Source organism: uncultured Campylobacter sp., assembly GCF_937996225.1.
Lineage (GTDB): Bacteria > Campylobacterota > Campylobacteria > Campylobacterales > Campylobacteraceae > Campylobacter_B.
Map to the genome: position 1 here is coordinate 1 of NZ_CALKTC010000031.1, position 56996 is coordinate 56996.

A 56996-nucleotide genomic window follows, 5' to 3' on the forward strand; every position below is an offset into this window, starting at 1 on the left:
CCGATTCGCCCCTAAATTTCAAACTTGCATACGCGCGGTGATTGAATTTTAAACTACTTGAATTTATTTTCTCTAAAATATATAGTGCTATAATTATTTCAAAACTGAAAAGTAGGGGGCTTTTTATGAGATTACTTTTTATTTTAACCTTATTTTGCGCTAGCATTTTTGCAAATACACTAGATGAAATCAGGCAGGCAGGGGTTATCAGAGTAGGCGTGCGCGAAGGTCGTCCGCCACTAAGCGAGTCTAATAACGGCAAGTTCGAGGGCTTTGAAATCGAGCTTGCTAGCTCGATCGCCAAAGACATTTTCGGCGATAAAAAAGGCGAAGTGCAGTTCGTAGCCGTAACCGCGGGCGAGAGAATCCCGTTTTTGAAAAATAACAAGGTCGATATGGTTATCGGCACCTTTATGATTACGCAAGAGCGCAAGAAGCAGGTGGATTTCTCGCTTCCGTATCTATCGGTAAATTTTGGCATCGTAACGCGTAAAGAGGATCAAGTGAAGGACTTCGCACAGGTTCGTGATATGAGAATTTCAATCGAAAAAAATCCCAACGGCTCAATGACCGAGCGCTATTTGCGCAAAGAGAAATTTAGCAATTTAGTTTACTGCAAAAATACCTCCGAGTGCTATGCGATGATGAAGGACGGCAGAGCCGACGGTTATGCCAATGACAACATCATCGTCCTAGCCTACGCCGTCGTGGACGATACGCTTGAAGTGCCGTTTAAAAACCTAGGCGCGGCGGAATTCTTAGGCGTCGGCGTGCAAAAAGGCAATCAAAGCCTGCTTGATTTCATCAATGCCGATCTAATCAAGCTAAGCAAAGAGGGCTTTTTCAAAAAGGCTTATGAGGACACTTTCGAGCCATTTTACCGCGGCACTGCGGATAAAAAATACTTCCTGCTAGACGGAATTTATAATATGCTTTAGACCTTAGAATTCTAAGGCGCGGAATTTTGAAATTTTGAAATTCCGCTTCGCACGCGGCGAGCGGGATTCTAAAATCTGCAAATTTTTAAATTTTAGTAACCAAAAAATTCCATAAAATTCTAAAATTTCAAATTTTATCTCACGCTCGGTTTAAAAACATCTATTCCATTCGGAGCAAAATTCCATGCTACGATAAAATTTTAAAATTTTATGCACGACGGAATTTTAGAATTTTATCTGCACCGAGAATTTTAAAATCCCATTCTGCAACATAATTTCGTAGTTCAGGGCTTTTGCGCTGCGATAAAATATAAAAATTTATCATGCGGTGTAGAATCCTGCAGATAAGCGCGATAAATTTAAAAGGATAAAATTCTGCGTGAGGCGAAATCTAGCTCTAAGCAAAAGCGCTGTCGTCGCAGATGCTATCGTTTAAGCTTTGTAGCCGCAGAAATTTACTCAAACGCCTTGTAGTGCGCCTCGTCGGCGAATTCTAACATCTCGCGATCGCCCCTGCTGTCGCCGTAAGCGATGATGCGATCGAAGGCCTGCACGTCGTATGCCGCGCGCACGCGGGCGACTTTTTGCGCGCCGTAGCAGTTCTGCCCCTCGATCTCGCCCGTGATGATGCCGCCTTTACGCCGTATTTTAGTGCCTAAAAGCTCCAAGCCCTGCGCCTCACACCACGGGCGCAGCCAGTCTTCGAGCGAGGCAGTGACGATGACGACCCTATCGCCCGCGGCTTTGTAGCTTGCGATCTTGTCCATCGCGCTTTGTTTTAGGATATCTTCGATGTGAGTGGTGGAGTATTTTTTACAAATTTTATCGAATTTATCGGCGCTCATGCCCGCAAAAAAGTAGCCCAAGAGCTTTCTGCGCGTAAAATTATTGCTCGCAAAACCTAGCTTATACGCCGCCAAAATCGGCGATAGCACCAAAATCCCGCGAAAAAATTTCTTAAATCCGACTACGTAGGCGACGAACTCAAGCAGCGAATCATCGCGCGTGATCGTGCCGTCAAAGTCGAATAAAACAAGATTCATTGCCTCTCCTAGTAAAATTTCAGAAGCGTAAATTTTAAAATTTGTCTATAAAAAAAGGCGTGAAATTTAAAAGCTAAATTCCACGCCGAATTTTAGAATTTCATTTTGAAATTCTATTTTTTCGCCATTCGTCTACGCGTCGTAGGGTCTAAATATCGCTTACGCACGCGGATATTTACGGGCGTAACCTCCACAAGCTCGTCCTCCTCGATCCACTCCAGCGCGCGCTCTAAATTTAGCGCACGCGGCGGCACGAGCTTGATCGCATCATCGCTGCCGCTGGCGCGGACGTTGGTTAAATTTTTACCCTTGATCGGATTGACGTCCAGATCATTCGGACGGCTGTGCTCGCCGATGATCATACCCAGATAAACCTTTGCCTGCGGAGCGATAAAAAGCACGCCGCGATCTTGCAGGTTCCACAGACTGTATCCTAGCGCCACTCCGTTTTCCATGCTCACGAGCGCGCCGTTTTGTCGCTTCTCGACCGCGCCGATGAAAGGGCGAAATTCCAAAAAGCTATGGTTCATTACGCCTTCGCCTCGAGTATCGGTCAAAAACTGCGAACGAAAGCCAATAAGACCGCGCGCCGGGATCTCAAACTCCATACGCGTCTGCCCGTCGCCGGTAGGATTCATCACCTTCATCTCGGCCTTTTTGCGACCTAGCTTTTCGATGACGGTGCCGGTGCAATCATCGGGCGCGTCGATAACTAAGTGCTCGAAAGGCTCACATTTGATGCCGTCGATCTCTTTGATGATAACTTCCGGGCGCCCAAGGCAGAACTCAAAACCCTCGCGGCGCATATTTTCAGCCAAAATCGTGATCTGCAGCTCGCCGCGGCCGCTTACTTTAAATTTTCCCTCGCCCGCGTTTTCATAGCGCATCGCGATGTTGGTTTTCATCTCCGCTTCCAAGCGCTCGTCGATCTTATTTGAGGTTACGAATCTGCCCTCCGTGCCGGCTAGCGGTCCGTCATTTACACTAAAAATTACGCTAAGGGTCGGCTCTTCGATATGCAGCGCATCAAGCGGGATCGGATTATTGGGATCGACGATGCTATCTCCTACGTCAAGCGCATCAAAGCCCGCAATCGCTACAATGTCGCCGGTGCCCGCCGTATCAATGTCGGTGCGCTCAAGTCCGTTAAAGCCGATGAGTTTTGAAATTCTGCCGTTGATATGCGTGCCGTCGGCTTTGGCTAGCATAACGCTTTGGTTTTTGTTTATCGTGCCGTTAAAAATTCTAGCGATGCCAATCTTTCCAACGTAGTTGTCGTAATCGAGTGTAAAAACCTGCAGCTGCAGAGGATTGTCATCGCTACCACTCGGAGTAGGGACGTGAGAGATAATCGTCTCAAAAAGCGGCTTCATGTCGGTGCTCTCATCGCTTAGATCGTATTTTGCATAGCCGTTTTTGGCCGCGGCGTAGATGACGGGAAACTCAAGCTGCTCGTCGTTTGCGTCAAGCGCTACGAAAAGATCGAAAATTTCATTTACCACGCGATCCGGATCGGCTGCGGGCTTGTCGATTTTATTTACGACCACTATCGGCCTGAGACCCAAAGATAGTGCCTTTTTTACAACAAATTTTGTCTGCGGCATGACGCCTTCTTGCGCGTCGACGAGCAAAAGCACGCCGTCGACCATCTTTAGCACGCGCTCGACCTCGCCGCCGAAATCGGCGTGGCCCGGAGTGTCGATAATGTTAATTTTAACGCCGCCGTAGTGGATAGCGGTGTTTTTGGATAGTATCGTAATGCCGCGCTCGCGCTCTATGTCGTTGCTGTCCATCACGCGCTCGCCGACTTCTTGGTGATTACCAAAGGTGCCGGATTGTTTTAAAAGCTCATCTACGATAGTGGTCTTGCCGTGATCGACGTGCGCGATAACCGCAATATTTCTGATATTTTCCAAATTTTTCTCCGTTTGCTATTTTAAAGGCTGACGATTATACTAAAAAAATTCTTAAGATAAAAATTTACGAGTACTCTTTGACTTCGCAGACAAAAAACTCATAAACGCGCTGTTGGATTAGTGCATCCTCGTCATCATCTCCGATCAGACGGCGCAGATGCGAAAAATCGATCTTTTTGATATATTTTTTGTTATTTTTGATATCTCTGTCGATCTCTTTTAAAAGCGAATCTAAATTTAAGCTTTTATAGGTTTTTGCCTTTATAATATACTCTTTTACGATGGATACCAGCACGCCGATGCGCTGCTCATCGCCCGGATAAATTTCGCCAGCTATATCTTTGATCACGTCGTAATCCTCGTCGGTCTGCTTCTTTTTGGCAAGTAGCATAGCGGCAAAAATTTTGGCTCTAAACTCGATAGAACGATGATGAGGGATAAAAACCTCGCGAAATACGGATAAAAGATGATTTTTGAAATTCATTTATAACCTTACTTTAAGAAACATTTTCATATAATCCCGATTGCCCTTTCTTAGACCTGTGCAATACTTTTTTTAGGCACCGCTTCAGGGTAGGAATACAGCAGAGCACTTAGATCTCGCATGTGCCGCAGCCATCTGGGAAGGGGTTTTATAAATCGATCCTATTGAGCCCGAAATGCTCTTTGAAATCCTCGCAAACACTCTGAAAATCGACGCCTTCAATTTTTGGCTTTACTTTGAAAAACTCTAACATCGAATTATACCCGCTAAGCAGCTCCTTACTCTTTACGCCGTAACTAATCGAAATCCCCGCCTCAAAAAATGCCGCGAGTTTATCACAATATTTAAGCGCCTTGCCGTCGATTGCGCGAAATTTATCTTCGTTAAACATCTTTAGGCTGCCCTCTGCAAATTTAGGCTCCTTGCCTAGCTCGAAGGTGCGGTTTTCAAACTCGTCTTTTATAAATTTACCGCCCTCTTTGCGGATGCCTAAAATATAGCTAAAATCATCTCGCATATGTTCCGGCACAAAGGGTAAAATTTTATCATCTATTAGCCGCATCTCATATTCGCCGATGATGTCGCTAAGACCCTTGACGCCGTATTTTACGGGGCTAATGATGTCGCGAGTTAGGCTTTCGGGCAAATCATGAAATAGCGCGCAGAAAAAATTATACGCCGTGCGCGAGCGGCACGCATCCACCTCAAGCGAAAAAAAGTAGCTTAAAATCGCGACTACCAGCATGTGTCCAAGCACCGATGTCTCAGGGATGCGCGGCGTCTGCGCCCAGCGCTTTTGAAAACGAAGTCTGCCACTAAGATCGACTATGCGGGCGAGCTTTTTATTCATCACAATCTTTCGTACGCCGATAAGCTCGTAATAATCCTCGAGCTCCTCCTCCACCTTGGCTTTTAGCTCCTCAATGTCGTTTAAAAACTGGCTCGTTTGATAAACGATGTTAAATTCCCACCGCGTAGAAAGGTAACTAGCCGCTTTTAAGATCACAGCTTCTTTCTTATGATCTTTAGAATTTAGATATTTTTTAAATCGCTCGAAAAAAGCGCCGTTTTGAATAGACAAAAGATCACTTTCGAGGACGCTTAAAACCCACTCGTTGATCTTATCCTTTTTGGTTTTTTGGATCTGATGAAAGACGTCCGGGCGGATGTCGGTCACGACGATGCGCGCTAAAAACTCAAAGATCCCCGCTTCGATGACGTAGTTGATATCCACGTCCCACTCGAAGCTAGCGATAAAATAAGCGATGATAAATTTATGCGCCTGCTTGTCGAGCTCGACTAGGCTCACCATCTTTGGGTAATCGTTCCAGCGGCTAATGCTTGCGGATTTAAAAATTTGTTCGACTAAATTTGAGCTTATCATCGGTAAATTTGATCCGAGTTTATTTCGATTACCGTGTGGACGTTGCCGCGCGGATTGAAATCGCCCGTGATTTTCATAAATTTAGGCTTTAGCTTACTTTGAAGCGCGCCGTAAATTTCATTTATACTATTCTCGTGGCTGATATGGCGATCCATGAAGGAATTTATGTAAAGTTTGACCGCCTTAAGCTCCACTACGAGCTTATCCGGGATATATTCCAAATAGATCGTCGCAAAGTCCGGATATCCAGAACGCGGGCAGCGGCAACAAAACTCGGGCAGGGTGATTTTTATCAGATAATCGCGCTCCTGTTTATTGGGCCAAACTTCTAAATTTTCTATGTCAAATTTCTCAATTTCCTCTTCGCCGTATCTCACTATGATCTCCTTAAATTCGATATATCGTTCGGCTTTTCGACGCAAAATCCCTGAATATAATCGATGCCCATTTTATAAAGCTGCATTTGAAATTCCTCTTTGTCGATGAAGCGCATTACGGTTTCAACGCTCGATTTTGCGCAGGCTTCGTTGATGCCTATAAATATATTTTTAATCTTTTCATCGTCTAAATTTTTATTAAATTCTATGTCGTAAATGATAAAATCCACTTCTAAAAATTTTAAGTATTCAAAGCTCGCGTTAGAGCCACCGAACTGCGACAGCGCGAAGCTAAATCCGAGTTCGCGGAATTTAATCAAAATTTCATCAAAGCGCTTGATCTCAGAATAGATAAGCTTTTCGTTAAACTCAAACACGATCTTTTTCGGATCGATTAGATTATTATCGATGAGCTTTAAAATTTCATTGCGAAACTCGTTATTTCGCAGTGTCTGAGGCATAATCTCGATAAAAATTTTAGCGACAATATCTTTAAAATAGATGATCCTAGAAATTTGCCTCATCATCGAAATATCGTATTTAATATCGTAATGATTTAGAAGCAAGATATCTAAAATTCTACTTTTTGTGATCTTTTCGCCACTTCGCAGATCAAGCTTCGGGATTAAATTTATATGTGATTTCACGCCGTTTTTATCTGCAACGCGCTGATATTTAAAACTGAAATTTTCACTATCGATTGCCTCCATCACGTCGGCAGAAAATACGTCAATTAATACTTTCTCTACGTCAATAGCCTTCTCGCCATGCTCTTCGTCATCCAAGTGATTTATCTTATAAAATAGCGCATTTACGATATTATTTAGATTTCGATCATATGAACTTGGAAGCATTGTAAATTCGCTTTTTATCTCTACATTTTTAATCGTCTGGCTTGAAATTTTATGCTCAAACATCCGTAAAATATGGCTTAAATTTGTAGCTTTTGATTCCACTCCAAATACGAAGTAGCCGTTTATAAAGCGACCGATCGGAAGGTCCTTAAAACCCTGCTCCGCCATAAAATTTGAAAGTTCCTTACAATACTCATATAAAATTTCATCGCCGTTTTTATAGCCGTATCGATCGTTTATGTCGATGATATTTTTAATTCGTAAAAGAACAATATTTATTTGACGATTTTTAGCTAGATTGTTGCTTAAAATTTTCTCGATCTCTTCGCGCACAAATACATGCGTAACGGGATCGATCAGCGTCTTTTGAAAGCCAAAATAAATTTGATAGATAACATAATAAACATAGCAGATTAAAAGTATTAAAAATAAAATTACATCATCAAATTTAAACTCGCCGTTTCGAAACAAAATAATTCCAAAAACAATCAAAACACAGGTAAACGGCACCGAAATTTTAAGTGCCGTTATAAAACGATTTTCGCGCTCTTTGGTCTCACTAAATAGAACAGACATTATATATCCAAGTGTTTAACATCTTTGGCATGATCTTGGATGTAGTTTCGGCGCGGCTCAACCTCGTCACCCATAAAAAGATTAAAGGTATCGCTCGCACTTTGTGCGTCTGCAATGCTGATTTTTAAAAGCCTTCTATTTTCAGGGCTCATAGTGGTTTCCCAAAGCTGCTCCGGATTCATCTCACCAAGACCTTTGTAACGCTGAATATAAGCGCCTTTTTTCGAGCTTTTTTCGATTTCGTCTAAAATTTCAATAAAATCCTTACCAAAATTTACATCCCGATCTTTGATCTTTGAATAAATTCTAATCGCCTCTTCAAAGATATAATTGCCGAATAAATTCTCATCTATCACAAGCTGTTCTAGGCCGCTTGGCGTCTGAACGTAAATTCTAATCCCTTCATCATTTACATAGGAATTTAAGATATTAAATCCTTCACTCTCTAGGCGCGGTTTTAAAATTTCAAATAGTTCCTCGTAGCCGAGGCTTCGCGCTTCGTCGTTTTCTATTAAAAATCTGATCGCACTAAGCACGCTGAAACGCTTTTTGAGCTCATTTAGAAGCGAGCGATAGTTTGAGACAATTTTTAGATAATCGATCAGATCCTCGTTGCCAATACCTTCAAACTCGCCAATATCGATGCCCGTTTCGATCAAAAACTCACTCAGCGCTTTTTCGTCTTTTAGATAAATTTCTTTTTTACCCTTTTTATATCTAAAAAGCGGCGGTTGCGCCAGATAAACATAGCCGTTTTCCACGATAGGGCGCAAAAATCTAAAGAAAAATGTTAAAAGCAGCGTCTGGATGTGGCTGCCGTCGACATCCGCATCGGTCATAATGATGATTTTGTGATAGCGAAGCTTCTCTTCGTTAAATTCCTCGCCGATACCGCAACCAAAGGCCGTGATCATATTTTTAATCTCTTCGGATTGCAAAATTCTATCTAGCCGCGCCTTTTCTACGTTTAAAATTTTACCTCTAAGCGGCAGGATAGCTTGAAACACGCGGTCTCTTCCCTGCTTCGCCGAACCGCCCGCACTATCGCCCTCGACTAGATAAATTTCGCTGATGCTTGCATCCTTACTCTGACAATCAGCTAACTTTCCGGGAAGGGTGCCGACGGAATTTATATTATCTTTTTTGCGCGTTAGATCACGTGCTTTCTTCGCCGCTTCGCGACCGCGCGCGGCTAAAAGAGCTTTATTCATAATGGCGCGCGCTTCAATCGGATTTTCTTCAAAATACTTGCTAAGCACCTCAAATGCCATCTTTTGCACGATCGGCTTAACATAGCTGGAGCCCAACTTGCCTTTCGTCTGTCCCTCAAACTGCGGCTCGGGAACCTTTACACTAATTACCGCTATAAGTCCCTCGCGAACGTCGTCGCCGGTGATCTTTGTGTCCTTTTCACGCGCAGCCGCATTTGCCGCGACATAATTTGTTATCGCGCGCGTAAGACCCGCTCTAAAGCCCGCCTCATGCGTACCGCCGTCCGGAGTTTTAATATTATTTACGAAGCTCAGTAAATTTTCGCTATATGTTTCGTTATACATCAGCGCAAAATCCACCATAACATCTTCCGCGCCGTCGCTAAACGATACAGCTTTGGATATGGCAGGCGCTTTATTCATATCGTTTACAAAGCTCTCCAAACCGCCTTCGAAGTGAAAGTGCTCGTCCCTGCCCGTGCGATTATCTTTAAAATTTATCGTAATTTTTGGATTTAGATACGCTAGCTCGCGAAATCTTTTTGATAAAATTTCATCATCAAATTCTAAAATTTCAAAAATTTCGCCGTCGGGCCAAAACTCGATCGTCGTGCCCGTGCGGTTAGTAGTTTTTATCTTTTCAAGCTCTGTAGTAGGAATTCCTTTGGCAAATTCTTGTCTATAAATATTTCCGTCACGTTTGATCGTAGCAACGAGCTTTTTTGAGAGCGCATTTACAACGCTAACGCCCACGCCGTGCAAACCGCCGGAGACTTTATAAGTGTCTTTGTCAAATTTACCGCCTGCGTGAAGCACGGTCAGAACCACCGTCGCAGCAGGAATTTTTTCAGTCGGGTGTATATCGACGGGGATTCCACGACCGTTATCACTAACGATACAGCTTCCTTCGTTAGTGATCTCGACATCGATTGTGTCGCAGTAACCTGCCATCGCCTCATCAATCGAATTATCTACAACCTCATAAATCATATGATGGAGTCCACCGATATTTGTGTCTCCGATATACATTCCAGGGCGCTTTCTAACAGCCTCAAGACCTTTTAAAACTTTAATATTACTGGCGCCGTAATTTTGTTTCATAATTTTCCTTTAAATATTATTTATCGGCATGACGACCGTTTTTAGACCATCTGCACTAAGCACGAACGCCGTATCGGAGCTATTAAAATTTAGCTCAAAAATTTCGCTCTCGATGCTGCTTAAAAAATCGAGTAAAAAGCGGTTTTTTACGCCAAAAACTATTTCTCCGTTTATATCTATTGGTGCTTCAATTTCGGTTTTTGCCTCGGAATTATCTTCATTAATGCTCTCAAAAATCATTCCGTCCTTTTTAATGGTAACCTTCATCTCCTCGCACATCGCGTTTATAGCTCGCACACCGCTTACCATCTTATCGCGCGGAATTAAAATTTTATACGCCGTATCGTTTGGGATAACGCGCTCGTAATTTGGAAATTTGCCGTTTATAAGTTTCGCAAAAAACTCAAAATTCTCGCTCACCGCTAGCAGCACGTTTTCGTCGTAGTAAATTTTAATTTTATCAGAAAATAGCTTTTGAATTTCGCCTATTGCCTTTTTAGGGATTAAAATTTTAGTATCTAGCTCGCCCGCTTTTGATTGAGTGATCAGCTTATAAACGCTAAGTCGCTTCGTATCGGTTCCGACTAAATTTATAAAGCCCTCTTTTACGTCAATTAAAGCGCCGTTTAGCTCATATTTTGGATTGTTGGTGTCTATCGACGGATATATTTTTTTAAGGCTTCTGCCTAAAATTCCAGCATTTACGTCAAAGCTGTTTTTACCATCTATTGTAGGGAAATTTGGAAAATCATTAGTCTCAAACATCGGAAGCTTGTACTTAGATTTTTTTTGCTTTACAAATAGGGCTCCGTTGACAGTTTCTAAAGTAACGCTATCGTCGCTTAAGCCTTTAATGACGCTAAGGAGCTTGCCTCCATTTGCTGTAGCTTCTCCCTCTGTTTCTATTGATATATTTTGTAGATTATAACTAAGGCCTATTTCGTGATCGGTAGCTTTTATACTGAAAATTCCATCTTTAGCACTCATTAAAAGATGCGAAGTTATCGAGCTTAGATCTTTTTTATCAAGATAGGAGCTAGTATTTGAAACCATCTCTTCTAAAAGTTTTTTAGTGATTAACACTTTCATATTTTTATCCTTTTAAATTTTTATCGTTGTAGTAGTTGGTAAGAGGTTTTTGTGAAAAACTTATCCTAAAGCTTGTCTTTAGGTAGTTTATCCAGTGAGTAAGTAGCTTTGTTTTATTCACTTTCATTCACCCTTTTTGCTTTATTTTCATAAAGTTTAAATTTCATTCTTATCCTTTTTGGTTATTTTGTTTTTTAGTTCTTCGATCTTTATCTTTAACATCTCGTCGGTTTGAATGAGCTCGTTGATTTTTTTGATATTTTTGCTAATGGCGCTGTGATCTTTTAGATTAAAAAATGCGGCGATTTTAGGCATTGAGTTTTGAGTTAACTGTTTGGTTAGATATATGCAAATTTGGCGCGCTTCGACGACGTTTTTAGCTCGCGTTTTGCTCTTTAGTTCGCTAGGTTTTACGTTCAGTTCTTTTGAGATCACCTCTATGACGTGTTCGAGGCTCACGCTTGAATATTTTTGGTGAATTTGATCTTGCAGTGTACTTTTGGTAAATTCTAGCGTGATCTTCGTGCGAAGTATCGACGAATATGCATTTAGTTTATTTATTGCGCCTTCGATTTCGCGGATATTATCGCCCATATTTGCGGCGATATATTCTACGACGTCGTGTGGAATTCTAACGCGATTTTCTTCGCTCTTTTTATTGATAATGGCGATTTTAGTTTCTAGATCCGGCGGGGTTATGTTTGCTATTATGCCGCTTTCAAATCGTGTTGTAAGACGACTTTCAAAACCTTTTAGGAATTTTGGTGGTAGGTCATTGGTAAGGACAATTTGACAATTTTTGTCTTTCAGCTCGTTAAACGTATAAAAAAGCTCCTCTTGAGCTTTATCACGTCCGATCAAAAACTGAATGTCGTCGATGAGCAAAACGTCGCAATTGCGGTATTTTTGTTTAAATTTATCAATCGAGTTGTTTTTAAGGTTAAAGACGAAATCATTAGCGAACTGCTCGCTGGTGACGCAAATGACGGTTTTGCCTTTTTTAATGCAGTAATTTCCGATCGATTGAAGTAGGTGAGTTTTTCCAAGCCCGCTAGGTCCGTAGATAAAGAGCGGATTAAAGCGAATTCCTGGCTCTTTCGCGACGGATACCGAACACTCGAAGGCAAATTTATTTGAATCGCCGATGATAAAATTTTCAAAATTATAATTTTCACTTAGAATCGTGCTCTTAGGCTTTTCAGAGATGATTTTTACCTTTTCTTTCGGCGAAATTTTAGCCTTTGAGGTGATTTTTATGATCACGTCGTTAAGCCCAAACTGTTTTTTGATAAGCTCTTTTATTTTAGTGCCGTATTTTGTCTGAGCGTATTTGGCGATAAACTCGTTAGTTGCGTTATAGATGAAAAACCCTGGTGTCGAGTTTTTATCGTTAAATTTCAAATTTTTAATATATCTAGAGTATTCGGTAGGTAAAATTTCCTTCTCTAAATTCGATAAAATTTCTTGTGCTTGCGACGTCGCCATAAAATTCCCTTACAAATTAGATTAAGATTTTAGCTAAATTTCGCTAAATTTGCGGTAAATTTAAGTTTATTCACTTGTGATTAAGCAGTGAATAAGCGTGAAAGAGGGTTATGAAAATTTTAGGAATTGATCCCGGAACTAGAAATTTAGGCTATGCGATTTTGGAAAAAGACGTGAATAAGATTGTTCTTATCGAAGCGGGACTTGTGAAAATGAAGGCCGAAAACGTGCAATTTCAAATGACGCAGATGAGTGAGGCGATCGATCAAATTTTTAGCGCTCATAAGATTGATGAGGTCGCGATAGAATCAATGTTTTACGCCTATAATCCACAGTCTGTTTTAAAGCTTGCTCAGTTTCGCGGCGCGCTGGCCCTTAAAATTTTACAGATTTTTGGAAATTTCGCCGAGTACACGCCGCTTCAGATAAAAAAATCGGTCACCGGAAAAGCAAAGGCGGCGAAGGAGCAGGTTGCGTTCATGGTAAAGCGGATTTTAGGGATTAATAAGGAGATTAAACCGCTCGACGTTACCGACGCCATCGCCGTTGCTCTCACGCACGCTCACGCGATGCGCCGGGCGCCTAGATAGGAGAAAGAGTTGAAAATCGCAATCTTACAAATGAACGTGAAGCTCGCCTCTACTGTCGCGGATTGCGAGCAAAATTTTATCCGAGCGCGAGAGCTTATAGGTCGCGCGTTAAAACGCGGCGCGGACGTAGTGGTGCTGCCAGAGGCCTTTAACACGGGCTTTTGTGTAGAAAATTTTAAGCGCTTAGCCGACGCGGGAGCTGCGCGAACGAAGGGATTTTTAAGCGAAATTTCGCAAAAAAGCGGCGCTGTTTTAATAGGTGGAGCGATAAATTCTAGGCAAGATAAAATTTATAATTCTGCTTTCGTCTATCAAAACGGAGCCGAAATTTTACGCTATGACAAGATCCACGCTTTTTCGCTCGCTCGCGAAAACGAGATCGTAAGTGGCGGCGATAAGTTAGGCATTTTCGAGATAAAATTTCAAAATCGCGCGCTCAAAATCGGCGTCGCGGTCTGCTACGATCTGCGCTTTTGTGAAATTTTTCGTGCCTTAGCGCTTCGCGGTGCGCAGATTGTTTTTGTGATCGCGCAGTTCGCGCAAAGCCGCATAGAGCATTTTATCACGCTCGCTAAGGCTCGCGCGATCGAAAATCAAATTTTTATCTGCGCGGTAAACGGCTGCGGCGATACGGGGCAGGGCGAGAGTTTCGGCGGAAATTCCATGCTGATAAATCCCTACGGCGAGATCGTCGCGCGCCTAGGCAAAAAAGAGGCCGTGAAGATTGCTCGAGCGGATTTAAATGAAATTTTAAAATTTCGCGCTAAAATGGATTTTTTAAAAGATATGAAACCTGAAATTTATAAGGAGTTTTGATGAAAACTTTGGTATTTGTGATCGATATGCTAAACGGCTTCGTAAAATTCGGCGCGATGGCCGATCCCAGCATAGCAAAGATCGCCCCTGCGGTGCTTAGACAGATTGAGGCGGCGAAAAACGTGCATTTCATCTGCGACGCTCACGCCGAGCGGGATTTGGAGATGAAGCGCTATCCGATCCACTGTCTAGTTGGCTCGCCCGAAGCGGAGGTGATCGAGGAGCTCGCGCCCTACGTAAGCGAGCAAAACGTCACTTTTAAGCGTAGCACGAACGGCTTTCATAATTTGGATAAGAAAATTCTGGGCGGCTTCGATCGCTTTGTGATTACGGGCTGTTGCACCGACATCTGCGTGATACAGTTTGCGCTTAGCTTGCGCACCTATCTCAACGAAACGGGAGAGGATAAGGACGTCATCGTTCCGCGAGGTGCGGTAGCTACATACGATGCGCCGAACCATGAGCGCGGTTACTACGATGAATGCGCGCTAAGCTTAATGCAAAATGCGGGTATTTTGGTGATTTAAGCTGTACTTAGATTAAACAGAATTTCAAGCTAAATTTTCTAGCTTATAAATTTTAAAATTTAGAGCCGCTCTTAAAATTTTGAAATTTTTTGAGCGGTAGAATTTTCAAATTTTGTGTTACTCGTAGAATTTTAAGACTCTAACCCTTTACGGATTTTAGCTTTGTTTTACCGCGACTGCTTTTGCGACGAAAAATCCTACTACTCCGGAAATTATCGAGCCTAAAAATACCGCGAGTTTATCGGTGTAGTGATACAGATCGCTGCCGCCGTATGCCAGGCCATCGACGAAAAGCGCCATCGTAAAGCCGATACCACAGATAATTGCTACTGCGTAAAGCTGCGGCCAGCCTGCATTTTCCGGCATGTAGGCGATTTTGGCTTTGATTAAAATCCAGCTAAAGGCAAAAATTCCGATCTGTTTACCGAAAAATAGTCCGAGCATTATACCCATAGGCACCGGACCGAAAAGGAAGCTAGGACTGATGCCTGCTAGCGAAACGCCTGCGTTTGTAAAGGCAAAGATCGGCAAGATGAAGAAATTTACGGGGTAGGCTAGGCCGTGTTCCATATCCTTTAGCATCGAGCCCGAGCGGGTCTTAAGCGGGATACAAAAGCCCGCAAGCACTCCTGCGATAGTCGCGTGGATACCAGAGTTTAGTACCATTACCCACAGCACCACGGCCACGATGATAAACGGAAGCTTTTTATCGACGCCAAGTCTGCTCATCGCTAGCATTATTGCGACACAGGCAGCTGCGCCGCCTAGATAGATTGCGTTTATGGTTGAGGAATAAAACAAAGCGATGATTAAAATTGCACACAGATCGTCCATTATTGCAAGCGTTAAAACGAAAATTTTAAGGCTCGCGGGGATTTTTTTGCCCAAAAGTGCCATCACACCCACGGCAAAGGCTATGTCGGTCGCCGTCGGGATCGCCCAGCCCTTCATCGCAACGGCATCGCCCCAGTTGATGATCGAAAATATAATCGCGGGCATCATTACTCCGCCCAAAGCTGCGAAGCTAGGAAGTAAAATTTGAGAGAAGTGGCGCAGCTGCCCTTCGATCTTTTCGCGCTTTAGCTCAAGTCCGATAGCGAAGAAAAATATCGCCATGAGCACGTCATTTACCAAAAAATGCATCGATTCATCGAGCTTTGCGGGGCCGACGCCTATAGTAAAACTTAGATGTAAAAACGCCTCATAGTATTTTGATAAAAAGCCTACGTTTTGAGCTACGATCGCAAAAACGGCCGACAGAAGCAATATAACGCCCGCGCTACTTTCGCTTGATAAAATTTTCTTAATGATATGTTGCACATGCTTCCTTTAAAATTTTGCTCTAATTTTATGCAAATTTTAATTAAATTTTTATCAAAACGGGCTAGTTACTCGGTAAATTCGGCATTATTAGCATTGCATAAAGTATTATAAACATTATGATCGTAGGGCCTTCGTTGATCGCACGGAAGTATTTTCCGCTCCTGTGGCACTCATTTTTTTCAAATTTATACATATAATAATACAACCACAAATGATAACAGATTAGCAAAACCCCGGCTAGTAATTTTATATGAAAATATCCCATTTTCATAAGCCCGGGATTTAAAACGATAAGCATCACGCCGCTAAAAACCGTCACCGCCATTGCTATCCAGCCGATCGCGTGATAGAGCATCCGCTCCATCTTTTTAACGACCTTTACGAAATCCGGCTTGTCTAAATTTTCAGCGTGATAAACATACAGGCGCGGCATATAAAATAGCATCGCCATCCATGAAATAAAGCCCGCAAAATGGACAAATTTAAACCAAAAATAACTCATTTTAGCCTCCTTAATCTCTCATTAAAATTTCTTTTCTAGCTTCAAATTCCTCTTTGGAAATCGCGCCTTTTTGATACAGCTCAAAGAGCGCATCGACTTTTTTTAGACGCTGTTCGTAGTCGTCTTCCTCCGTCTCACTTACAAAAGCATTTAAATCTTCCACCCAAATTCCTACGAAAAATATATCCAGCAAAATCCAAATTCCCCAAATCGCCCAAAACAAAAAGCCCACTAAAAACCATAGTGTAAAGCTCCCTAGCCAAAATAGCGCGATTTGAGCAAATCCGCTGATAAATTTGCCGCAATAAATTCTATGCAGTCCGCCGCCGATCGGCATAGCTGCGATCCACGAAAACGCACCTAAAAACCAAAGCGCGTAAGCGATATAATTATTTCTTTTCATTTTTCTCCTTTTTCGCGATCTTGTAACTTTGGAAGATAAAAATCACGACGGCCAGATCTATCATCACGTCGGCGAAATTAAACACCGCAAACTCAAACCACTTATGCCATGCGACGTAATCGACCACGCCACCGCGAATGAAGCGATCGAGTAAATTTGAGCAGCCTCCCGCGAGCATCAGCGCAAACGGCGCCCAGTGCTCGCAAAAAAGCTTTTTATGACAAAATACATACGCCGCAAGCGCCGAGATCAGCGCGATCTGGATAAATTTTAAATTTTCACCCAAAAAGGCAAACATCGAAAACGCAACGCCGCGGTTAAGCGTAAGCTCTAGCGAAAAAAACTCCCCCTGCCACGAAAAGCCGTTTAAAAACAGAAGTTTGATCGCTTGATCGATTGCAAAAATAACCGCGAAAAGCAGGACAAATTTAATACAGGTCTTAGCCATCTCGCAGCCCAAATTTAAATATGTAAAGCCTGCATTTTTTGCCCGCGCCTTTTGTACCGAGCCATGAGCTTGTCGCGCCGTAAAATTTCACCGCAACGCTACTCATTTAGGGCTTTGGTAAAAAATTTCTCGACCTCGTCCATTCGCTTTTGCAGCAGTTTTTCGTTTTTGCCCTCGATTAAGAGGCGGATAACGTTTTCGGTGCCGGAGTAGCGAAAGAGCGAGCGGATCTTGTCCGCTTTGAGGCTTGCTTCAAGCTCCTTTAGCCCCTTTAATTTTTCAAGCGGCTTTTTATCCGAAATTTTTAAATTCTTTAAAATTTGCGGATAGGGCTTAATCATCCCCGAAAATTCGCTCGCCTTCTTTTTCATATCCAGCATGCAGGCGGCGAATTGCAGCGCGCTTGCGATGCCGTCGCCCGTTTTGGCGTAATCGCCGAAGATTACGTGCCCGCTCTGCTCGCCACCAAAATTTGCGCCTAACTCGTGCATCGTCTCAAGTACGAATTTATCGCCTACATTGCAGCGATGAAGCGCGATGTCGTGTTTAGCTAAAAAATCCTCCAGCGCAGAATTACTCATCACTGTGGCTACCATTTTATTGCCTGCTAAGCGATTTTTTCCTTTCAAATAGACTGCTAAAATTCCAAGTAGCGCGTCGCCGTGGATGATCTCGCCGTTTTCATCCACGACTACGAGCCTATCGGCATCCCCGTCGAAAGCAAAGCCGACGTCGGCGCGCAGGCGCTTTACTTCCCCGGCTAGACCTTGCGGGCTTAACGCGCCGCAAGCATCATTTATATTTTTTCCGTTAGGCTCGTCGCCGATGACGATAGTTTCGGCTCCCAGCTCGTTAAATACGGTAGGTGCGACCTTGTAGCTTGCTCCGTTTGCGCAATCAAGCACCACGCGAAGCCCGTGCAGCGTCTTTTGCTTCGGGAAGGAATTTTTAATATGCACGATGTATCTGCCGATGACGTCGTCCACGCGCTTTGCGGCGCCTATCTGCATCATTTTTGTGCGCGCTTCAGAGATGAGTTCGTCGCTGAAATAAATTTTTTCGATCTGCGCTTCCTCTTTTTCATCGAGCTTAAAGCCCTCGCTGTTGAAAAATTTAATGCCGTTGTCGTAGTATGGATTGTGGCTCGCGCTTATCATGATACCCGCGTCGCAGCGCATATCCTCCGTAAGAAAGGCAATCGCAGGAGTAGGCATCGGTCCGATCTGGCGGACGTTGTAGCCCACTGAGGTAAGACCTGCTACGATCGCGGTTTCTATCATATAGCCGCTTCTGCGGGTGTCTTTGCCGACTAAGATCATATTCGTAACGGAATTTTTCCTAAAGTAAATCCCCGCCGCCATTGCTACGCGCATCGCAAGCTCGGCGGTTAGAAATTCTCCCGCTTTGCCTCGTACACCGTCCGTTCCGAAAAGTTTCATTATCAAATCCTTATATAAAAATCGGGAAATTCTACCAAAAAAAGTTTAATCTTAATAAATTTAAACTATATTTAAATTTTACTTAAATTAAGCGTCGATTAAATATTTTTTACGTATAATCGCAGGTTCAAATTTAACCGAAAAGGAACGTTATGGCAAATCACAAATCCGCCGAAAAACGCGCGAGACAAACCATAAAAAGAACGGAGCGAAATAGATTTTATCGCACCAGAGTAAAAAATATCACAAAAGCCGTAAGAGAGGCGGTCGAGAGCAAGGATCTAGACGCAGCAACTCAGGCTCTGAAAACGGCTAATGAAAGCTTTCACAGCTTCGTAAGCAGGGGCTTTTTGAAAAAACAGACCGCGAGCAGAAAAGTAAGCCGCCTAGCCAAACTAGTAAATTCTTTAAAAACCGCCGCGTAAGCGTCCCTTACGCATAAAATTTAAATGCTAGCCGATAAACTAAAGCCTTTTTTGGATCGCTACGACGAGCTTTCGCGCATGCTTAGCGATCCCGCAGTTACCGCAGATATCGCCAATATGACGGCATTATCTAAAGAGCAGCGCAGTATCGAGCCGATCAAAGAGGCGGCTAGCGAGTATCTTAAAATTTTAAATCAGATCGAAGAAAACAAAGCCCTGCTAAGCGATGCCGATCTCGGCGAGCTAGCCAAAGAGGAGCTTAAAAGCTTAGAGACGCAAAAACCGCAGCTCGAAGAAAAAATCAAAATTTTACTGCTTCCGAAAGACCCCAACGACGATAAAAATATCTTCCTTGAGATCCGCGCCGGTACAGGTGGCGACGAAGCGGCGCTGTTCGCGGGCGATCTACTCGGCGCGTATCTGCGCTATGCCGATCTTCGCGGCTATAAATGCGAGATCGTAAGCACTAGCGAAGGCAGCGTCGGCGGCTACAAAGAAGCGATCTTGCTCGTAAAGGGCGCGGGAGCGTATTCGCGGCTGAAATTTGAAGGCGGCACTCACCGCGTGCAGCGCGTCCCCGAGACGGAGAGCCAGGGCAGGGTGCATACCTCCGCAATCACCGTCGCCGTCATGCCCGAGATCGAGGATAGCGAGATACAGATCAATCCAAATGACCTTCGCATCGACGTTATGCGCAGTTCCGGACACGGCGGACAGTCCGTAAATACCACCGACAGCGCCGTCCGCATCACTCACATCCCGACCGGTTTAGTCGTCACCAACCAAGACGGCAAGGACCAGCACAAAAACAAAGAGGCGGCGATGAAGGTGCTAAAGGCGCGTCTTTACGATATGCAGGAGCAGGAGCGGCTTGAAAAGGAGCGCAAAGATCGCAAGGATCAGGTAGGCACCGGCGACCGCTCGGGGCGAATTCGTACCTACAATTATCCGCAAAACCGCATCAGCGACCACCGTATAAATTTAACGCTCTACCGCCTGGACGCGATCATGGCGGGCGGCTTGTTCGACGAGATCATCGATCCGCTCATCGCGCACTCTCAAGCTGAAGCGATCGCAAACGCGGGCTATTAAGCCTTTTAAATTTAGACCTTACATCCGTCCGCTTTGCCGAATTTTGCCTCGATTAAAAGCACCAAGATGAAGAAAATTTTTTCGTCGTTGAGCTTTGCAAGCTCGCGCAGGTCTTGATCTGCGCTTACGAGCTTGATGCCGTTTGATTTCAAAATCGTAGCGAGCTCGTCCGGCTCAAAGCCCATTTTACCAGCGATTTCTCTGATATTATAGTGCTCGATCGCGCCGATGATGCGATCCATATTACAAAAGCCGGGATTTTTGCGCCTTAAGACCACGTCCAAAAACTCGCCCCAGAGCTTTGCGAGTTTCTTTCGCCTCGTGATTAGATGCAAAATCGCGACGCAAAGCAGACCCAATCCCGCGATCTTATGCAGGCCCATCCATGCTTCGTCGTATTCGCCGCGCGCAAAGTAGGCGCCCGAAAAGCCCAAAATGCAAAGCGCGCAGCCTATTAGCACGATGAGCGCAAATTTATAAACAATCCCCGCTTTAAGCATAAAATCTCCTTGCTTCGTTTTAAAATTTGGCGGCTTAGGCGTAGCGCCCGCGAACGCTACGGCGGCGCTACGTCTCGTCGGTCGCCGCTATCGTATTGCCTCGGCGTTATTGCGCCGCCCGCACTGCTGCTTCACTTATACGCTCCGCGGATCGCCATCATCGTATCGCGCGTTTACGCTACTTGCACTGCGCTTTCCCTACATACGCATCCTGTCGATCGCAGTTGCCATATTGCGGCATTTTATGCTGTCGCCGCCGCAATCGCGCCACGCCGCTTTGTACTGCCGATCCGTCGTCGCGGTAGCGTTGTTCGCTTCGATCGTAGCGCCGTTACGATGATGATATACCCGAGCGAAGGTTATGTCATACGGCGCCGAGTAGGTACGTATCGCCGCTCCGCTTCTAGACTACGGCGTGCCGTCTGCGCCGCCGATGTGTTGCGCGCCATCCGACGCGCTACCGATTTATCGCTACGCCTGCACATCGCGCCGCTGACGTAGCCTTCTCATTTGGCGCGCTGCTACGTTACAGATCGCCACGCGACTTAAAATTTTATCGAGACGCCCATTATTGAGCAGACTATCTCGCGTTTAAATTTTACCGACTTAATTTCGCACAAAATCGCGATCGCGCACTGCCGACCGACTTCCGAACTACTCGTTGCGCCGTAAATACTTACCTATGGCGGTGCTATGCCACCAACTGCGTGCAAGCGCCTAGCCGCGCGGGTGCCGATACCCATGTATGCGAACACTTAGCGCCTAGGCTAAATTTTATCGCCGCTTAATATAAACGAGTAATTTTAATAAATCTGGATTTAAAAAGATATGAATTTAAAGGCGAAATCCCTGCAGCGTGAAATTTAAACGATAAAATTTAAAGCTCTATCGTCCGCTCAAATATGTCCTCAAGCCCCGTTTGATGCACGATCGCTAGCATGCCAAGCCTCGGCAGATCCACGCGCAGACCAAGTAGCAGCTCGCGCGCCGAGGCGAAATCAAGCGCAGACGTGATCTCGTCGGCAAAAACAAAGCTCGGCTTGTGATAATGAATACGTGCGAAACTAAGCCGCTGCGCCTCTCCGCCGCTTAAAATTTTAACGTAATCGGCGCGCGAGTTTAGCATGCGGGCAAATTTTTCAAGTCCTACGCGGTGTAAAATTTCTAAAAATTCCGCGTCGTCTGCGCGCGGCGGCTGCGGATAAGCGATAAGCTCTTTTAGGCTAAGCGGCGCTAGATAGGGCTTTTGCGGGATAAACATCACGCCCGTGCGCGGCAGGCTGATCTCGCCGCGGCCGTATCGCCAAAGCCCCGCCGCGTAGCGCAGAGCCGTGCTTTTGCCCGCGCCGCTCTTGCCTCGCAGCATTATAAACTGCGCGGGCGCAAGCTCAAAGCGTAGATCTTCGATCAGCGGCTCGCCCGCAGGCGTGAAGACCGACAAGCCCTCGCAATGAGCGGAATTTTCGTCGCTTTGTGTGACGCAAGCACGCAGATTTGCACTCTCGCCGTCCATGCGCGAGATGAACTCATAGATCCTCCGCACGCTCGCCGTCCACTCCATGATCTGCTTGTAATAGTCCATAAACCACGCAAATCCGTCCTGCACGCTGTAAAACGCCGAGCGCGCCTGCATCATGTCACCAAAGCTCATCGCGCGCGACAAATACAGCGGCAAGCAGGCAAAGATCGGGATTAAATTGGTGATTTTTAAGTAGCCTGCCGAAAAGCATTCGAGGCGAAATTCCGTATTCATGATGCTGCGCCAGTTTCTCATGATCTCGCCGAAGCTCGCGCGGAAGCGGCCGCGCTCGGCATCCTCTCCGCGCATAAAGGCTACTGCTTCTGCGTTTTCACGTACTAGCAGCAGATCCGAGCGGTAATCGGCTTCAGCGCGCTGCTTGGCAAAATTTAGCCCCCTAAGCCTGCGCCCGATGAGATGCGTAATCAGCGAGCAAAGTAGCGTATAAATAAGCGCGACGTAGAGCAAAAAGCCTTCGATCTCAAAGTGCATGCCGAAAATTTCAAATTTCAATACCTTCGAGACCTGCCACAAGATCGCGACGAAAGCGATGAGCTTGGCAAGATTATAGACGAGCGATTTTACGAGATCGACGCTTTTTTGCACGAGCAGCAAGCTGTCCTCGGCGATACGCTGATCAGGGTTGTCTAGCTTTGCGATCGTTTTTGAAATTTCACGATCTGCGCGAGTTTTGGATAAAATTTTATTCTCGCTTGCGCCGCTTTGCCCTGCCGCATTTTGCTTTGCCGCGCTCGGTAAAATTTCAAGCCCCTTTGCGTCTCTATGTAAAGCCGCGCTATCCGCTTCGGCTGCGAAATACTCTGCGCGCTCGTTTAAATTTGCGTCGCCAGATTTTTCTAAATTTGAACCGCCCCGGGCGCTGAAATTCCCCTCAAGGCTCGTGCGGTAGAAGTTTGCGTTATGTAGCCATTTGCGCTCCATCATCGCGCTTAGCCGCTCGCGCCAGACGATTACGAGCAGTTTGCGAAGCCAGCTGCCGCAGACGATAAAAAGCACGATGAGCGCCGTGTAGAGCAAAAACTCGCCCACGAGCGCGGGGATCAGCTCGCCTTTAAGCTCGCTTAGCGCGTCGTAAAAACGCTTGTCCCACGCGTTCATCAGCACGCTAATTTTGATGATAGCGAGGCTAAAACCGAGCGCGAGCAGCAGCAGCGCCCATAGCTTCGCCGCGCCCTTGCCGAACCAGTGCGGACGTAGAATTTCAAAAAATTGCTTTAGCGTTTTCAAATTTTCTCTTTAAATTTTAAAATTTAGCGCCGGTTGCAGCGAAATTCCGCGGGATCAAATTTGATCTCGCAGGCTCGCGAGCGGATTTTATGCTTGCAAGTCTGCGCGTTTAATTCGCTTGGAATTTCGCAAAGTCCGCCCAAAATGAGGCTTGGGCGAGCTTCTACCGAAACACCGCCTAATACGCATAATTAAGCGTCAGCATAAAATTCCGCGGCTCGCCGTAGAAATTATTCATACCCGCGGTACGATTCTGGGTATTTTCGAAATACTTTTTGTCGGCGATGTTTTTAACCGCAAAATTTACGCTAAAGTGCTTGTCGAAATTATAGCCGACGTTTGCATCCCACAGCGTGTAGGCCTTCTGCTCGGGAGCTACATAATTTACGTTTTGATAGAATCCCGATGTAGCGCTTTGGTATCGCATACCGACGCCAAATATCAGCTTGCGCTGGGCGGAAAACGGAATTTCGTAATTCGTATAAATTTTAAAAAGATGCTTCGGAATATATTTTTTCGCATTGGCGCCCTTGCTGTAATCGACCGTCGTAGAATTCGCCTTCTCGCTTTTTAGATATTCGCTGCGATTAAACGTATAGCCCGCAAACACTTTCCAGCTATCTGTTATTTCCCCCTGTGCCTCTACATCGACGCCTCTGCTTCGCACCTTGCCCTCGGCGATAGAGTAATTCGTATTTAGCGGATCTTGAATAGCTCTATTTTCTTGAATTATCTGAAATAGCGCAATGCTGGTATTTAACGCGCCTTCAAAATACTCGCCCTTTACGCCGGTTTCTATATTGTATCCGACTACGGGATCCAATATCTCGCCGTTTCTGTCGGTAGAACTTTGCGGTTTAAAAATTTCCGCATAGCTTACATACCAGCTGTGATTTTACGTAAAATCCCACGTTAGCCCCGCATACGGCGCAAAATGCACTTTCGTAGGTCTGTCTCGCTTGCCGGTCTCGTTCGGATAGATATAGTCCTTCAGATAGGCGTTATATTTTACTCTGGAATAGCGCCCGCCCAATAAAATATGCCAATCCTCGCTGAGATTATATCTGGTACCCAGGCTAATAGCGGATTGATAAATTCTATTGTATTGCGTATAATCCTGGGCAAGGCTGCTTCGATTGTTCCAATCGGGCTCTAGGATCAAGTCTTTGTTCCAGTTGTAAATACCCATTCCAAGCGAGTTTAGAGTTAAATTTGTCGGATATTTTCTATTGTTGCTAAATTTTTCTCTCGATACCGAGCCGTCTATAAAGAACTCATGTTTGTTGCCGAAGAGCTCATACTTACCTTCGAGCCCGATTTTAGCGGCGACCTCTTTGGAGGTATTTTCATATTTTTGTCTCCTTACATTATGCGACGTAGTGCCGTTATAAGGATTTACTCCGCCTAGGGAGCCAAATTTAAACATACCTTTGCTATCGGTATAATTCACTTTCACGTAGGCTTTCGTATCGTCGCTCAATTCATGGCTTAGCTCGGTAAAGGCGTTGTATTTTCTATACTCGCTTCTATCCCAATTCGAGCCGAAATAGCTTTTGCGGCTTAAATTTAAAAGATTTCCCCGCTCGTCTATAACCGGAACGCCGAAAACATCATAAACGCCTCTTGATTTTTGATAGATCACGCCCGTGCTTAGCAAAGTCTTCTCACCGATGTCAAAGTCAAATAATCCACCCACCGCGCTGCGCCAGCCGTTAGCGTAATGTTTGTAAGCGCCCTCTTTGCCTGCTACGCCGATCAAGCGTCCGCGCACGGTGCCGCTTTGATTTATCGCATCCGTTACGTCGATCATGCTACGGTAATTATCCCGACTTCCGCCGCTTAGGCTTGCGTTAAAACCAAATTCATCGCTAGGGCGCTTACGAACTAAATTTACCGTACCGCCGGGCTCGCCGTTGCTTTGAGTAAGCCCCGCTACACCGCGCAAAACCTCGACGCGGTCGTAAAAAGCAAGATCGGTAAATTCTTTTGAAAAGCCCAAAGGACCTTGCACAGAGGAGGAAACCGAGCTAATCATTCCGTCTTCTTGGATATTATCTATATCAAATCCGCGCGAGTTCATACGCATTCTGCCGCTGTCGTTACGCAGCGTAATCCCCGGAGTATAGCGTAGCGCGCTATCTACGTTGTTTAAATTTAGATCCTTTATCACTTGATTCGATACGACCGATACCGACTGCGGCGTTTCTCTTATGCTTAAATTTAGCCCCGTCGCTGTGCTCATATTGCCCGTCGTATAAGAGCCCGTGCCCTCGGTAGTGGACAGATCGGCCTTGCCCGTGACGTTTATGGTGCCGAGATTATCGTCGTCCAAACCCTGCAGCGTAGAATTTGCCGCGCTACCGCTTTGCGGCGCAGTACTGTTAGCGGCTGGATTTGAAACAGGCGGCGCAGAGCTCTGCGATACAGCGCTTGCGCGCGAGCTTTGCGATGACGAAATTTTAGAGGCAGAACTTGCGGCAGACGAGTTTTGAGAAGCGCCGCTATTTTGCGCCGCAGTAAGCCAAAACGGCGAGCAAAGTAGCGCAAAAGAGAGCAAAATTTTACCCTTTTTCATAAAAATCCTTTTTAGATTTTATAATCCATATCAATTTATTGGCGGGATTATCTTGCAATTCCTCTTAAATAATAATAAAATTTTTAATAAACTAAATCATAAAATTTTATATGCAATTACTAATTTAACGGAATTTAATAAGATATATTGACAAATTTTCAAGCAAAATTTCTATAAATTTTAAAAAGTATATGAATTTGAAAAACGAAGGATTTAAAAATTTAAAATTCTAAAATTCCGCCACTTTAAAATAACGTAAGCGACGGAATTTAGCGTTTATCGGCATTTGGTCTTGCGATTACGATAACACTAGCACCGGTACAAGCGCATTGTGCAAGATATCCTCGGAGACGCTGCCTAAAAAGAGCTTTTTGAAAAAGCCCTTCGTAAAGGCACCGGTAGCGATGAGATCGAGGTTATTGGCGCGGCGATATTTGATGATCTCATCGGCGGGAACTTCGGCTTGGATGAATTTGAAAGTGGCGTTTTGAGTGCCTAAAATTTCTCGCGCCAGATCCAGCGTCCGCTCGCCCTCTGGGGCACCCGCATTGATGTGCAAGACATGCTTATGTGCGCTCGCAAGAAGCTTTGAGCTCTTTATAAACTCAAGCGTGCGTTTCGCCGCGTCAGTGCCGTCAAACGCAATGAGCACGGAGTTAATAGGTGAAAATTCCTTATTCACGAGCAGCGACGGCACGTGAAGCTCCTTTATCAGCACGCTTGCATTAAAGCCTACGTCCTCGTTATTTGAGCCCTTGATACCGAGTACAAAAATCTCGGCTTCATCCTTGTACTCGGCGATAACGTCGATAAAATCGCCATCTTTGATGATCTTACTCGCCTTTACGCCCGCAGCAGTCGCAGCGCAGATATATTCATCCAGCATCGCTTCGGCTTCTTCGTGGTCCTTTTCCGCATCCACGCCGCCTAGTGTGGGACTTCCGTAGCTATTTGCAAGGATATCATTCTCTCCTAGGACGATCCCGCCTGCGGCTAGCCCATAAAAATTCTCACCAAGCTCCGGGATTTCAACCACGTGAATAAACACGAGCTCGGCACCCAAGGTTTTAGCGACGTAAATTCCGTAATCTCTAACCGCCGGGGCAAGCGCATTTTGATCGACGCAAGTGATGACCTTTTTCATTTTTCGTCCTTTTAAAGATAAAATTTTGACCGAAATAAGCTTATCAAATTTTGTATAAAAGTTATTTAAATTCGGCGGATTTGAATGCGGCGCGGGCGATTTTGCAAAATTTCAAAGCCGTGCCGCAATAGGTTTGTGAGGCGTGGGCGCGCTTGTGGCAAGCAAGCTTAGGCTCAGCATGACAGCTAACGAGCAGTTGCAAAGTAGTAGCATAGTGGGCGACTAAAAAGCGTTGCGGACGCGGAAGGCAGGATGCAGCGCAGGCGATTTTGAAATTTATTAAGCCGCTAAAGGCGCGGTTAAAGCGCCGTTATTGCAGTTAGCAGCCCAAAGACGATCCCCGGGAAATTCGCTGCGGCGAGCGGATAGTCCTTTTTAGGCTTTAAAAGACCGTAGCTGACCCATATCGTGCAGTTTATCGCAGCTGCAAGCGGTTGGAGAAACGGGACTTTGTTGCCGTCTAAATTTGCCATTATATGTTCGGCACATAAGATACGTACATGATGACCGACAGACATGTGCCTGCCCAAGCTAAAATTTCTGAATTTCTTTCGCTCATCGGCTCTGCTTATTTTTAAGATACGTTTCAAATTTACGAATGAAACGAAGCGGGATTTTAATAGTCCAAAGATAAGAAACAAATTAAAAGATAGCTAGAAACAGAATTTGACTTTAAATTTATCGCAGCGGCTTCTAGTCTCTCGCACCTGCGTAAATTTTAAAGCGGCGTTTGAGGCGCGCATTTTAAAAAAACAGAGAAATTTAAAACGCCGGACAATGGTTGAAATTTAAATTTCAAAGAGATAAAATTTAAGCGACGGCTACAGCTAAATTTAAGCAAAATTTTACAGGAAAATTACGGTAAAATTTTAAAAATATGAGAAGTAAATTTTATAATTTCTCGGACGTTAAAGATAGGAGGGTTTGTCCTAAATGCGGAGGCGAACTGCAAGATTATGCCGAGATAGAAAAATCGGATCAAATAGAAAAGAATAAAAAGCTTGAGAAATATTATAAATTTGAAAACGAGTGGCTAAAGACGATGCAAAATCGGCGCGATGAGGAATAAAATTTTAAAAGATAGGCGCCGCCTTAAGGTATAAATTAAAATTTAGACATATCCGTATGGGAATATTATAAGGCGTTATAAATAAAATTCCAGTAAAGGAGGTAAAAATAATATGAGAATTTCGGCATTAGCGCTAGTCGTATTTTGCATAGCAATATTTAGCGGCTGCAAGGATCTTTTGTTAACCAACCATTTTATTACTTATGGGAACGGGGGCGGCTATGTCAGTACCTGCGAAACATTTTTTAGCGATTATCCCATAGGTGTCGAAAAACTTTATGAATTAAAGAGTAGAAATGATTTAAAAGCTCCGATATATATAATAAAAGATGGAAATTTTACGATAGCAGATGTTAGAAAAGGAATATTTGGCGTCGTCCCTATCGAAAGCTGCAACGATAAATGGTGTAAAATTTACTATCCTTGCGGTGAAACGGAGTATTTCGTCAAGAAAGACGATATAGTAAAAAGAAAGTACTAGCCGTCAGGCGAAAGATGCTTGGCGCGGATTTTAAAATTTCAATACGCGCAGAGTATCCAAGCGAGCATAACGTAAATTTAAAGCGGGTTGAGAAAGCAAATAAAACAAGAAGGATTCAAAAATGAAAAGCGTAAAAGGTATTTTCCGCTATCTTTTTCCGGTAAGAGATGGACGAGAACTGTATTGGATTAAAATTCCAAAAGGGCAAAGCGGTCGTTTTGGAAAAGAATTTATATTCGAGCCCGAATCGATTGCGAAATCGGACGCGCAAAAACTAGATCTAAAAATAGATCCAAAGCTTTTAAGCGATAAGCGAATTAAATTTCATATACGCGATATGTATTATAAGACATATTATGAGATAACATCTTTCGGTATCGATGAGAGCTACGCCGATTCGCGGCAAATAGATCTTGATTTGGAAGACATAAAACAAATTGTAAAATCGGATGCAGACGATCCTTATTATGTATATGGCTATAGCTTAAACATAGAGCAGATGAGATCTTTTGGATGCCTTGATATGGTTAAGCCCGGTTTTTCATACTTCTTTGGTTCCTCTGCCGGCCATGAAAGAATAATCAAAGCTCCAAATAGTGGCGATAAAAATATAAAAGGCTGCTATATAAATGTCTTTGATAGCGATACGGAAGCCTTTTACGTGGCGTTATTGGACGTTAAGCTGCCTTTTAGCGAAGTTGCAAAAATAGTCGCTCCGCTGAGCATAGAGTCAAATATCCACTATTCTTATAGCCTCTCCGAAGAACAGATTATAAAATTGGGATTTCCTGAAATTTTAAAAGAAAATGGCGGCAAAATCGACGCTCAAATATCGGTAGAGATAGCATAATCTCATAATTTAAAATTTAGCCGTTAAAAGGATTAAATAATGCAGCCCAAAATTAGAAATTTATGCGTATCACTGGAAAATAAAATTTTAAATTGACATGCGTTTAAATTTTAAAATTTAAGCGCCCTTTTTGTTATAATTTCATCAAATTTAAAAGGAGAGACGATGGCTTTGTTAAATCTTTTCAAAAAAGGCGGCAAAAATAGCGCAAACGCCGCAAAGATCGGCAAGACCGCGCAGGAGCGCAAGGATATAAGCATCGAAATTTTAAAATCGCAGGGCGTGCCGTATATAGATCATCTGCCGCTACGGTACGAGACGGACGAGGTCACCCCGCGCGAAAAGGACGAAGTCGTCGCCCGCGCGATCTGCTCGTACGCGGCGATAATGTGTGCCTGCTCGATCAGGGACGAGGGCAAGTTCGCGGATGAGGATAAGCAGGGCGTGCAGGGCTTTCTTACGAACCGCTACGGCTGCATAGACAAGCTCACGCGCATGGAGCGCCGCGTCACGCAGGGCGAGGCAAGCCGCGACGAGGCCGTAAATATGGGCTGGAAATACGAGTCGCTGTGGGCGCTGATGTGGGCCATGGGGCTCGTGGAGGAGCTTAGCTTCCCGAGCGAGATCTGCGACTGCGCCTTTGTGATGGACACCTTTAGCGGCGGCGATTTTTCTGCGCGCGTGAAGCTGCGTGACACGGATGAAATTTTGCAGGCGCTCGATCTCATCTACCGCTACCACTGGGCGTGCGTCAATGCCCGCGTGCACGGCACGGACAGCGCGGGGCTCGACGAAGAGGTCGTGATGGAGAGACGCGGCGGGCTAGAGTGGCTGTGCTGCAAGGGGGACGAAAACGATAATCTAACTGACGAATATAATGCGTGGGATTATCCGGACTTGAATACTTAGCGGCGTGTCTTTTTCCTTTATGCATCGTTGGAAATTTCGCCGAATTTCAGTCACGTATTATAATATACGCTTCTTCATTCGGCTCATTTCCGCCTCGTCTAAAGAAAAATAGCGCGCCTTATCTTTGCGCGCGTTGTCTCGCTTTACTATACGTCGTTGCATCTAAAATTTGCTCGGTCACGTATTGCATATATGCTCCCATCGCAAATTTCATCCGCGCCTCATCTAGTTTCGCAATACTGCCGCCTGTATTTTTGCGCTAAAATTTAACCCCGATCGCGCGCTGTTTTTTCAAATCATAATATGCGTGGGTAGATAAAAAGTACGCCGAATATGAGATAAATTTATAAATTAATTGGAGATAGAATTTTAAAATTATATTGCGAACTGCGCAAGAAATATCGCAAACGCGATCCGCCGAAATTCAGACGTAGCCTGCTAAATTTCAAGGCGCCGTGGAATTTTATAATTTAAAGTTGCGGGCGGGCAAGGCGCCCGTCCGCGTATTTTAAGCCCGCTAAATTTAAGCGAACAGATGTCTGCACCGCAGACCTAGAAATTGCATCAGCTCTGCGTCGCAACGCTTCCGCTCGCAAACGCCGCTGCATTGAGCGCCGCGTCGTAATCGGGTTCATCTACTATGTCGTCCGTGATCTGCTTGTAGGCGATCTTGCCTGCGGTGTCCACGACGAAAACCGCGCGGCACGTTAGCCCCGCAAGCGCGCCGTCCGCGACCAGCACGCCGTATGCGCGCGCAAACTCCTTATCGCGAAAATCGCTTAGGGTGCGTAAATTTTTGATCCCCTCGGTAGAGCAGAACCTGCCCGCGGCAAACGGCAGATCCATCGAAACCACGAAAACCTCGGTATTTTTTATACTCGCGGCGCGCTCGTTAAATTTGCGCGTCTCGGTCGCGCACACGTCCGTATCCAGAGACGGCACGGCGATGATGACCTGCGCCTTGCCCGTGCCGCCGCCGACTTTGACCTCGCTAAGATCGGCCGCGACCAGACTAACCTCTGGCGCCTTATCTCCAAGCTTAAGCTCGTTGCCTGACAGGCCGATGCTTACGCCTTGCAATTTGGTTTGTTGCATGATTTTCCTTTGTTTTAAAATATCTGAAACGGGCGCATCATAGCCTGCGAAAGCAAACGCCTGCTAAATCCGAAAACAGGCGGGCTAGAGCGCCAGCTCGGCCGATATGATCGGCGCGTAGATCGCTGCGTTAAGATGAAATTTTATGGCGCAAAGCGGCAGCACAATTAAAGCCCCCGAGAATACCGCTACTCGCATAAAGCACTGATGGTCGCGATCTGATATAAGTCTATGATAGTTGCGCTCCGCCTTAAGGCTGTGCCGAAGATAAAATTTCGCCCCGTTTGCGGCGATTTTGTCCGTAAATAAAAATCAAAGCCATAGCGCTGTATGTGCACTTTACCTGCGAAAGAAAGAAATCACTAGTAAAACGACAGGTGCGGCATCATGAGCGCGTTTTAAGTTATGTTTTGAATTTTTAAATTTAATTGAAATTTTTTGATCTAAATTTGCAATCTACAGAAATCAAAATTTATGGGTTGAAATTTTATTTGAAGCTAGAGCGTGAGTTAAAATTTTGGCTTGTAAAGCAGGTTAAATTTTAAGTACTATTTTAAAATTTAAAAAAGCGCCGGGGTTGGCGATAAAACTATCGCCGCACCCTAGCGTCCGTTAAATTACCCGTTGCGCTTTTTAATGATCTCTTCGCCGACGTTCTTAGGAACCTCGTCGTAGTGATCAAATTCCATCGAATAGGTCGCGCGACCCTGCGTCTGAGAGCGCAGATCGGTCGAGTAACCGAACATCTCCGAAAGCGGACAAAATGCATCGATGATCTTGTTACCGCCACGCTCGCTCATGTTATTGACCTGTCCGCGGCGCTTGTTTAGATCGCCGATGACGTCGCCCATATACTCCTCAGGGGTTTCTACCTCGACCTTCATCATAGGCTCCAAGATCACGGCACCCGCTTTTCTAGCGCCCTCTTTAAAGCCCATAGAAGCGGCGAGCTTAAACGCCATTTCGGAGCTATCGACTTCGTGGTAGCTTCCGTCATAGACCGTTACGCGTACATCCTCTACCGGGTAGCCCGCCAAAACGCCGTTTTGCATCGCCTCTTGGCAGCCTTTATCGACCGCAGGGATGTATTCTTTCGGAATCGCACCGCCTTTGATATCGTTTACGAACTCATATCCGGTGCCCGGCTCCAAAGGCTCTAGGCGCAAAAATACGTGACCGTATTGACCGCGACCGCCCGATTGCTTGGCGTATTTGTATTCCTGCTCGACCGTTTTGCGGATAGTCTCGCGATATGCGACCTGCGGTTGTCCGACCTCGGCCTCAACCTTAAATTCTCTAAGCATTCTATCTACGATAATCTCAAGGTGTAGCTCGCCCATTCCCGAAATGATAGTTTGTCCGCTCTCTTCGTCGGTCGCGACCCTAAAGCTCGGATCTTCTTGTGCCAATTTTTGAAGTGCGATACCCATTTTTTCTTGATCGGCTTTGGTTTTAGGCTCTACCGCTACGCTGATAACGGGATCAGGAAATTCCATACGCTCTAAAATTACTTTATCTTTTTCGCTAGCTAGAGTATCGCCCGTAAGGGTATCTTTCAAACCCACAACGGCGCCGATCTCGCCCGCATATAGCTCTTTGATCTCTTCGCGTTTATTTGAGTGCATTCTTAACAAGCGGCCGATGCGCTCTTTTTTACCCTTGCCGGTATTTACGACGTAGCTGCCGCTTTCCAAAACACCGCGATAAACGCGTACAAAGGTAAGCTGACCTACGAAAGGATCGGTCATAATCTTAAATCCAAGACCCGCGAACTCGCCCTCGTCAGTAGAACTTACATGAACCTCACTGCCGTCCTCATACTGACCCTTAATCGCAGGCACTTCATCAGGCGCAGGTAGATAATCTACGACCGCATCTAGCAAAGGTTGCACGCCTTTATTTTTAAACGCGGTGCCGCATAGCATAGGAAAAAAGCTTAGGCTTAAGCAGCCTTTCTTGATCCCTTTTTTGATTTCCTCCACGCTTAGCTCTTCGCCGTTAAAATACTTCTCCATCAAAGCTTCATCAGTCTCTGCTACCGCCTCAATCATCTTGTCGCGATACTCTTGCGCTTTTTCTCGTAATTCAGCAGGAATTTCAACGATCTCGGGAGCAGAAGGACCCTTGCTATCATCCCAAACGAGCGCCTTCATAGTAACCAAATCTATAACACCCTTGAAATCATCCTCTGCGCCGATCGGAATTTGAATAGGAACAGGATGTGCTTTGAGCCTATCTTTTACTTGCTGCTCGACATTGTAAAAATTTGCGCCGACGCGGTCCATCTTATTTACGAAAATAATGCGCGGAACATGGTATTTATTCGCTTGACGCCAAACGGTCTCGCTTTGAGGCTGAACGCCGCCTACAGAGCAAAATACTGCTACCGCACCATCTAAAACGCGCATCGAGCGCTCGACTTCGATAGTAAAGTCAACGTGGCCCGGGGTGTCAATCAAATTTATCTGATGATTATTCCAAAAGCAGGTAGTTGCCGCAGACGTAATCGTGATGCCGCGCTCGCGCTCCTGCTCCATCCAGTCCATAGTAGCAGCGCCCTCGTGAACCTCGCCAATCTTATGACTCATGCCGGTAAAAAATAGAATTCTTTCGCTTGTAGTCGTCTTTCCAGCATCGATGTGGGCGGCAATACCGATATTTCTAACCATATGTAAAGGGGTTTTTCTTGCCATGATGCCCTCCTACCAACGATAATGCGCAAAAGCTTTGTTGGCTTCTGCCATCTTGTAGGTGTCTTCTTTCTTTTTAAATGAAGAGCCTTTAGAATTTGCGGCGTCCATAAGCTCGTAAGCCAGGCGCTCTATCATCGTGCGCTCGCTTCTTTTTCTTGCAAAAGAGATGATCCAGCGAATAGCCAAAGCCTGCTGTCGAGCTGGCCTGACCTCGATCGGAACCTGGTACGTAGCGCCGCCTACACGACGAGATTTTACCTCCATCAAAGGCTTAACGTTATCGATGGCATCGTTAAAAATTTCGATGCCTTTCTTCTCACCGCCTTTATTGTCGATGAAATTTAAGGCGCCGTACATAATCTCGGTAGCGACGCTCTTTTTGCCATCGAACATAAGCGAATTAATAAATTTTGTGATTACTTTGCTGTCATAAATCGGATCAGGCATAACTTCCCTAACGGGAGCTTTTCTTCTTCTCATTTTATTCCTTCAAATTTTAAAATTTTACTCAAACTCGGCAAAATCTAGTGCCGGTCTGTTTCGGCTAAACTATTTTTTAGGTCGTTTAGCACCGTATTTTGATCTTGCAACGGTTCGTTTCGCAACGCCTGCAGTATCGAGCGCACCGCGGACGATGTGATATTTAACGCCCGGTAGGTCCTTTACACGACCACCACGAACTAGCACGATGGAGTGCTCTTGTAGATTGTGACCTTCACCGCCTATATAGCTGATGACTTCAAATCCGCTAGTAAGCCTTACTTTGGCAACTTTACGAAGCGCTGAGTTTGGCTTTTTAGGGGTCGTAGTATAAACCTTAGTACAAACTCCTCTTCGTTGAGGGCAATTCTTTAGCGCCGGGGACTTCGATTTCTCGGTAATCTTCTTGCGCTCTTTTCTGACCAATTGATTTATGGTTGGCACATCTTTCCTTTCACAAAAATTTATTCAAAAAGATTTGGATTATACTTTGTTTAAACTTACAGAAACGTAAATTTAACTAAATTTTAATCTCTAATCAGTACAAACTCTCCGCCGCCGCAGATCACTAAGCAGATCGCAGCGGAAAGATACAGATATACGATTTCCAGCTCAAATCCGCCCACGCCGGTAAGCGCGCTCAACGGAGTATGTAGGACATATATTATCATGAGCACGTTTGCGATCACAAGCAGAGCGCCTATGCGGCAAAATACGCCTATGATTATCATCGCTGGCGCCAGCACCTCGCCTACGTACGCGCCGTAAGCCACTAAATCTGGAATTCCTCTGGCTACCAACATCGATTTTACGCCGTCTATGCCGTGAGTAAGCTTAAAAATTCCGTGCATTAAAAGACAAACTCCAAGCCCCAACCTGACAAACAACAGACCGAAATTTATGTTGATCATATTCATGTCTCATCCTTTAAATTTAGGTAAATTTAGGGCTTTTTGCCCTAAATTATTTTTTAAGTTTAACTTCCTTGTCTTTATATAGACCGGTTCCGACCGGAATTATGCGACCTAGGATGACGTTTTCTTTCAAGTCCTCTAATCGGTCAAATTTACCCGCGATACTAGCCTCGGTTAGAACCTTCGTAGTCTCTTGGAAGGACGCCGCCGAAATGACGCTATCGCTTCCTACGGCCGCACGAGTTACGCCCAGCAGTACGGACTCCGCGATCGCAGGCTCGCCGCCCATCTTGACGATCCGCTCGTTTTCTTCTCTAAATCTACGGCGGCTAATCAGATCACCGACGATTAGCTGAGTATCGCCACTATCGACGATTCGAACCTGGCGGAGCATCTGAGATACGATGATCTCGATATGCTTGTCGCTGATAACGACGCCTTGAGAGCGATAAACCTGTTGAATTTCGCTTATCAGATAATAATGCAGCGCTTTTTCGCCTAAAATTCTAAGCACATCGTGCGAGCTGATAACTCCGTCGGTAAGCTTCTCGCCTGCATGGACGAACTCACCGTTTCGCACCTGGATCTGGCGGCTTTTATCGATCAGATACTCGGCGCTCGTTCCGTCCTCGCCCTCGATTATAATACGCTCTTTCGCGCGCAAAGCCTTATCGAAGCGGACCGTTCCGTCGATGTCTGCGATGATCGCAGTATTTTTAGGACGGCGCGCCTCAAATAGCTCCGATACGCGCGGCAAACCGCCGGTGATATCTTTTGATTTCGCAGCAGCTTTCGGCGTTCTAGCCAAAATATCTGCAATCGCTACCTGATCGCCTTTATTCGTAAAAATCGCGGTCTTCGGCCCTAGGTTGTATTTGATAGGCTCACCCTTGCTAGGAGTTACGATGATAGCCGGTTTGACGCCCTGCGGTAGATACTCGTTGATGACCAAGCGGCTTTGACCGGTAGTCTCGTCATATTGCTCTGTAGCGGTATATCCAGGCTCGATATCCTCGAAGCTGATCTTGCCCTCGCACTCTGCAGCCACCGGGATAGAATACGGATCCCACTCGGCGATGATCAATCGATCATCTTTTTTAGGCTTGGCGATAAGATCTTCGCTTTTTACGACGCTATTATCATCATAGGTAATGACAGATTCGCGTGGTATATAGTGACGGATCGCCTCTCTGCCGTTTTCTTCGGAGATGACTACGTACATACCCTTCTCACTTACGACGTGACCTTTTTTGATATCTCTTAGCCTCTCTAAATAATCACCTTTGAGGATGAAATACTTAAGCGTACCATTTGCTCCCGCTTTGATCTTTTGGGTTACCGGCTCGCCGTCTTTGACGCGAAGTTCGCTGGCAAACGGAATTCGAGTAGGGATATTCCAGTCTTCTTTTATAACCTCTACTAAACTATCATTTTCCCCAACGGTTTCGCCGTCTTTAAATACGATGTAAAATTTCCCCTCAACTTTACCGCTTACGCCCGCAAGCTCGGTAGGCTTGGCTAGATCGTGGCGCCGGATAGTATATCTAAATTCTTCCTTCTTACCCTTTAGCATGATATTCACATCGTCGTGAGTTATATCGATACTTACCTTACCGGTAATTGGGGCTTTGATCTTAGGCTCAACCAAAAGCACCGCGGCGTTTCTGCGGTTCATCACGATATTTTTGCCGCCGTTTTCATAGGTCTTTACGTTGTAATATCTGATAAAGCCCTCTTTATCGGCGATTACTTGGCGATCTTGCTGCTCGGTAGATGCGGTACCGCCGGCGTGGAAGGTTCGTAGCGTAAGCTGCGTGCCCGGCTCACCAATGGATTGCGCAGAGATGATACCGACCGCTTCGCCAGGTTTTACTAGCTTGCCCTCGCCCAAATTTACGCCGTAGCACTTCGCGCAAACCCCTTTTTCAGCCTTGCACGTAATAGGCGTGCGGATGCTTACGGATTTGATGCCGGCATCGACTATGGTGCGTACCTCATTAACGCCCAAGAGCGTGCCTTCGGTAAATAAAATTTCATTCGATACCGGATCAATCACATCCGAGCTTAGCACCCTACCCATAATCCTATCGGCTAGGCTTTCTATTTGCGTTCCGTTCTCTACAATCTCAGTAACCTCAATACCCTCGTGCGTGCCGCAGTCGTGCATCGTAACTCTGACGTTTTGTGCGACGTCAATAAGCTTACGCGTTAGATAGCCCGCATTTGCAGTCTTGAGCGCAGTATCGGCAAGACCCTTACGCGCGCCGTGGGTCGAGATGAAATACTCATTTACGTTTAGACCCTCTCTAAAATTTGAAGTAATCGGCGTCTCGATGATCGAGCCGTCCGGCTTACTCATCAGGCCTCTCATACCCGCTAGCTGCTTGATCTGCTCCGCGCTACCTCGCGCGCCGCTATCGGCCATCATATAGATCGAGTTAAAGCCGTCCTTATCCTTCTCCATCATCTTCATCATCTCATCGGCTAGCTTCTTGCTAGTGCTAGTCCAGATGTCGATCGTTTTATTATAGCGCTCGCCGTCGGTTAGCAAACCCGCGCCGTATTGGTTCTGAACCTCTCTGACCTGCTTTTTAGCCTCTTCTACAAGACCCGCTTTGGACTTCGGCACGATGATGTCCGAAACGGAGATCGAAACGCCCGCTTTAGTAGCGGATTCAAAGCCTAAATTTTTAAGATTATCCAAAAATTCCGCGCTTATCTCAAGGCCGCCGTTTTTATAGACGTAATCGACAAGCTCGGCGATATCCTTTTTCTTCATGATCTTATTCCAAAGATGATCCGGAATAAAGCTAGGCAGGATTGATTTGATGATCAAGCGGCCCGCGGTCGTAAAGATAATGCGGCGATCGATCATCGTTTTGATTTTAGCGTGGATATCTAGGGCGTTTGCCTCCACGGCAAGCATTACCTCATCGACATTTGCAAAAATTTTATTTGTTCCTTTTGCACCCGGCTTTTCGAGGCTTAGATAATAAATTCCTAAAACCATATCCTGGCTAGGCACCGCGACAGGCTTTCCGCTCGCAGGAAGCAAGATGTTCATCGAGCTAAGCATTAAAATTTTGCACTCTGCAATCGCCTCTTGGCTAAGCGGCACGTGCACCGCCATCTGATCGCCGTCGAAGTCGGCGTTAAACGCGGCGCAGACTAACGGATGTAGTCTGATCGCCTTGCCCTCGACGAGTACGGGATGAAACGCCTGAATAGACATCTTATGAAGCGTCGGCGCGCGGTTTAGCATAACCGGGTGATCCTTTACGACCTCCTCCAAGCACTCCCAAACTTCATTGATCCTATTTTCAATCATCTTTTTAGCCTGCTTAACGGTCGTTGCGTATCCCTTCTCTTGCAGGCGTGCGATTAGATGCGGCTTGAATAGCTCAAGCGCCATAGTTTTAGGCAGACCGCACTGATCCATGCGTAAATTTGGACCTACGACGATGACAGAGCGACCCGAAAAATCCACACGCTTTCCGAGTAAATTTTGACGGAAGCGGCCCTGCTTACCCTTAATGATCTCGCTTAGAGATTTAAGCGGTCGCTTATTAGCGCCCTTCACGGCATTGGCGCGACGTCCGTTGTCAAAAAGCGCATCCACCGCCTCTTGAAGCATTCGTTTTTCATTGCGGATGATGATCTCGGGCGCGTCGAGCTCCATCAGCCTTTTGAGCCTAGAATTTCGATTGATGACGCGGCGGTATAGATCATTTACGTCAGAAACCGCAAATTTGCCGCCCTCAAGGCTTACAAGCGGGCGTAGATCGGCAGGTAGCACGGGAAGATTCGTAATCATCATCCACTCGGGCTTATTGCCGGAATTTAAAAAGCTCTCGACGACCTTTAGACGCTTGACGATGGTTTTTTTCTTCGCTTCGGAGTTCGTATTTTCCATCTCCTGCTTAAGGGTAGATAAAATTTCGACCAAATCAAGCTCGGCTAGCATATCGCGGATCACCTGACCGCCCATTTTGGCGACGAAGCCTGTCTGCGAAAAGCGCTCTTTTAGGCTCTGATACTGCTCTTCGTTTAAAACGTCGTATTTCTCGACCTTTTTAGAATTTTCGTTGTCGTAAAATGCCTCGCCTGCACTTTCTACGATGTAAGCCTCATAATAAAGCACGCGCTCAAGATCTTTCATCTTGATGTTTAGCAGCGTACCGATGCGGCTAGGCAAGGAATTTACGTACCAAATATGCGCCACCGGCGTTACTAGCTCAATATGCCCCATTCTAGTACGGCGAACCTTCGAGCTCGTGATCTCGACGCCGCACTTTTCGCACTTCCAGCCCTTATAACGCATCTTTTTATACTTGCCGCAGATGCACTCATAGTCTCTTACGGGGCCGAAAATTTTAGCGCAAAAAAGACCGTCGCGTTCCGGCTTGAGCGTGCGGTAGTTAATAGTCTCAGGCTTTTTGACCTCGCCGTGGCTCCATGCTTTGATCTGCTCGGGGCTAGCGAGTCTGATAGCAAACGCGTCGAAGTCGTGAACTCTAGCGTCCTCTTTTATCTCTATTCTTTCTAAATTTGAATTATCGCTCATTTATTCTCTCCATTCTCGTAAATTTCAACGTCTAGAGCAAGCGATTTAAGCTCGTTTGTTAAAACAAAAAATGTCTCAGGAATTCCTGTAGACGGAACGTTTTCGCCTTTTGTCAGCGCCTTATATGCAGCCAAGCGTCCGTCGACGTCGTCGGATTTGATCGTTAGCATTTCGCGAAGCGTGTATGCCGCCCCGTATGCCTCCAGGGCCCAAACTTCCATCTCTCCAAATCTTTGACCGCCGAACAGCGCCTTGCCGCCGACCGGCTGCTGCGTAACTAGGCTGTAAGGACCGGTGCTTCTTGCGTGAACCTTCTCATCGACTAGGTGGTGCAGCTTGAGATAATACATGCAGCCCACGTTTACGCGCTCTTTGATCTTTTCGCCGGTGCGGCCGTCGTAAAGCTCGGTCTTGCCGTCCTGATCGATGCCCGCCATTTCAAATAGCTTTTTGAAATCCTCCGGCACAATGCCTTCGAATATCGGAGCGGAAAATCTAACGCCCTTAGCCCAGTCTCTAGCGTATTTCAAAAGATCTTCGTCGCTGATCTTTTCAAGCGTTTTTTTAGCCTGCATTAGCTTAGAAACGCCTGCGATCTCAATCATTTTGGCGCGAAGGGTTTTTATCCATTCGCCCGTTTTCTCTTCTAAAATTTTAGCGATCTGCTCTCCTAAGCGCCAGCCCACAAGACCTAAGTGGCTCTCCATTATCTGACCGATATTCATACGACTTGGAACGCCGAGAGGATTTAGCACGATATCCACGCGCTGTCCACTAGGCAGATACGGCATATCGACCTCAGGGACGATATTTGAAACGATACCCTTATTTCCGTGGCGGCCCGCCATCTTATCGCCCACTTTTAGCTTGCGCTTAGTCGCGATATAGACCTTTACGAGCTTGACGACGCCGCTTGGCAAAATATCGTCTTTTTCTAAAATTTCTATCTTTTCGTCATGTTCCTCTTTGAGCTTGCGCTTTTCGTTTTGGAAGTGGTTTTTTAGCTCTTCGTATTCCTTCTGAACAGCTTTAGAATAAGCCTTGACGAAAGAATTTAACGTAAAGCGGTTGGAGCTTTCAAGCTCCTCTTTTTTAACCTTATCGCCCTTTTTATAATCTTTTTTATTTAGGCTTTGATCGCTTTGTAAAGCGCTTTTAGAAAGTAGCGCCACTACCTTTAGCATCTCTTCGCGATCAAGCATCAAAAGCCTGTCGTGATGCTCCCTTTCGAGCTCGGTTTTTTCATCCTCATAGGCTTTATTCGTGCGTGGATCCTTCTCGTAGCCCTTTTTGGTAAAAATTTTAACGTCGATTACCACGCCTTCCATTGAAGCAGTAGCGTAGAGAGATTTATTTACCACATGCCCCGCCTTCTCGCCAAAAATTGCGCGCAAAAGCCTCTCTTCAGGCGTCGGCTTGACCTCGCCCTTCGGAGTTACCTTGCCTACTAGGATCATGCCCGGCTTTACGTGAGTACCGATCTTTACGATACCGCTATCATCGAGGTGGGTAAGCTCCTCCTCTTTGATATTAGGGATGTCGCGCGTGATCTCCTCCACGCCGTCTTTAAGCTCTCTAGCCTCGATCTCTTTTTCATAAACATGCACGCTGGTGTATTCGTCGGCACGAATCATCTTTTCGCTCATGACGACGGCATCCTCGTAATTGTAACCGTGCCACGGCATGAAAGCTATAAGGGCGTTTTTGCCGATTGCAAGCTCGCCGCCGTCCATGCTAGGACCGTCGGCTATAATTTGACCTGCCTTTATCACGTCGCCTTTGCGTACGATCGGGCGCTGTGAAAAGGTAGTGTTTTGGTTGGTACGTAAATTTTTCTCCATCGAGTAGTGATCGATAAACGGACCCTTCTCATCCTCGCCCAAAATAAAGATATTTTTATTATCGACCTTTTCTACGACGCCGTCGCGTTTAGCCTTGATCGCTTCCCACGAATCGCGTGCGATGATCGCCTCCATGCCAGTTCCTACGATAGGGGCGGTAGAGTGCAGAAGCGGTACGGCTTGGCGCTGCATGTTCGAGCCCATAAGCGCGCGGTTAGCATCGTCGTGCTCCAAAAACGGAATCAGCGATGCCGCTACGCCCGCGATCATACCGGAGCAAAGATCAATTAGCGAAATATCCTCGCGCTTGGCCATGATGTTTTCGCCGTCTTTTCTGACCTCCAAAAGCTCCTCTACGATATTACCCTCCTCGTCTAATTTAGCGGACGCAGGAGCGATTACGAGTTCCTCTTCCTGCGTAGCGGTAAGATATACGATCTCGTCGGTGACCTTGCCGTTTACGACTCTTTTATACGGAGCCTCGACGAAGCCTAGATCATTTACCTTCGCATAGGTCGCTAGGGTGTTAATAAGACCGATGTTTTGACCCTCAGGGGTCTCGATAGGGCAAATTCTACCGTAGTGCGTAGGATGGACGTCGCGCACCTCAAAGCCTGCGCGCTCTTTAACTAAACCGCCTTCGCCCAGCGCAGATAGACGGCGCTTATGCGTGACCTCGCTAAGCGGGTTAGTCTGATCCATAAACTGGCTTAGCTGGCCACCGGTGAAAAATTCCATAAGCGTAGTGGTGATGATTTTAGGGTTTACGAAATCATACGGCATAAGCTCGTCGAGGTTGCCGCTGATGCCGGTAAATTTATCCTTGATCGCCTTTTGAACTTTGATAAATCCAAGGTGCATCTCGTTCGCCAAAAGCTCGCCGATCGAGCGGATGCGGCGATTGCCAAGATTATCTCGATCATCGATGAAGCCGTCGCCGTTTTTAACTCTAATTAAATATTTCGCCGTCTTGATAATATCCTCGCTGGTTAGCACGGTTACGTACTCCGGCGCCTCGATGCCTAGTTTATGGTTCATCTTCATACGGCCGACTTTAGTTAGATCGTAGCGCTCCGGGTTGAAAAATAGATCGTTTACGAAGCTCTTTGCCGCTTCTTTTACCACCGGCTCGCCCGGGCGCATAACCTTGTAAATTCTAATCGCAGCCAGATCGTTCTCGTCGTCTATGCCCTCGCTTTGCTGCAAGAGCTTAAGCGCGTCTGCATCTTGAATAAAAGAATTTATGATTGAAGTATCTACGCCGCTAGCTAGGTCGTTAGCGATCGTAAATTTTTTCTCGGTGTTAGCGATCTTGGCTAGCTTGCCCTCATCTAGCGCAGTTAGCGAATCAAAAAGCACTTCGCCGCTGTTTTTGTCGACGATGGCGCCCGCTAGGTAGCGCTCGGCTAAAATTTCAGCCGGATACTCGATTAGCTTTAATCCATCCTCTGCTAATTTCTCCGCTTTTTTGACCGTTAGGCGTTTACTTGCTTGATGAAGTACTTCGCCCTTTTCATTTATAATGTCGTAATCAAGCCTGCCCGCGTATTCTTTCGGATCGAAATCGGTTAGGAATTTTCCTTTTTTAATATAGATTGTCTTAATAGGATAAAATAATTTTATAATGTCTTGTTTTTTGTAGCCGAGTGCGCGAAATAGGATCGTGATCGGAACCTTGCGCCTTTTATTTATGCGCACATATAGTACGTCTTTTACGTCGTATTCGAAATACAGCCAGCTGCCGCGATCCGGTATTATTTGAGCGGTGTAGATAAGTTTATTTAGAACCGTAGGACTCTCTTCCTCTTTGAAGATTACGCCCGGGCTTCTGTGCAGCTGATTTACGACGACGCGCTCTACGCCGTTTATGATAAATGAAATTCTATCGGTCATTAGAGGAATGTCGCGAATGAATATATCTTGCTCTTTGATCTCTTTTACGCCGATTTTTTTGCCCGTCTTTTCGTCGCGCTCATGCACGAGCAAGCGGAGCTTCATCTTTAAATTTACCGAATAAGTAAGCCCTCTTTCCATGCATTCTCTAATCGAATATTTAGGCTTTGAAATTTCGCTACTTACATACTCGATACTTAGTCTATTCTGTGCATCGTGGATAGGAAAAATGGCTTTGAAAACCTTCTCTATGCCGCTTTCTCCACCCGAGTTATCAAGATTTAAAAAATGATCAAAACTTTTCTTTTGTAGTTGTAATAAATTCGGAATTTCGATGTCTTTGGGAACCTTTGAAAAATCCACTCTAAGACGATTTCCTGAATATAGGCTGTTTAACATTCCACTACCTCGTAGTTGTATTTTAAAGAAAGAAGTGCCGATGCGACGCACCGGCACACATTTGTATGCGAAATTTTAAAATTCCGCGATTTATTTGAGTTCGACTTTAGCGCCTGCTTCTTCAAGCTCTTTTTTGGCCTTCTCGGCGTCTTCTTTGTTAAGTCCCTCTTTAAGAACGGACGGAGTAGCCTCGGTAGCGTCTTTGGCTTCTTTTAAACCAAGGCCCGTTAAGGCGCGAACAACTTTAATTACGTTAATTTTCTTATCGCCCGCATCAAGCAATACGACATCAAATTCTGTTTTCTCTTCAGCCGCTGCCGCGCCTGCGCCGCCAGCGCCTGCGCCGCCAGCTACCATAACCGGAGCTGCGCTTACGCCAAATTTTTCTTCGAATTCTTTAACTAACTCGCTAAGCTCTAGCACCGAAAGATTAGAGATATACTCTAAAACATCTTCTTTTGAAATTGCCATTTTATTCTCCTAAATTTTAATTAAGCGCTAGCTTCTTTTTTCTGCTTAAGCGCATTTAAGCCGATCGTAAAATTTTGAATCGGCGCATTCCATACTTGAAGTAGCATCGCGATAAGCTCATCTCTCGAAGGCATCTTCGAAAGCGCTCTAACCTTATCTATGCCAGCTACTTCCCCATCGATATGAGCGGTCTTAAGCTTAAAAATTTCATTTTTCTCTTCAAATTTAGCCGCTACTTTACATACAGAAAGCTGCTCGCCCCATAAGAAGATATTAGTATCTTTAAAGCTAAGTCCGTTTTTTTCGGCATTTTTTAAAGCGATATTAGCTAGGGTATTTTTGATAACCCGAACCTTTACGCCCGCTTCGCGCGCGCTATTTCTAAGATCTTCAAGCTGCTTAACGCTAAGGCCTTTAAAATCGGAAATTACTATAGCTTCGCTAGCCTTAAAAGCCTCACCAAGCTCCGCTACTATCTTTGATTTTTCGTCTCTCGTCATTAGGTCTCCTTTCCGATCGGTGATTTCAAGCCAAGCGATCGAAATTTTGAAATTTCGATCAATTAAGTTAAAAACCTTGAGCTATCTCCAATCTAAGATAAAAATTTAAAATTTTATTTTAAATCGATTATTTCTTGATTATCCAGTGTAACTGCAGGGCTCATAGTAAGTGAAAGCGATGCATGAGTTACGTATCTGCCCTTCGCAGTCGCTGGCTTATGCTTATTTATAGTTTTGATAAATGTCGTAATATTGTCTAAAAGCTGCTCTTTGCTAAAGCTAGCCTTGCCAAGGCCTGCGTGGATATTTCCTTGCTTATCGACGCGGAAATTTACCTGTCCACCCTTAGCATTTTTAACGGCCTGAGCGACATCCATAGTAACGGTACCGGTTTTAGGGTTCGGCATAACGCCTTTTGGACCGAGAATACGACCTACCTTACCGACTAGTCCCATTAAATTTGGAGTGGCGATAAGAACGTCGAAATTTATATTTCCTTTTTGAATCTCTTCAATCAGATCATCGGCACCCACGATATCGGCACCCGCTTCGCTAGCCTCGCTAGCTTTTGCGTCCTTTGCAATCACGGCTACTCGAACGCTTTTTCCCGTACCGGCAGGTAAAACGACCGAGCCGCGCACCATCTGATCGGCATGTCTTGGATCTACGTTTAGTTTAAGAGCGATCTCCACCGTCTCGTCAAATTTAGCAGAAGCTAGAGTTTTTACTGTGCTTACCGCTTCGTCTACACTATAAATTTTATTTACGTCAACTTTTTTTAAAAGTTCGTTGAATCTTTTTGAATTTTTTGGCATATATTTCTCCGCAATTAAAGTGCTACCGCTTTTTTAAACCTTAGCGGTCAAAAGGTCTAGTCAGTGACCGTAATACCCATAGAACGAGCCGAACCCGCTATAATCCTAGCAGCCTGCTCTCTATCTTTGGTATTCAGATCGGCGATCTTTTTCTCGACGATCTCTAAAACTTGAGCCTTAGTTAAGGATGCTACCTTCTTTTTAAGAGGGTTGTCCGAACCTTTATCTATCTTCGCCGCCTTTTTGATCAAATCTGTCGCAGGCGGTTGCTTAGTGATAAAAGTAAAGCTTTTATCGGCATAAACCGTGATGATGACCGGGATATTAAAGCCCGCCATATCTTTGGTTCGCTCGTTAAACGCTTTGCAAAATTCCATAATATTAACGCCCTTTTGACCTAGTGCAGGACCTACCGGCGGGCTTGGATTTGCTTTTGCGGCCGCTATTTGCAGCTTGATTTCGCCAACAACTTTCTTAGCCATAAATTTACTCCTTATAAAATTTAAATAATCTTTTCAACTTGCGAGTATGAAATTTCAATCGGCGTGCTTCGTCCGAAGATCGAAACATTGAGGCGAAGCTTGCCGTGGATCATATCATACTCTTCTACGATGCCGTTGAAATTAGCAAAAGGCCCATCGACGATCCTAACCGTCTCGCCCTCATCGAAATTAATCTTGGGCTTAGGAGCCTCGCGATTATTGATCTTTTCTAGAATTATTTCGATATCTTTTTCCGGTAGCGGAGAGGGTTTTTTCGCCTCGCCGATAAAGCGACTGACCTTAGGCAGCATCTGAATTCTATGCCATAAAGTGGTATCCAAATCTAAATTTGCAAAACAATACCCTGGATATAAGCTACGCTCTTTAATGGTTTGCTTTGTATTTTTGACCTCTATAACATCTTCGGTAGGCACTAGCACTTCGCCGATCTTAGTCTCAAGCGCTTCGTCTTGCTTTAGCGCTTCTATTGCGCGCTTTACCGCCATCTCGCTGCCGGCGTAAGTTTGTATCGCATACCATTTATTTGCCATATTGCGATCCTTACTTAAGCAGTTATCAAAGCGGACATAATAAGATCCACTAGCGCTAAGAACAGTGCGATAACTACGACTACGACTACTACAGAGATATATGCTGTTTTAGTCTGATCTTTAGTCGGGAAAATTACCTTATCTAACTCTATCTTTGCTTGTTTATAATACTCTTTTACTTTTTCCATACCCAATCCTCGTGGCAGGGCAAGAGGGATTCGAACCCCCAACCATCGGATTTGGAATCCGGCGCTCTACCGTTGGAGCTATTGCCCTATAACAATTAGCCTTTTAACTTGACTTCTTTATGAAGCGTGTGCTTTTTTAATCTGGGGCAATATTTTTTAAGTTCTAGTTTTTCGGTCGTAGTTTTGCTATTTTTATAAGTAGTATAGTTAATATCGCCACTTTCGGAGCATTTTAATCCGACCTTTACTCTACTTGAATTCTTTGCCATTTGGTTTCCTTGAATAAAAAAGCAAGCGGAATTTTAAAATTCCGCTTGCAAAAAATTAAGCGATAATTTTCGAAACGACGCCTGAGCCTACAGTATGACCGCCTTCGCGAATCGCGAAGCGCGTACCTTGCTCAAGAGCGATCGGAGCGATTAGCTCAACGGTGATTTTAACGTTATCGCCAGGCATTACCATCTCGGTCCCCTCAGGAAGAGTAATCGAACCGGTAACATCTGTCGTACGAACGTAAAACTGCGGTCTATAATTATTAAAGAATGGAGTATGGCGTCCGCCCTCTTCTTTAGTTAGGATATAAACCTCGCCCTCAAATTTAGTATGAGGAGTGATCGATTTTGGTTTGCATAGAACCATACCGCGCTCTACTTCTTCTTTCTTGGTACCGCGCAATAAAACACCTACATTATCGCCGGCTTCACCTTGATCCATCTCTTTTCTAAACATCTCAACGCCGGTAACGGTAGTAGTTTGAGTAGGTTTAATACCTACGATCTCGATAGTATCGCCAACTTTAACGATACCTTTTTCGATTCTACCAGTTACAACGGTACCGCGACCGGAAATCGAGAAAATATCTTCGATCGGAAGAAGGAAATCTTTATCAGTATCGCGAACAGGAGTTGGAATATAGCTATCAACTGCGTCCATAAGCTCCATAATCTTTGCAGACCATTCGCCATCTTGTCCAGCTTTTGCTTCCTCAAGAGCCTTAAGAGCAGAGCCCTTAATGATCGGAGTCTCGTCGCCAGGGAATTTATACTCTTTTAAAAGATCTCTAACTTCCTCTTCGACTAGCTCTAAAAGATCCGGATCATCAACCATGTCGGTTTTATTTAAGAAAACTACGATATATGGAACGCCTACCTGGCGAGAAAGTAAGATGTGCTCGCGAGTTTGAGGCATAGGACCATCTGCAGCGGAAACAACTAAAATAGCTCCGTCCATCTGAGCCGCGCCGGTAATCATATTTTTTACGTAGTCGGCGTGACCTGGGCAGTCAACGTGAGCATAGTGACGTTTCTCGGTCTCATATTCGATGTGAGACGTAGCGATAGTAATACCGCGCTCTTTTTCCTCTGGAGCGTTATCGATATTGTCGTAGTCTTTTAGCTCGGCTAGACCCTTCCTGGAAAGAACAGCAGAAATAGCAGCTGTCAAAGTAGTCTTACCATGGTCAACGTGACCGATGGTACCAATGTTTACGTGTGGCTTGTTACGATTAAATTTTTCTTTAGCCATCATATCCTCCGTTATTGATTTGTGGATTACACAACAAACTAAGCGACTCTATTTTATGGAGCTCATAGCGGGACTTGAACCCGCGACCTCTTCCTTACCAAGGAAGTGCTCTACCTCTGAGCCATATGAGCCTAAACTCAGGCAAAGAGAAATCGCTACCAATACCCAACAATGCGACCAAAATTTAGATTATGTAAGCATATAAAAGCAGTTAAGTTTTACAGCTCCCAGTAAACCTAAATGGTGGAGCGGGAAACGGGGCTCGAACCCGCGACCCTCAGCTTGGAAGGCTGATGCTCTAGCCAACTGAGCTAATCCCGCATCGAAAATTCATGGTGGTGAGACGTGGATTCGAACCACGGAAGGCAAAGCCAGCAGATTTACAGTCTGCCCTCGTTGGCCACTTGAGTATCTCACCCTTTGATGAAATCTGGTCAAACACTGTTACAAAAAATGGAGCTGGTGGACGGGATCGAACCGCCGACCCACTGCTTACAAGGCAGTAGCTCTACCAGCTGAGCTACACCAGCATTTTGAAATTGAAGTGGCAATTATAACCGAAAAATCCCCAATTGTCAAGGCTAAAACAGCCTATTTTAAAATTTCATAAAATTTCTGCTATAATGCGCGCAATTTTAAATTTTAAGGAATTTTATATGAAAATCGTACCTTGGATTATCATAGTTTTTATGATTTATTTGATTTATTATTTTATCTCCCGCTCGGAAAAGCGTCTAAATACCCTTGAAAAGCGCTTAAATAAAATAGAAGAAAACTTAAGCGAGATAAAAAAAGCTACCGAAGCCAACAGGCTTTTGATCGAAGAAGCAAAGCTGGACTCTGAAGATGACGCAAAAGAGCAAGAATAAAATTAAATTTAAAGCCCCGATCTCGCTAGCTTAGCCTTTTTGCCAAATATCTCGTACTGAAAATTGTGAGTATATTTTATGCATACTTTGACATTTTTGAAAGAAATTTTGCCGCAACGTCGAAATCGCGAAGTGCAAGAAGCTCATACGTAACTAATTCTTAAATTTTACGAAATTTAAAATTCGCGCTTTAATCCTGCAACGCTAAGCAAATCCACGCGAATTAATAAATCAAAATTCCAGCCATTAGCCGCAAATTCCATAGAATTTCAAATAATGCCACATAAAATTAAAATTCTGCCAAAATCCATCCCTCAATTCAACTTCTTAAAATTTTGCGCAAATCCCTCAGCTAAAATTATAAACTACAAAATTTTAGTATTTAAAATCATATTAATCAACCCCACCGCAGAGCAAAACCTGTGGGCTTGCCACCCCGTGCACTGCTTCAGGCTACTTTGTCCAAAAGCTCAAAGACGCAAACCGCAACCTTGACAAGCTAACGATAAAATTTAATCATAATTTTTAAAAACCAAAATTTCAAAAGCACGGAATTTTGTCCCAGGATGTGAATTGAGTAAAAAGCTAACGAAATGCAGGAATTCCGCAAGCGCGAAATTTATCCATTGGAATTTTCCTCGCCCATAAGCGCTTCAGCGATGAGCTCCAACGGATTTACGCACCTAATCTTCGAGTCACTTAAAGAAAGCGAGTTATTTAGCTGCATCCTGCATGCACTGCACTCGGCAGAAACTACGCGCACAGGCAGATCTGCCATTGCACGCGCCTTAGCTAATCCCACTGCGCGCGCGAGCTCGTAGCGCTCGGTTTGCATCGTCACGCCGCCAAATCCGCAGCATTTATTAGGCTCATTCATCTCAGTTATTTCGTAGTTTTGAGCGAGCAAGCCGCGCGGTTCTTTCCAAACACCCTGCATTTTGCGGGCATGGCACGGATCGTGATAAGTAATCGCTAAAGCCCTTTTGCCGCGGCGCATCAAAAGATCACTTAAGTTTGTAAATTTATAAAAGTATTCGCTCGCCATAAAAATTTTACTCGCAAGCTTTTGCGCACGGGCTTTCCATTGCGGCTCATTTTCAAAAAAATGCGCGTAATCCACCCGCAGCATTGCAGAGCACGTAGCCTCGGGCACGATAATCGCATCAAGAGCAGGCATGACTCTTTCGAAATATGCTATATTAAATTTTGCCACGCGTTCAACCGCCGCAAAATCTCCCGTAAAATACGCAGGAGCGCCGCAACAGGCTTGTTCCTTCATCAAATTTACGTTTAGCTTTAGCGCTCGCGCGATATGTAAAATCGCCTCGCCTACGCCCGTGTAAGCGTAGTTTGCCATGCAGCCGATAAAAATTCCGATAGTTTTTTCGCCGCCGTTGTCGATAAATTCTGCGTGCGAGTTCATAAAACTCTTTTTTGCAAGCGCAGGTAGCAGGCGCTCTTTTTTAAGTAGTGGCAAGTCAAATCTAGGCGACATAGAGCTTTGCGTATCTTTTCGCATCTTAAAGCCACAGCTAAGAAACACGTATCCAAGCGCTGCTGCTAGATCCAGCGCTTTGCGGTGCCCGAGCAGCCAAAACGCAGCTTTTTTGTACCACGCGATGCCAAATTTTTCCGCAATGCGCGCGCGAATATTCTCAATCGCCGTATCTATGGGCAAAGACTCGCCGCAAATATCTACGCAGTTGGTGCATAAAAAGCAGCTTTCAAAAATTTTCTTAGCGTTTTTATCAAGCTTTAGCTCATTTCTGCCGTAAGCGCCCAAAAGATCCACAAAACCGCGCGGGCTCGTTACTTCATCGCCGTTAATGCCATGAATCGTGCAGACTTGGATACATTTACCACATTTTACGCAACGCTCGCTAAGTGCTGCAAAATCGAACGCTCCAAGCTTTGCCCTACTCATAGCCGCGCCGCTTAAACGGTTTTTGAAAAGCGCTTCTCGCCCAAATTTTTACCCATATACTCATCAAAGCACATCGCGATATTGCGGATCAAAAGCGTGCCGGTGGGCGTTACGGAAATTCTATGCGGCGAGATTTGCACGAAATCCTTTAGCGCCTCAAGCTGCTTTAAGCTCGCATCAAAGTGCTCAAAAAATTTTATCTTAAATTTCTCCTCGATCGCCTCTATATCGACGCAAAAATTACTCATCAACCCCATAATCACCTCTTTGCGCAGCAGATCCTCTTCATTTAGCAAAATACCCCTACAATACGGCAGCCTGCCCGCATCGATCGCGGCCTCGTAAGCGTCCATATCTTTGAAATTTTGCGCGTAGTGGCGCGCGCCCTCGCCGATGCTGGTTAGCCCGATGCCGATCAGATCGGCGCCGCCCTTGGTCGTGTAGCCCTGGAAATTACGGTGTAGCGAGCCGTTTTTAAGCGCGGCATGAAGCTCGTCCGCGGGCTTTGAGTAGTGATCCATGCCGATCATCTCGTATCCGTTCGCGCTCAAAAAATCGTGCGTAAATTTCAAAATTTCAAGCTTCACTTTGGGCTCGGGCAGTGTCGTCTCGTCAAATTTACGCATAGATTTTTTTATCCACGGTACGTGCGCGTAGTTAAAGATTGCAAAGCGGTCCGGATCAAGCGAAAGCGCAAGCTCCAGCGTGCGCTTAAAGCTAGCTAGGCTCTGATACGGAAGGCCGTAGATCAGATCCATATTTATCGATTTTATCCCTCTCTCTCGCGCCATGGCTATGACGTCCCTCGTAAGCTCGAAAGGCTGGATGCGGTGGATCTCCTTTTGCACGCGCTCGTCGAAGTCCTGCACGCCGTAGCTGATGCGATTAAAGCCGTTTGAAATAAGCACATCTAGCTGCTCGGCGTTTAAAAACCGCGGATCGATCTCACAGCTGATCTCGGCTTCGGGGCTGAAATTTTTAAAATATTTTTTGATATTTTTTATGTGACGCGCGAGCTGTTCGGCGCTAAAATATGTAGGCGTGCCGCCGCCGAAGTGCATCTGCACGATCTGCCGCGAGCCGTCCACGACGCCGCTTAAAATTTGCATTTCGCGCTCGATATAGTCCAAATACCGATCCATCTTGTCGCGCTTACCTGTGTAGATTACGTTGCAGCCGCAAAAATAACAGGCGGAGCGACAAAACGGCATATGGAAGTAAAGCGACAGCGGCGTGGAACTTTTTTGATTTTTTAGCTCATTCAGATACCCGTCGTAGCTGAAGTTTTCGCTAAATTCCAAAGCAGTCGGATAGCTCGTGTAGCGGGGCCCTGGGCGCGAAAATTTCGCGTAAGCGTCGAAGTCTATGCTATTCACGGCCGCCCGCCTTGGTTTTGATAAGCTCTTCGATGTCGATGAAAAGGTTCGGATACAGGCTTTTTACGCGCGAGACGACGGCATCGACGTCTAAGCTTAATCTTTTCGCACTCGGATTTGCGCCCGTGAGCCTTCTGATCTCGTCCATACACACGATCCACGCGTCGCCGAAATCTACCGGCGTATGCTGCAAAATCGAGCGCTCAAGCTTGAGATTAAAATTTTCCTGCATCGCGTTTTTGGTCGCGGCGATGAGATTTGCAAGCGATTTTATCGAGATCATTGTGTGCACTTCGTTATTTTCGTCGATGCCGAACCACGGCTCCTCATCGCTCCACGAGCCGCTTTTTAGAGTGAGTTTTTTCTCGTTGTCCTCACCCTGCGAAATTTCAAAAACCGTCCTTTTCGAGCTATCCAGTCCGAAAAATTCGCTCGCTTTGTCGATCTTTTTTAGCGCTTTATCTTTTTCTTCCATGCGTTCTCCTAAATTTATCTTTTTTGATCCAGCCAGACCATGACGCCTTTTTGCGCGTGCAGGCGATTTTCCGCCTCTGCAAAAATTTCATCCGCGTGCGCTTCAAACACGGCCTCGCTTACCTCATATCCGCGGTACGCCGGCAGGCAGTGCAAAAAGATCGCGCCGCTACCTGCTAGAGCCATTAAGCTTTCATCCACGCAAAAACCCGCGAAATCGCGAATTCTTCGCTCTTTTTCGGCTTCTTGCCCCATCGAAACCCAAGTATCGGTCGTCACGACGTTTGCGCCCGCTACGGCTTCCTTTATATCGTTCGTTATTAAAATTTTAGCGCCTGAAATTTTAGCATTTTCTTGCGCCTGCGCCAGTATCTGCGGATCAGCCTCATAGCCCACGGGCGTCGCCACTCGCAGCTCAAAGCCAAGCTTGCTGGCAAGCATCAGCCACGAGTGCGTCATATTGTTGCCGTCGCCCACGTACGCGGCTTTTATCTTTGGAGTTTCAATACCGCACTCCACGATCGTCATTAGATCAGCCATCAACTGCACGGGATGAAATTTATCGCTTAGCCCGTTTATCACCGGCACGCGGCTAAAATCCGCAAGCTCTATGAGCGTCTCGTGGCGATTTACGCGCGCCATGATTAGATCGCACATTCGCGAAATCACGCGCGCAGTGTCTTTGATCGGCTCGCCTCGCCCGAGCTGGATGTCGCGACTGCTCAAAAACAGCGCATGCCCGCCGAGCTCGTTCATCCCTACGTCGAAGCTCACGCGCGTCCTTGTCGAGCTTTTTTCAAATATCATCGCTAATTTTTGATCTTTTAAATATGGCTTGAAATTTCGTGCCTTAGCTTCTTTCTTTATCTCAAACGCTAAATTTAAAATTTCGATTATCTCGTCTTTGCTAAAATCGTTTAACGTAAGAAAGTGCCTCATCTATCCCCCTCTTCTTTTATAAATTTACTAAAAAATTCTTTTAAATCACCTTTCGTCATATCGCCCATAGCCACCTTTACGACTACGTCTTCCATCGCCGCATAAAATTCCTCGTCGTCCAAAACTATAGAATTCGCCGATAAAAACTAGCGTCAAATATTTCATTTATCCTTTAATCGCTCAAAAACAGCCCTATTGCTAGGTTTATCCAGTTTCGCAATAACGGCGCTCGAAAGCTCGTCGAAATTCTCTATGCACTCATCCCCGTTTACGGGTAAAATTTTAGCTTCAAATTTCATCTTTTTTGCCAGCTTCATCACGGCATCCAAGACGGCTTGCATTTCATTACTTTTAATTTCGAGTCCTATCTTATTCATCGCTAGCCCCTGTTTAAAATTTCCGCGATCTCCTTGGCGTGATAGGTGATGATCATATCCGCGCCGGCGCGCCTTATGCCTATCATCGTCTCCATCATCACGCGCTCATAATCGATCACGCCCGCTTTTTTACCCGCCTGCAAAAGCGAGTATTCGCCGCTTACGTTATACGCACAGATCGGCAGCAGCGTGCGCTCTCTAAGGTCTCTGATTAGATCCAGATACGCAAGCGCGGGCTTTATCATCAAGATATCCGCTCCCTGCGCCTCGTCCTGCAGGCTTTCGTTGATCGCCTCAAATCTATTTGCGGGATCCATCTGGTAGCTACTGCGATCGCCGAAACTTGGCGCGCTCTCCGCCACGTCGCGAAACGGCCCGTAGTAGCCACTGGCGAACTTGCTCGAATACGCCATAATCGGTAAATTTTCAAATCCGCCGCGATCGAGCGTCTCTCGCAGAGTTGCGATAATACCGTCCATCATGCCGCTAGGCGCGATCATGTCCGCACCCGCTTTGGCGTGGATGAGCGCCTGCTGCGCCGAAATTTCAAGCGTCGCGTCGTTATCCACCGTCTGATGAACGTGATCAATGATGCCGCAGTGCCCATGGTCAGTGTATTCGCAAAAGCACAGATCGGTGATTACTAATAAATTTGGAAATTTAGCCTTTATCGCGCGCAGCGAAGTCGCGATGATGCCGTCCTCGCTTAGCGCGTCCGAGCCGATGCTGTCCTTTAGCGAAGGAATTCCAAAAAGCAAAATTTTATCCAAACCGAGTTTCAAAAGAGCCTCGCACTCTTTTAAAATTTCATCCAAGCTCATCTGAAATACGCCGGGCATCGAGGCGATCTCCTTTTTGATACCGCTTCCTTCCACGACAAAAAGCGGATAGATCAGCGAGCGGGTTTGCAGATTGGTTTGTCGCACCAGATCCCTAAGCGCAGGGTTTATTCGTAGCCGTCTAAATCGTTTAAACATTATTTTTCCTTTTTTAGCTAGAATTGTAAGATTTATAATATCACAATCGGAGTAAATTTAAGCATGGATATAAAAATTTCAGAGGTCGCAAATCTCCCCTCCCGCTTCGGAAGCTTCCGCGTTCAGTCGTTTAAGCAAGGCGAGAAAGAGCATTTAGTAATATTTAAGCAGCCTTTGGAGGGCGTCGTAAATGTGCGGATCCACTCGGAGTGCCTTACCGGCGATGCGATCGGAAGCCTAAAGTGCGACTGCCGCGACCAACTCGAAGCAAGCCTAAAATATATCGAGGAGCGCGGCGGCATGGTGATCTATCTGCGTCAGGAAGGGCGCAATATCGGGCTTTTTAATAAAATCAACGCCTACGCGCTGCAAGACCGGGGCCTCGATACGATCGAAGCAAACCATCAGCTAGGCTTCAAAGCGGACGAGCGTACCTACGAAATCGTGGATTTCATACTCGCTCATTTTGGAATTTCGCGCATAAATCTGCTTACGAACAACCCGCAAAAGCTGCACGATCTGAAGGTGGAAGTGGTCGCGCGCGTGCCGATCATCATCACGCCCAATAAATTTAACGAAAACTATCTGCGCGTCAAAAAAGAGCAGATGGGGCATCTGCTGTGAAGCTTGCGCCGGACGAGAGCTTTAACGAGCAGGTGGCTAAATTTAAAGCATGCCTGCAAAAATTTAACCGCGTCCATAGCCTCACGAATTACGACGATTTGGACGCGGTGGTGCGCGACAGCCTAAGCGGAGCGAATTTCATACCGCGCTATCCGCGCATCGCGTGCGACATCGGCTCGGGAGCGGGCTTTCCGGGGATATTTTTAGCGCTCGCGCTGCCGCTGTGTGAGTGGCATCTGTTTGAACCAAACCTTAAAAAAGCGGCGTTTCTAACCTACGCGAAGGTTAGTCTTGCGCTAGCTAACGTAAAAATCCACGCCGAGCGCGTGCAAGACGGCGCAAAGCTGCGCGCCGATCTGATAAGCTCTCGGGCTTTGATGAGCGCGCGAAATTTAATTGAAATTTGCCGCGGCTTTTACGATCAAAACACGACGTTTTTACTCTACAAAGGCTCAGGCGCAGAGGCGGAAGCGGAGGAATTCCGTAAGGAATTTACGAGCGCGAGCTGCGAAATTTTTAGCGGCGAAAACGCTTTGAAAAATAGAAAATTTTTAGTGATCAAAGGGGTGAAATAATGGGAAAAATTCTAGCCGCCGCCGTTATCGCGGCGCTCATATATTTTTTGATAGTGCCTAGATTTCGCATAAAGAAAAAAGACGATGCGACCGAGCTTTTGGCGTGCGACGAGTGTGGGACGTACTTTAGCAG

56 protein-coding genes, 5 tRNA genes, 1 other RNA gene and 1 pseudogene (1 of these 63 running past the window's edge) are annotated in these 56996 nt (G+C 45.5%); 15 read left to right on the forward strand and 48 right to left on the reverse strand.

Annotated features, from left to right (window positions below):
- The first annotated feature begins 125 nt into the window (after nucleotides 1-125).
- Entirely contained in the window at nucleotides 126-938 is an 813-nt protein-coding gene (locus tag Q0174_RS03965) for a transporter substrate-binding domain-containing protein (protein ID WP_298041783.1), read from the forward strand.
- A gap of 455 nt (nucleotides 939-1393) precedes the next feature.
- On the opposite strand, the gene Q0174_RS03970 is transcribed toward Q0174_RS03965, so the two are convergent.
- The 3 genes from Q0174_RS03970 to Q0174_RS03980 all read right to left on the reverse strand — a co-directional run bounded on the left by Q0174_RS03970 (nucleotide 1394) and on the right by Q0174_RS03980 (nucleotide 4381).
- Nucleotides 1394-1981, reverse strand: coding sequence for an HAD-IB family hydrolase (locus Q0174_RS03970; protein ID WP_298041784.1), 588 nt, complete (start codon nucleotides 1979-1981; stop codon nucleotides 1394-1396).
- Between the two features lie 113 nt (nucleotides 1982-2094).
- Nucleotides 2095-3897: a translational GTPase TypA gene (gene typA, locus Q0174_RS03975; RefSeq protein WP_298041785.1), complete on the reverse strand. Its 1803-nt coding sequence runs from the start codon at nucleotides 3895-3897 to the stop codon at nucleotides 2095-2097.
- A 64-nt stretch (nucleotides 3898-3961) separates the two neighbouring features.
- The gene (locus tag Q0174_RS03980) at nucleotides 3962-4381 is read right to left on the reverse strand and encodes a hypothetical protein (RefSeq protein WP_298041786.1); all 420 of its coding nucleotides are present in this window, start codon (nucleotides 4379-4381) and stop codon (nucleotides 3962-3964) included.
- 47 nt (nucleotides 4382-4428) lie between these two features.
- Here Q0174_RS03980 and ffs point away from each other — a divergent pair.
- Nucleotides 4429-4526: signal recognition particle sRNA small type (ffs, locus tag Q0174_RS03985), an RNA gene on the forward strand.
- A 3-nt stretch (nucleotides 4527-4529) separates the two neighbouring features.
- Here the strand turns inward: ffs and Q0174_RS03990 are convergent.
- The 7 genes from Q0174_RS03990 to dnaA are packed head-to-tail and all read right to left on the reverse strand — an operon-like array spanning nucleotide 4530 to nucleotide 12458.
- Entirely contained in the window at nucleotides 4530-5765 is a 1236-nt protein-coding gene (locus Q0174_RS03990) for an HD domain-containing protein (RefSeq protein ID WP_298041787.1), read from the reverse strand.
- Nucleotides 5762-6142: a preQ(1) synthase gene (gene queF / locus Q0174_RS03995; protein ID WP_298041788.1), complete on the reverse strand. Its 381-nt coding sequence runs from the start codon at nucleotides 6140-6142 to the stop codon at nucleotides 5762-5764. Before queF ends, Q0174_RS03990 begins: the two co-directional genes overlap by 4 nt.
- Nucleotides 6142-7572 carry an EAL domain-containing protein gene (locus tag Q0174_RS04000; protein WP_298041789.1) on the reverse strand — a complete coding sequence of 477 codons (1431 nt, stop codon included), beginning with the start codon at nucleotides 7570-7572 and terminating at the stop codon, nucleotides 6142-6144. The genes queF and Q0174_RS04000 overlap by 1 nt, the downstream gene beginning before the upstream one ends.
- Nucleotides 7572-9884, reverse strand: a complete 2313-nt coding sequence (gene gyrB, locus Q0174_RS04005) for a DNA topoisomerase (ATP-hydrolyzing) subunit B (protein ID WP_298041790.1) — start codon at nucleotides 9882-9884, stop codon at nucleotides 7572-7574. Before gyrB ends, Q0174_RS04000 begins: the two co-directional genes overlap by 1 nt.
- A 9-nt stretch (nucleotides 9885-9893) precedes the next feature.
- A complete protein-coding gene (gene dnaN, locus Q0174_RS04010) occupies nucleotides 9894-10973 on the reverse strand; it encodes a DNA polymerase III subunit beta (RefSeq protein ID WP_298041791.1) in 1080 nt (359 codons plus the stop codon).
- A 4-nt stretch (nucleotides 10974-10977) separates the two neighbouring features.
- Entirely contained in the window at nucleotides 10978-11100 is a 123-nt protein-coding gene (locus Q0174_RS04015) for a hypothetical protein (protein ID WP_297881692.1), read from the reverse strand.
- Between the two features lie 29 nt (nucleotides 11101-11129).
- Nucleotides 11130-12458 (reverse strand): chromosomal replication initiator protein DnaA, encoded by a 1329-nt coding sequence (gene dnaA, locus Q0174_RS04020; protein WP_298041792.1) that lies wholly within the window; start codon nucleotides 12456-12458, stop codon nucleotides 11130-11132.
- Between the two features lie 110 nt (nucleotides 12459-12568).
- On the opposite strand from dnaA, the gene ruvC reads away from it, so the two are divergent.
- The 3 genes from ruvC to Q0174_RS04035 are packed head-to-tail and all read left to right on the forward strand — an operon-like array spanning nucleotide 12569 to nucleotide 14391.
- The gene (gene ruvC, locus Q0174_RS04025; RefSeq protein WP_298041793.1) at nucleotides 12569-13048 is read left to right on the forward strand and encodes a crossover junction endodeoxyribonuclease RuvC; all 480 of its coding nucleotides are present in this window, start codon (nucleotides 12569-12571) and stop codon (nucleotides 13046-13048) included.
- A gap of 9 nt (nucleotides 13049-13057) precedes the next feature.
- A complete protein-coding gene (locus Q0174_RS04030) occupies nucleotides 13058-13864 on the forward strand; it encodes a nitrilase-related carbon-nitrogen hydrolase (RefSeq protein ID WP_298041794.1) in 807 nt (268 codons plus the stop codon).
- Entirely contained in the window at nucleotides 13864-14391 is a 528-nt protein-coding gene (locus tag Q0174_RS04035; RefSeq protein ID WP_298041795.1) for an isochorismatase family cysteine hydrolase, read from the forward strand. Before Q0174_RS04030 ends, Q0174_RS04035 begins: the two co-directional genes overlap by 1 nt.
- Before the next feature lie 156 nt (nucleotides 14392-14547).
- On the opposite strand, the gene nhaA is transcribed toward Q0174_RS04035, so the two are convergent.
- From nhaA to glmM, 5 genes are all read right to left on the reverse strand, one after another.
- The gene (gene nhaA, locus Q0174_RS04040; RefSeq protein WP_298041796.1) at nucleotides 14548-15711 is read right to left on the reverse strand and encodes a Na+/H+ antiporter NhaA; all 1164 of its coding nucleotides are present in this window, start codon (nucleotides 15709-15711) and stop codon (nucleotides 14548-14550) included.
- Between the two features lie 64 nt (nucleotides 15712-15775).
- Nucleotides 15776-16216, reverse strand: a complete 441-nt coding sequence (locus tag Q0174_RS04045) for a CopD family protein (RefSeq protein WP_298041797.1) — start codon at nucleotides 16214-16216, stop codon at nucleotides 15776-15778.
- Nucleotides 16217-16226: 10 nt separating this feature from the next.
- Entirely contained in the window at nucleotides 16227-16619 is a 393-nt protein-coding gene (locus Q0174_RS04050; protein ID WP_297881707.1) for an SHOCT domain-containing protein, read from the reverse strand.
- The gene (gene lspA / locus Q0174_RS04055; RefSeq protein WP_298041798.1) at nucleotides 16606-17067 is read right to left on the reverse strand and encodes a signal peptidase II; all 462 of its coding nucleotides are present in this window, start codon (nucleotides 17065-17067) and stop codon (nucleotides 16606-16608) included. Before lspA ends, Q0174_RS04050 begins: the two co-directional genes overlap by 14 nt.
- Before the next feature lie 98 nt (nucleotides 17068-17165).
- Nucleotides 17166-18506: a phosphoglucosamine mutase gene (glmM, locus tag Q0174_RS04060; protein WP_298041799.1), complete on the reverse strand. Its 1341-nt coding sequence runs from the start codon at nucleotides 18504-18506 to the stop codon at nucleotides 17166-17168.
- Nucleotides 18507-18658: 152 nt separating this feature from the next.
- Between glmM and rpsT the strand changes: the two genes are divergently transcribed.
- Entirely contained in the window at nucleotides 18659-18931 is a 273-nt protein-coding gene (gene rpsT / locus Q0174_RS04065; RefSeq protein ID WP_291938896.1) for a 30S ribosomal protein S20, read from the forward strand.
- A 24-nt stretch (nucleotides 18932-18955) separates the two neighbouring features.
- Nucleotides 18956-20023 carry a peptide chain release factor 1 gene (prfA, locus tag Q0174_RS04070; RefSeq protein WP_298041800.1) on the forward strand — a complete coding sequence of 356 codons (1068 nt, stop codon included), beginning with the start codon at nucleotides 18956-18958 and terminating at the stop codon, nucleotides 20021-20023.
- Nucleotides 20024-20034: 11 nt separating this feature from the next.
- Here the strand turns inward: prfA and Q0174_RS04075 are convergent, their stop codons facing one another.
- From Q0174_RS04075 to Q0174_RS04100, 6 genes and pseudogenes are all read right to left on the reverse strand, one after another.
- Complete coding sequence (locus tag Q0174_RS04075) at nucleotides 20035-20523, reverse strand: chemotaxis protein (protein WP_298041801.1); 489 nt, start codon at nucleotides 20521-20523, stop codon at nucleotides 20035-20037.
- A gap of 877 nt (nucleotides 20524-21400) precedes the next feature.
- A complete protein-coding gene (locus tag Q0174_RS04080; RefSeq protein ID WP_298041802.1) occupies nucleotides 21401-23290 on the reverse strand; it encodes an SbmA/BacA-like family transporter in 1890 nt (629 codons plus the stop codon).
- 178 nt (nucleotides 23291-23468) lie between these two features.
- Nucleotides 23469-24173, reverse strand: a pseudogene (locus Q0174_RS04085) (TonB-dependent receptor); the annotation flags it as partial.
- Nucleotides 24174-24185: 12 nt separating this feature from the next.
- Nucleotides 24186-25865, reverse strand: coding sequence for a TonB-dependent receptor plug domain-containing protein (locus Q0174_RS04090; protein WP_298041803.1), 1680 nt, complete (start codon nucleotides 25863-25865; stop codon nucleotides 24186-24188).
- 298 nt (nucleotides 25866-26163) lie between these two features.
- Complete coding sequence (locus Q0174_RS04095) at nucleotides 26164-27009, reverse strand: universal stress protein (protein ID WP_298041804.1); 846 nt, start codon at nucleotides 27007-27009, stop codon at nucleotides 26164-26166.
- A 299-nt stretch (nucleotides 27010-27308) separates the two neighbouring features.
- Complete coding sequence (locus Q0174_RS04100; protein WP_298041805.1) at nucleotides 27309-27527, reverse strand: SemiSWEET family transporter; 219 nt, start codon at nucleotides 27525-27527, stop codon at nucleotides 27309-27311.
- A gap of 359 nt (nucleotides 27528-27886) precedes the next feature.
- Here Q0174_RS04100 and Q0174_RS04105 point away from each other — a divergent pair, with 359 nt between their 5' ends.
- The 4 genes from Q0174_RS04105 (at nucleotide 27887) to Q0174_RS04120 (ending at nucleotide 30318) form a co-directional block, all read left to right on the forward strand.
- Entirely contained in the window at nucleotides 27887-28078 is a 192-nt protein-coding gene (locus Q0174_RS04105; RefSeq protein ID WP_298041806.1) for a hypothetical protein, read from the forward strand.
- 112 nt (nucleotides 28079-28190) lie between these two features.
- Nucleotides 28191-28559 carry a hypothetical protein gene (locus Q0174_RS04110; protein WP_298041807.1) on the forward strand — a complete coding sequence of 123 codons (369 nt, stop codon included), beginning with the start codon at nucleotides 28191-28193 and terminating at the stop codon, nucleotides 28557-28559.
- Nucleotides 28560-28680: 121 nt separating this feature from the next.
- Nucleotides 28681-29409 (forward strand): hypothetical protein, encoded by a 729-nt coding sequence (locus tag Q0174_RS04115; RefSeq protein WP_298041808.1) that lies wholly within the window; start codon nucleotides 28681-28683, stop codon nucleotides 29407-29409.
- A gap of 165 nt (nucleotides 29410-29574) precedes the next feature.
- A complete protein-coding gene (locus Q0174_RS04120; RefSeq protein WP_298041809.1) occupies nucleotides 29575-30318 on the forward strand; it encodes a DUF4272 domain-containing protein in 744 nt (247 codons plus the stop codon).
- 564 nt (nucleotides 30319-30882) lie between these two features.
- On the opposite strand, the gene tpx is transcribed toward Q0174_RS04120, so the two are convergent.
- The 20 genes from tpx to Q0174_RS04220 form a co-directional block, all read right to left on the reverse strand.
- Nucleotides 30883-31413, reverse strand: coding sequence for a thiol peroxidase (gene tpx, locus Q0174_RS04125; RefSeq protein ID WP_298041810.1), 531 nt, complete (start codon nucleotides 31411-31413; stop codon nucleotides 30883-30885).
- Nucleotides 31414-32030: 617 nt separating this feature from the next.
- Nucleotides 32031-34106 carry an elongation factor G gene (gene fusA / locus Q0174_RS04130; RefSeq protein WP_005872609.1) on the reverse strand — a complete coding sequence of 692 codons (2076 nt, stop codon included), beginning with the start codon at nucleotides 34104-34106 and terminating at the stop codon, nucleotides 32031-32033.
- A gap of 9 nt (nucleotides 34107-34115) precedes the next feature.
- Nucleotides 34116-34586, reverse strand: a complete 471-nt coding sequence (gene rpsG / locus Q0174_RS04135; protein ID WP_177386837.1) for a 30S ribosomal protein S7 — start codon at nucleotides 34584-34586, stop codon at nucleotides 34116-34118.
- 69 nt (nucleotides 34587-34655) lie between these two features.
- Entirely contained in the window at nucleotides 34656-35030 is a 375-nt protein-coding gene (rpsL, locus tag Q0174_RS04140) for a 30S ribosomal protein S12 (protein ID WP_005872613.1), read from the reverse strand.
- Between the two features lie 83 nt (nucleotides 35031-35113).
- Nucleotides 35114-35503: a DoxX family protein gene (locus Q0174_RS04145; protein WP_297883011.1), complete on the reverse strand. Its 390-nt coding sequence runs from the start codon at nucleotides 35501-35503 to the stop codon at nucleotides 35114-35116.
- 46 nt (nucleotides 35504-35549) lie between these two features.
- A complete protein-coding gene (rpoC, locus tag Q0174_RS04150) occupies nucleotides 35550-40064 on the reverse strand; it encodes a DNA-directed RNA polymerase subunit beta' (RefSeq protein ID WP_298041811.1) in 4515 nt (1504 codons plus the stop codon).
- Nucleotides 40061-44197, reverse strand: a complete 4137-nt coding sequence (gene rpoB, locus Q0174_RS04155; RefSeq protein ID WP_298041812.1) for a DNA-directed RNA polymerase subunit beta — start codon at nucleotides 44195-44197, stop codon at nucleotides 40061-40063. Before rpoB ends, rpoC begins: the two co-directional genes overlap by 4 nt.
- Nucleotides 44198-44287: 90 nt before the next feature.
- Nucleotides 44288-44668 carry a 50S ribosomal protein L7/L12 gene (gene rplL, locus Q0174_RS04160; RefSeq protein ID WP_177386842.1) on the reverse strand — a complete coding sequence of 127 codons (381 nt, stop codon included), beginning with the start codon at nucleotides 44666-44668 and terminating at the stop codon, nucleotides 44288-44290.
- A 20-nt stretch (nucleotides 44669-44688) separates the two neighbouring features.
- Nucleotides 44689-45168: a 50S ribosomal protein L10 gene (gene rplJ, locus Q0174_RS04165; RefSeq protein ID WP_291939396.1), complete on the reverse strand. Its 480-nt coding sequence runs from the start codon at nucleotides 45166-45168 to the stop codon at nucleotides 44689-44691.
- Nucleotides 45169-45281: 113 nt separating this feature from the next.
- Nucleotides 45282-45983, reverse strand: coding sequence for a 50S ribosomal protein L1 (gene rplA, locus Q0174_RS04170; RefSeq protein WP_298041813.1), 702 nt, complete (start codon nucleotides 45981-45983; stop codon nucleotides 45282-45284).
- Between the two features lie 56 nt (nucleotides 45984-46039).
- Complete coding sequence (gene rplK, locus Q0174_RS04175; protein WP_005872629.1) at nucleotides 46040-46465, reverse strand: 50S ribosomal protein L11; 426 nt, start codon at nucleotides 46463-46465, stop codon at nucleotides 46040-46042.
- Between the two features lie 20 nt (nucleotides 46466-46485).
- Nucleotides 46486-47016 (reverse strand): transcription termination/antitermination protein NusG, encoded by a 531-nt coding sequence (nusG, locus tag Q0174_RS04180; protein WP_298041814.1) that lies wholly within the window; start codon nucleotides 47014-47016, stop codon nucleotides 46486-46488.
- Nucleotides 47017-47030: 14 nt separating this feature from the next.
- A complete protein-coding gene (secE, locus tag Q0174_RS04185) occupies nucleotides 47031-47204 on the reverse strand; it encodes a preprotein translocase subunit SecE (RefSeq protein ID WP_297997693.1) in 174 nt (57 codons plus the stop codon).
- 12 nt (nucleotides 47205-47216) lie between these two features.
- Nucleotides 47217-47292: transfer RNA gene (locus Q0174_RS04190), tRNA-Trp, on the reverse strand.
- 7 nt (nucleotides 47293-47299) lie between these two features.
- Nucleotides 47300-47473 carry a 50S ribosomal protein L33 gene (gene rpmG, locus Q0174_RS04195; RefSeq protein ID WP_005872634.1) on the reverse strand — a complete coding sequence of 58 codons (174 nt, stop codon included), beginning with the start codon at nucleotides 47471-47473 and terminating at the stop codon, nucleotides 47300-47302.
- 55 nt (nucleotides 47474-47528) lie between these two features.
- On the reverse strand, nucleotides 47529-48728 hold the full coding sequence (tuf, locus tag Q0174_RS04200; protein ID WP_040304280.1) for an elongation factor Tu: 1200 nt from the start codon (nucleotides 48726-48728) through the stop codon (nucleotides 47529-47531).
- A 56-nt stretch (nucleotides 48729-48784) separates the two neighbouring features.
- A tRNA-Thr gene (locus tag Q0174_RS04205) sits at nucleotides 48785-48859 on the reverse strand.
- 113 nt (nucleotides 48860-48972) lie between these two features.
- Nucleotides 48973-49049 (reverse strand) — tRNA-Gly (locus Q0174_RS04210).
- Between the two features lie 12 nt (nucleotides 49050-49061).
- A tRNA-Tyr gene (locus Q0174_RS04215) sits at nucleotides 49062-49146 on the reverse strand.
- A 36-nt stretch (nucleotides 49147-49182) separates the two neighbouring features.
- A tRNA-Thr gene (locus tag Q0174_RS04220) sits at nucleotides 49183-49258 on the reverse strand.
- A gap of 126 nt (nucleotides 49259-49384) precedes the next feature.
- Between Q0174_RS04220 and Q0174_RS04225 the strand changes: the two genes are divergently transcribed.
- Nucleotides 49385-49597 (forward strand): hypothetical protein, encoded by a 213-nt coding sequence (locus tag Q0174_RS04225; RefSeq protein WP_297882846.1) that lies wholly within the window; start codon nucleotides 49385-49387, stop codon nucleotides 49595-49597.
- 619 nt (nucleotides 49598-50216) lie between these two features.
- On the opposite strand, the gene Q0174_RS04230 is transcribed toward Q0174_RS04225, so the two are convergent.
- Genes Q0174_RS04230 through hemB form a run of 7 tightly spaced genes read right to left on the reverse strand, consistent with a single transcriptional unit; the run spans nucleotide 50217 to nucleotide 55664 of the window.
- Nucleotides 50217-51521 (reverse strand): (Fe-S)-binding protein, encoded by a 1305-nt coding sequence (locus tag Q0174_RS04230; protein ID WP_298041815.1) that lies wholly within the window; start codon nucleotides 51519-51521, stop codon nucleotides 50217-50219.
- Nucleotides 51522-51532: 11 nt separating this feature from the next.
- Complete coding sequence (hemN, locus tag Q0174_RS04235; RefSeq protein ID WP_298041816.1) at nucleotides 51533-52897, reverse strand: oxygen-independent coproporphyrinogen III oxidase; 1365 nt, start codon at nucleotides 52895-52897, stop codon at nucleotides 51533-51535.
- Nucleotides 52890-53372, reverse strand: a complete 483-nt coding sequence (locus Q0174_RS04240; RefSeq protein WP_298041817.1) for a DUF2603 domain-containing protein — start codon at nucleotides 53370-53372, stop codon at nucleotides 52890-52892. The genes hemN and Q0174_RS04240 overlap by 8 nt, the downstream gene beginning before the upstream one ends.
- Before the next feature lie 14 nt (nucleotides 53373-53386).
- Nucleotides 53387-54310 (reverse strand): ornithine carbamoyltransferase, encoded by a 924-nt coding sequence (argF, locus tag Q0174_RS04245; protein WP_298041818.1) that lies wholly within the window; start codon nucleotides 54308-54310, stop codon nucleotides 53387-53389.
- On the reverse strand, nucleotides 54307-54432 hold the full coding sequence (locus tag Q0174_RS04250) for a hypothetical protein (RefSeq protein ID WP_298041819.1): 126 nt from the start codon (nucleotides 54430-54432) through the stop codon (nucleotides 54307-54309). Before Q0174_RS04250 ends, argF begins: the two co-directional genes overlap by 4 nt.
- A gap of 39 nt (nucleotides 54433-54471) precedes the next feature.
- Nucleotides 54472-54687 carry a hypothetical protein gene (locus Q0174_RS04255; RefSeq protein ID WP_298041820.1) on the reverse strand — a complete coding sequence of 72 codons (216 nt, stop codon included), beginning with the start codon at nucleotides 54685-54687 and terminating at the stop codon, nucleotides 54472-54474.
- Nucleotides 54688-54689: 2 nt separating this feature from the next.
- The gene (hemB, locus tag Q0174_RS04260) at nucleotides 54690-55664 is read right to left on the reverse strand and encodes a porphobilinogen synthase (RefSeq protein WP_298041821.1); all 975 of its coding nucleotides are present in this window, start codon (nucleotides 55662-55664) and stop codon (nucleotides 54690-54692) included.
- A gap of 63 nt (nucleotides 55665-55727) precedes the next feature.
- Here hemB and ribA point away from each other — a divergent pair, with 63 nt between their 5' ends.
- The 3 genes in view from ribA to Q0174_RS04275 are tightly spaced (each overlapping or abutting the next) and all read left to right on the forward strand, a layout consistent with a single transcriptional unit that may run on beyond the window.
- On the forward strand, nucleotides 55728-56288 hold the full coding sequence (gene ribA / locus Q0174_RS04265) for a GTP cyclohydrolase II (RefSeq protein ID WP_298041822.1): 561 nt from the start codon (nucleotides 55728-55730) through the stop codon (nucleotides 56286-56288).
- A complete protein-coding gene (rsmG, locus tag Q0174_RS04270) occupies nucleotides 56285-56863 on the forward strand; it encodes a 16S rRNA (guanine(527)-N(7))-methyltransferase RsmG (RefSeq protein WP_298041823.1) in 579 nt (192 codons plus the stop codon). Before ribA ends, rsmG begins: the two co-directional genes overlap by 4 nt.
- Nucleotides 56863-56996, forward strand: the 5' portion of a protein-coding gene (locus tag Q0174_RS04275; RefSeq protein WP_298041824.1) for a hypothetical protein. 73 nt of this gene lie beyond the right edge of the window; only the first 134 of its 207 coding nucleotides appear in the window; the start codon lies at nucleotides 56863-56865; the stop codon falls past the right edge of the window. Before rsmG ends, Q0174_RS04275 begins: the two co-directional genes overlap by 1 nt.

Coding starts and splice junctions, on each gene's coding strand:
- Q0174_RS03965 (WP_298041783.1), top strand. CDS start 126: ATGAGATTACTTTTTATTTTAACCTTATTTTGCGCTAGCATTTTTGCA.
- Q0174_RS03970 (WP_298041784.1), bottom strand. CDS start 1,981: ATGAATCTTGTTTTATTCGACTTTGACGGCACGATCACGCGCGATGAT.
- Q0174_RS03980 (WP_298041786.1), bottom strand. CDS start 4,381: ATGAATTTCAAAAATCATCTTTTATCCGTATTTCGCGAGGTTTTTATC.
- Q0174_RS03990 (WP_298041787.1), bottom strand. CDS start 5,765: ATGATAAGCTCAAATTTAGTCGAACAAATTTTTAAATCCGCAAGCATT.
- Q0174_RS04000 (WP_298041789.1), bottom strand. CDS start 7,572: ATGTCTGTTCTATTTAGTGAGACCAAAGAGCGCGAAAATCGTTTTATA.
- gyrB (WP_298041790.1), bottom strand. CDS start 9,884: ATGAAACAAAATTACGGCGCCAGTAATATTAAAGTTTTAAAAGGTCTT.
- dnaN (WP_298041791.1), bottom strand. CDS start 10,973: ATGAAAGTGTTAATCACTAAAAAACTTTTAGAAGAGATGGTTTCAAAT.
- Q0174_RS04015 (WP_297881692.1), bottom strand. CDS start 11,100: ATGAAAGTGAATAAAACAAAGCTACTTACTCACTGGATAAACTACCTA.
- dnaA (WP_298041792.1), bottom strand. CDS start 12,458: ATGGCGACGTCGCAAGCACAAGAAATTTTATCGAATTTAGAGAAGGAA.
- ruvC (WP_298041793.1), top strand. CDS start 12,569: ATGAAAATTTTAGGAATTGATCCCGGAACTAGAAATTTAGGCTATGCG.
- Q0174_RS04035 (WP_298041795.1), top strand. CDS start 13,864: ATGAAAACTTTGGTATTTGTGATCGATATGCTAAACGGCTTCGTAAAA.
- Q0174_RS04045 (WP_298041797.1), bottom strand. CDS start 16,216: ATGAGTTATTTTTGGTTTAAATTTGTCCATTTTGCGGGCTTTATTTCA.
- Q0174_RS04050 (WP_297881707.1), bottom strand. CDS start 16,619: ATGAAAAGAAATAATTATATCGCTTACGCGCTTTGGTTTTTAGGTGCG.
- lspA (WP_298041798.1), bottom strand. CDS start 17,067: ATGGCTAAGACCTGTATTAAATTTGTCCTGCTTTTCGCGGTTATTTTT.
- glmM (WP_298041799.1), bottom strand. CDS start 18,506: ATGAAACTTTTCGGAACGGACGGTGTACGAGGCAAAGCGGGAGAATTT.
- rpsT (WP_291938896.1), top strand. CDS start 18,659: ATGGCAAATCACAAATCCGCCGAAAAACGCGCGAGACAAACCATAAAA.
- prfA (WP_298041800.1), top strand. CDS start 18,956: ATGCTAGCCGATAAACTAAAGCCTTTTTTGGATCGCTACGACGAGCTT.
- Q0174_RS04075 (WP_298041801.1), bottom strand. CDS start 20,523: ATGCTTAAAGCGGGGATTGTTTATAAATTTGCGCTCATCGTGCTAATA.
- Q0174_RS04090 (WP_298041803.1), bottom strand. CDS start 25,865: ATGAAAAAGGGTAAAATTTTGCTCTCTTTTGCGCTACTTTGCTCGCCG.
- Q0174_RS04095 (WP_298041804.1), bottom strand. CDS start 27,009: ATGAAAAAGGTCATCACTTGCGTCGATCAAAATGCGCTTGCCCCGGCG.
- Q0174_RS04100 (WP_298041805.1), bottom strand. CDS start 27,527: ATGTCTGTCGGTCATCATGTACGTATCTTATGTGCCGAACATATAATG.
- Q0174_RS04105 (WP_298041806.1), top strand. CDS start 27,887: ATGAGAAGTAAATTTTATAATTTCTCGGACGTTAAAGATAGGAGGGTT.
- Q0174_RS04110 (WP_298041807.1), top strand. CDS start 28,191: ATGAGAATTTCGGCATTAGCGCTAGTCGTATTTTGCATAGCAATATTT.
- Q0174_RS04115 (WP_298041808.1), top strand. CDS start 28,681: ATGAAAAGCGTAAAAGGTATTTTCCGCTATCTTTTTCCGGTAAGAGAT.
- Q0174_RS04120 (WP_298041809.1), top strand. CDS start 29,575: ATGGCTTTGTTAAATCTTTTCAAAAAAGGCGGCAAAAATAGCGCAAAC.
- tpx (WP_298041810.1), bottom strand. CDS start 31,413: ATGCAACAAACCAAATTGCAAGGCGTAAGCATCGGCCTGTCAGGCAAC.
- fusA (WP_005872609.1), bottom strand. CDS start 34,106: ATGGCAAGAAAAACCCCTTTACATATGGTTAGAAATATCGGTATTGCC.
- rpsG (WP_177386837.1), bottom strand. CDS start 34,586: ATGAGAAGAAGAAAAGCTCCCGTTAGGGAAGTTATGCCTGATCCGATT.
- Q0174_RS04145 (WP_297883011.1), bottom strand. CDS start 35,503: ATGAATATGATCAACATAAATTTCGGTCTGTTGTTTGTCAGGTTGGGG.
- rpoC (WP_298041811.1), bottom strand. CDS start 40,064: ATGAGCGATAATTCAAATTTAGAAAGAATAGAGATAAAAGAGGACGCT.
- rpoB (WP_298041812.1), bottom strand. CDS start 44,197: ATGTTAAACAGCCTATATTCAGGAAATCGTCTTAGAGTGGATTTTTCA.
- rplL (WP_177386842.1), bottom strand. CDS start 44,668: ATGGCAATTTCAAAAGAAGATGTTTTAGAGTATATCTCTAATCTTTCG.
- rplJ (WP_291939396.1), bottom strand. CDS start 45,168: ATGACGAGAGACGAAAAATCAAAGATAGTAGCGGAGCTTGGTGAGGCT.
- rplA (WP_298041813.1), bottom strand. CDS start 45,983: ATGCCAAAAAATTCAAAAAGATTCAACGAACTTTTAAAAAAAGTTGAC.
- rplK (WP_005872629.1), bottom strand. CDS start 46,465: ATGGCTAAGAAAGTTGTTGGCGAAATCAAGCTGCAAATAGCGGCCGCA.
- nusG (WP_298041814.1), bottom strand. CDS start 47,016: ATGGCAAATAAATGGTATGCGATACAAACTTACGCCGGCAGCGAGATG.
- secE (WP_297997693.1), bottom strand. CDS start 47,204: ATGGAAAAAGTAAAAGAGTATTATAAACAAGCAAAGATAGAGTTAGAT.
- rpmG (WP_005872634.1), bottom strand. CDS start 47,473: ATGGCAAAGAATTCAAGTAGAGTAAAGGTCGGATTAAAATGCTCCGAA.
- tuf (WP_040304280.1), bottom strand. CDS start 48,728: ATGGCTAAAGAAAAATTTAATCGTAACAAGCCACACGTAAACATTGGT.
- Q0174_RS04225 (WP_297882846.1), top strand. CDS start 49,385: ATGAAAATCGTACCTTGGATTATCATAGTTTTTATGATTTATTTGATT.
- Q0174_RS04230 (WP_298041815.1), bottom strand. CDS start 51,521: ATGAGTAGGGCAAAGCTTGGAGCGTTCGATTTTGCAGCACTTAGCGAG.
- Q0174_RS04240 (WP_298041817.1), bottom strand. CDS start 53,372: ATGGAAGAAAAAGATAAAGCGCTAAAAAAGATCGACAAAGCGAGCGAA.
- argF (WP_298041818.1), bottom strand. CDS start 54,310: ATGAGGCACTTTCTTACGTTAAACGATTTTAGCAAAGACGAGATAATC.
- Q0174_RS04255 (WP_298041820.1), bottom strand. CDS start 54,687: ATGAATAAGATAGGACTCGAAATTAAAAGTAATGAAATGCAAGCCGTC.
- hemB (WP_298041821.1), bottom strand. CDS start 55,664: ATGTTTAAACGATTTAGACGGCTACGAATAAACCCTGCGCTTAGGGAT.
- ribA (WP_298041822.1), top strand. CDS start 55,728: ATGGATATAAAAATTTCAGAGGTCGCAAATCTCCCCTCCCGCTTCGGA.